50 protein-coding genes (1 of these 50 running past the window's edge) are annotated in these 57224 nt (G+C 73.2%); 17 read left to right on the plus strand and 33 right to left on the minus strand.

The genetic code is table 11. The features are described from left to right. Positions 1–91: 91 nt before the first annotated feature. Entirely contained in the window at positions 92–1531 is a 1440-nt protein-coding gene (locus FB454_RS27625) for an aldehyde dehydrogenase family protein (RefSeq protein WP_030271157.1), read from the minus strand. A 142-nt stretch (positions 1532–1673) separates the two neighbouring features. On the opposite strand from FB454_RS27625, the gene FB454_RS27630 reads away from it, so the two are divergent. Further along, positions 1674–3110, plus strand: coding sequence for a gamma-aminobutyraldehyde dehydrogenase (locus FB454_RS27630; RefSeq protein ID WP_013284186.1), 1437 nt, complete (start codon positions 1674–1676; stop codon positions 3108–3110). Positions 3111–3114: 4 nt separating this feature from the next. Then, a complete protein-coding gene (gene gabT / locus FB454_RS27635; protein WP_145823790.1) occupies positions 3115–4386 on the plus strand; it encodes a 4-aminobutyrate--2-oxoglutarate transaminase in 1272 nt (423 codons plus the stop codon). 67 nt (positions 4387–4453) lie between these two features. On the opposite strand, the gene FB454_RS27640 is transcribed toward gabT, so the two are convergent. The 6 genes from FB454_RS27640 to FB454_RS27665 all read right to left on the minus strand — a co-directional run bounded on the left by FB454_RS27640 (position 4454) and on the right by FB454_RS27665 (position 10916). Beyond that, positions 4454–5113: an RlpA-like double-psi beta-barrel domain-containing protein gene (locus FB454_RS27640; protein WP_145823791.1), complete on the minus strand. Its 660-nt coding sequence runs from the start codon at positions 5111–5113 to the stop codon at positions 4454–4456. 75 nt (positions 5114–5188) lie between these two features. Beyond that, positions 5189–5824, minus strand: a complete 636-nt coding sequence (locus FB454_RS27645) for a M15 family metallopeptidase (protein ID WP_013474098.1) — start codon at positions 5822–5824, stop codon at positions 5189–5191. Further along, entirely contained in the window at positions 5821–6954 is a 1134-nt protein-coding gene (locus FB454_RS27650) for a D-alanine--D-alanine ligase family protein (protein ID WP_145823792.1), read from the minus strand. The genes FB454_RS27645 and FB454_RS27650 overlap by 4 nt, the downstream gene beginning before the upstream one ends. Next, complete coding sequence (locus tag FB454_RS27655; RefSeq protein WP_145823793.1) at positions 6951–9086, minus strand: pyridoxal-phosphate dependent enzyme; 2136 nt, start codon at positions 9084–9086, stop codon at positions 6951–6953. Before FB454_RS27655 ends, FB454_RS27650 begins: the two co-directional genes overlap by 4 nt. A gap of 115 nt (positions 9087–9201) precedes the next feature. Continuing rightward, positions 9202–10254, minus strand: a complete 1053-nt coding sequence (locus FB454_RS27660) for a sensor histidine kinase (RefSeq protein ID WP_030271169.1) — start codon at positions 10252–10254, stop codon at positions 9202–9204. Further along, the gene (locus FB454_RS27665) at positions 10251–10916 is read right to left on the minus strand and encodes a response regulator transcription factor (protein ID WP_030271171.1); all 666 of its coding nucleotides are present in this window, start codon (positions 10914–10916) and stop codon (positions 10251–10253) included. Before FB454_RS27665 ends, FB454_RS27660 begins: the two co-directional genes overlap by 4 nt. Before the next feature lie 237 nt (positions 10917–11153). On the opposite strand from FB454_RS27665, the gene FB454_RS27670 reads away from it, so the two are divergent. The 4 genes from FB454_RS27670 (at position 11154) to FB454_RS27685 (ending at position 14881) form a co-directional block, all read left to right on the plus strand. Continuing rightward, positions 11154–12437, plus strand: coding sequence for a sigma-54-dependent transcriptional regulator family protein (locus FB454_RS27670; protein ID WP_145823794.1), 1284 nt, complete (start codon positions 11154–11156; stop codon positions 12435–12437). A 40-nt stretch (positions 12438–12477) separates the two neighbouring features. Next, positions 12478–13983: an aldehyde dehydrogenase gene (gene adh, locus FB454_RS27675; RefSeq protein WP_013284178.1), complete on the plus strand. Its 1506-nt coding sequence runs from the start codon at positions 12478–12480 to the stop codon at positions 13981–13983. Further along, positions 13983–14330 carry a DUF779 domain-containing protein gene (locus tag FB454_RS27680; protein WP_013284177.1) on the plus strand — a complete coding sequence of 116 codons (348 nt, stop codon included), beginning with the start codon at positions 13983–13985 and terminating at the stop codon, positions 14328–14330. Before adh ends, FB454_RS27680 begins: the two co-directional genes overlap by 1 nt. A gap of 101 nt (positions 14331–14431) precedes the next feature. After that, a complete protein-coding gene (locus tag FB454_RS27685) occupies positions 14432–14881 on the plus strand; it encodes a hypothetical protein (RefSeq protein ID WP_013474091.1) in 450 nt (149 codons plus the stop codon). A gap of 19 nt (positions 14882–14900) precedes the next feature. Here the strand turns inward: FB454_RS27685 and FB454_RS27690 are convergent, their stop codons facing one another. The 9 genes from FB454_RS27690 to FB454_RS27730 are packed head-to-tail and all read right to left on the minus strand — an operon-like array spanning position 14901 to position 23404. Continuing rightward, a complete protein-coding gene (locus FB454_RS27690) occupies positions 14901–15212 on the minus strand; it encodes a helix-turn-helix domain-containing protein (protein ID WP_013284175.1) in 312 nt (103 codons plus the stop codon). After that, positions 15209–15601: a type II toxin-antitoxin system RelE/ParE family toxin gene (locus FB454_RS27695; RefSeq protein ID WP_186461666.1), complete on the minus strand. Its 393-nt coding sequence runs from the start codon at positions 15599–15601 to the stop codon at positions 15209–15211. The genes FB454_RS27690 and FB454_RS27695 overlap by 4 nt, the downstream gene beginning before the upstream one ends. A gap of 40 nt (positions 15602–15641) precedes the next feature. Further along, the gene (gene speB / locus FB454_RS27700; protein WP_043326451.1) at positions 15642–16655 is read right to left on the minus strand and encodes an agmatinase; all 1014 of its coding nucleotides are present in this window, start codon (positions 16653–16655) and stop codon (positions 15642–15644) included. After that, complete coding sequence (locus FB454_RS27705) at positions 16652–17854, minus strand: saccharopine dehydrogenase family protein (protein WP_145823796.1); 1203 nt, start codon at positions 17852–17854, stop codon at positions 16652–16654. Before FB454_RS27705 ends, speB begins: the two co-directional genes overlap by 4 nt. After that, complete coding sequence (locus tag FB454_RS27710; protein WP_145823797.1) at positions 17854–19275, minus strand: NAD(P)/FAD-dependent oxidoreductase; 1422 nt, start codon at positions 19273–19275, stop codon at positions 17854–17856. Before FB454_RS27710 ends, FB454_RS27705 begins: the two co-directional genes overlap by 1 nt. Beyond that, a complete protein-coding gene (locus tag FB454_RS27715) occupies positions 19272–20105 on the minus strand; it encodes an ABC transporter permease (protein WP_030271181.1) in 834 nt (277 codons plus the stop codon). Before FB454_RS27715 ends, FB454_RS27710 begins: the two co-directional genes overlap by 4 nt. A 55-nt stretch (positions 20106–20160) precedes the next feature. After that, positions 20161–21069, minus strand: coding sequence for an ABC transporter permease (locus tag FB454_RS27720; RefSeq protein WP_013284169.1), 909 nt, complete (start codon positions 21067–21069; stop codon positions 20161–20163). Next, complete coding sequence (locus FB454_RS27725) at positions 21066–22223, minus strand: ABC transporter ATP-binding protein (protein WP_145823798.1); 1158 nt, start codon at positions 22221–22223, stop codon at positions 21066–21068. Before FB454_RS27725 ends, FB454_RS27720 begins: the two co-directional genes overlap by 4 nt. Then, positions 22220–23404 carry a polyamine ABC transporter substrate-binding protein gene (locus FB454_RS27730; protein ID WP_030271186.1) on the minus strand — a complete coding sequence of 395 codons (1185 nt, stop codon included), beginning with the start codon at positions 23402–23404 and terminating at the stop codon, positions 22220–22222. The genes FB454_RS27725 and FB454_RS27730 overlap by 4 nt, the downstream gene beginning before the upstream one ends. 205 nt (positions 23405–23609) lie before the next feature. Here FB454_RS27730 and FB454_RS27735 point away from each other — a divergent pair, with 205 nt between their 5' ends. The 3 genes from FB454_RS27735 to FB454_RS27745 all read left to right on the plus strand — a co-directional run bounded on the left by FB454_RS27735 (position 23610) and on the right by FB454_RS27745 (position 27002). Next, positions 23610–24122 (plus strand): Lrp/AsnC family transcriptional regulator, encoded by a 513-nt coding sequence (locus FB454_RS27735; RefSeq protein WP_145823799.1) that lies wholly within the window; start codon positions 23610–23612, stop codon positions 24120–24122. A gap of 148 nt (positions 24123–24270) precedes the next feature. Then, positions 24271–25617: an aspartate aminotransferase family protein gene (locus FB454_RS27740; protein WP_030271188.1), complete on the plus strand. Its 1347-nt coding sequence runs from the start codon at positions 24271–24273 to the stop codon at positions 25615–25617. Positions 25618–25622: 5 nt separating this feature from the next. Next, positions 25623–27002 carry an NAD(P)/FAD-dependent oxidoreductase gene (locus tag FB454_RS27745; protein WP_145823820.1) on the plus strand — a complete coding sequence of 460 codons (1380 nt, stop codon included), beginning with the start codon at positions 25623–25625 and terminating at the stop codon, positions 27000–27002. Between the two features lie 129 nt (positions 27003–27131). Here FB454_RS27745 and FB454_RS27750 read toward each other — a convergent pair whose 3' ends face one another. Next, the gene (locus FB454_RS27750; RefSeq protein ID WP_013284163.1) at positions 27132–27500 is read right to left on the minus strand and encodes a DUF3499 domain-containing protein; all 369 of its coding nucleotides are present in this window, start codon (positions 27498–27500) and stop codon (positions 27132–27134) included. 153 nt (positions 27501–27653) lie between these two features. On the opposite strand from FB454_RS27750, the gene FB454_RS27755 reads away from it, so the two are divergent. Then, positions 27654–28103, plus strand: a complete 450-nt coding sequence (locus FB454_RS27755) for a metallopeptidase family protein (protein WP_018787548.1) — start codon at positions 27654–27656, stop codon at positions 28101–28103. Positions 28104–28201: 98 nt separating this feature from the next. Here the strand turns inward: FB454_RS27755 and FB454_RS27760 are convergent, their stop codons facing one another. The 6 genes from FB454_RS27760 to FB454_RS27785 all read right to left on the minus strand — a co-directional run bounded on the left by FB454_RS27760 (position 28202) and on the right by FB454_RS27785 (position 34804). Then, on the minus strand, positions 28202–28462 hold the full coding sequence (locus FB454_RS27760; RefSeq protein ID WP_013284161.1) for a WhiB family transcriptional regulator: 261 nt from the start codon (positions 28460–28462) through the stop codon (positions 28202–28204). A 460-nt stretch (positions 28463–28922) separates the two neighbouring features. Continuing rightward, positions 28923–29261: a hypothetical protein gene (locus FB454_RS27765; RefSeq protein WP_013284160.1), complete on the minus strand. Its 339-nt coding sequence runs from the start codon at positions 29259–29261 to the stop codon at positions 28923–28925. A gap of 13 nt (positions 29262–29274) precedes the next feature. After that, positions 29275–30672, minus strand: coding sequence for a DUF4331 domain-containing protein (locus tag FB454_RS27770; protein ID WP_013284159.1), 1398 nt, complete (start codon positions 30670–30672; stop codon positions 29275–29277). A 71-nt stretch (positions 30673–30743) separates the two neighbouring features. Next, complete coding sequence (locus tag FB454_RS27775) at positions 30744–31037, minus strand: hypothetical protein (protein WP_013284158.1); 294 nt, start codon at positions 31035–31037, stop codon at positions 30744–30746. A gap of 150 nt (positions 31038–31187) precedes the next feature. Next, positions 31188–33713, minus strand: a complete 2526-nt coding sequence (locus tag FB454_RS27780) for a bifunctional FO biosynthesis protein CofGH (protein ID WP_145823800.1) — start codon at positions 33711–33713, stop codon at positions 31188–31190. 155 nt (positions 33714–33868) lie between these two features. Next, positions 33869–34804 carry a hypothetical protein gene (locus tag FB454_RS27785; protein ID WP_145823801.1) on the minus strand — a complete coding sequence of 312 codons (936 nt, stop codon included), beginning with the start codon at positions 34802–34804 and terminating at the stop codon, positions 33869–33871. A gap of 99 nt (positions 34805–34903) precedes the next feature. Between FB454_RS27785 and cofD the strand changes: the two genes are divergently transcribed. Next, positions 34904–35851: a 2-phospho-L-lactate transferase gene (cofD, locus tag FB454_RS27790; protein ID WP_013284155.1), complete on the plus strand. Its 948-nt coding sequence runs from the start codon at positions 34904–34906 to the stop codon at positions 35849–35851. Next, the gene (locus tag FB454_RS27795) at positions 35848–36933 is read left to right on the plus strand and encodes a coenzyme F420-0:L-glutamate ligase (protein ID WP_145823802.1); all 1086 of its coding nucleotides are present in this window, start codon (positions 35848–35850) and stop codon (positions 36931–36933) included. Before cofD ends, FB454_RS27795 begins: the two co-directional genes overlap by 4 nt. 15 nt (positions 36934–36948) lie before the next feature. On the opposite strand, the gene FB454_RS27800 is transcribed toward FB454_RS27795, so the two are convergent. Continuing rightward, positions 36949–37938, minus strand: a complete 990-nt coding sequence (locus FB454_RS27800) for an ArsR/SmtB family transcription factor (RefSeq protein WP_120571556.1) — start codon at positions 37936–37938, stop codon at positions 36949–36951. Positions 37939–38180: 242 nt separating this feature from the next. Beyond that, positions 38181–39224, minus strand: a complete 1044-nt coding sequence (locus FB454_RS27805; protein ID WP_135243409.1) for a glycoside hydrolase family 183 protein — start codon at positions 39222–39224, stop codon at positions 38181–38183. Positions 39225–39263: 39 nt separating this feature from the next. On the opposite strand from FB454_RS27805, the gene FB454_RS27810 reads away from it, so the two are divergent. Continuing rightward, entirely contained in the window at positions 39264–39833 is a 570-nt protein-coding gene (locus FB454_RS27810; protein WP_135243408.1) for an NUDIX hydrolase, read from the plus strand. A 49-nt stretch (positions 39834–39882) separates the two neighbouring features. Here the strand turns inward: FB454_RS27810 and FB454_RS27815 are convergent, their stop codons facing one another. Together FB454_RS27815 and FB454_RS27820 are read right to left on the minus strand one after the other, a co-directional pair. Next, positions 39883–40974 carry a sugar phosphate nucleotidyltransferase gene (locus FB454_RS27815; protein ID WP_135243407.1) on the minus strand — a complete coding sequence of 364 codons (1092 nt, stop codon included), beginning with the start codon at positions 40972–40974 and terminating at the stop codon, positions 39883–39885. 64 nt (positions 40975–41038) lie between these two features. Beyond that, positions 41039–42184 (minus strand): glycosyltransferase family 4 protein, encoded by a 1146-nt coding sequence (locus FB454_RS27820; protein WP_145823803.1) that lies wholly within the window; start codon positions 42182–42184, stop codon positions 41039–41041. A 150-nt stretch (positions 42185–42334) separates the two neighbouring features. Between FB454_RS27820 and FB454_RS27825 the strand changes: the two genes are divergently transcribed. Continuing rightward, positions 42335–43024: a TIGR03089 family protein gene (locus tag FB454_RS27825; RefSeq protein ID WP_030271206.1), complete on the plus strand. Its 690-nt coding sequence runs from the start codon at positions 42335–42337 to the stop codon at positions 43022–43024. 124 nt (positions 43025–43148) lie between these two features. On the opposite strand, the gene FB454_RS27830 is transcribed toward FB454_RS27825, so the two are convergent. Both FB454_RS27830 and FB454_RS27835 read right to left on the minus strand, forming a co-directional pair. After that, positions 43149–45140: an acetoacetate--CoA ligase gene (locus FB454_RS27830; RefSeq protein ID WP_030271208.1), complete on the minus strand. Its 1992-nt coding sequence runs from the start codon at positions 45138–45140 to the stop codon at positions 43149–43151. Positions 45141–45461: 321 nt separating this feature from the next. Then, complete coding sequence (locus FB454_RS27835; protein ID WP_013284146.1) at positions 45462–45977, minus strand: acyl-CoA thioesterase; 516 nt, start codon at positions 45975–45977, stop codon at positions 45462–45464. Between the two features lie 23 nt (positions 45978–46000). Here FB454_RS27835 and FB454_RS27840 point away from each other — a divergent pair, with 23 nt between their 5' ends. Next, positions 46001–46654, plus strand: a complete 654-nt coding sequence (locus tag FB454_RS27840; RefSeq protein ID WP_145755111.1) for a hypothetical protein — start codon at positions 46001–46003, stop codon at positions 46652–46654. Positions 46655–46706: 52 nt separating this feature from the next. Here FB454_RS27840 and FB454_RS27845 read toward each other — a convergent pair whose 3' ends face one another. After that, complete coding sequence (locus tag FB454_RS27845) at positions 46707–47870, minus strand: acyl-CoA dehydrogenase family protein (protein WP_013284144.1); 1164 nt, start codon at positions 47868–47870, stop codon at positions 46707–46709. A gap of 247 nt (positions 47871–48117) precedes the next feature. Here FB454_RS27845 and FB454_RS27850 point away from each other — a divergent pair, with 247 nt between their 5' ends. Next, positions 48118–49545, plus strand: a complete 1428-nt coding sequence (locus FB454_RS27850) for a UDP-glucose dehydrogenase family protein (protein WP_013284143.1) — start codon at positions 48118–48120, stop codon at positions 49543–49545. Positions 49546–49706: 161 nt separating this feature from the next. Continuing rightward, positions 49707–54620 (plus strand): SCO7613 C-terminal domain-containing membrane protein, encoded by a 4914-nt coding sequence (locus FB454_RS27855; protein ID WP_145823804.1) that lies wholly within the window; start codon positions 49707–49709, stop codon positions 54618–54620. Between the two features lie 293 nt (positions 54621–54913). On the opposite strand, the gene purE is transcribed toward FB454_RS27855, so the two are convergent. The 3 genes from purE to FB454_RS27870 all read right to left on the minus strand — a co-directional run. After that, entirely contained in the window at positions 54914–55405 is a 492-nt protein-coding gene (gene purE, locus FB454_RS27860; protein WP_013284141.1) for a 5-(carboxyamino)imidazole ribonucleotide mutase, read from the minus strand. Continuing rightward, positions 55405–56562, minus strand: coding sequence for a 5-(carboxyamino)imidazole ribonucleotide synthase (locus FB454_RS27865; RefSeq protein WP_030271213.1), 1158 nt, complete (start codon positions 56560–56562; stop codon positions 55405–55407). Before FB454_RS27865 ends, purE begins: the two co-directional genes overlap by 1 nt. Positions 56563–56626: 64 nt before the next feature. After that, a protein-coding gene (locus tag FB454_RS27870) for a thioredoxin domain-containing protein (protein WP_145755113.1) crosses the window boundary here: on the minus strand, positions 56627–57224 show its final stretch. Its footprint extends 1439 nt past the window's final position; only the last 598 of its 2037 coding nucleotides appear in the window; its start codon lies off the right edge, out of view — the gene reads right to left on this strand; its stop codon occupies positions 56627–56629.

Genomic DNA, 57224 nt, shown 5'->3' on the forward strand with positions numbered 1-57224 from the left:
CGGACAAGCCGACGAATCCCCTAGAAGACACCCAAGGTCAGTCAGAGGGTGAGTCAGACCGGCCGGGTGACCCGCTCCCACATCATCACTGTCAGAGGGCCACGCCGGTCAGCACCGTGACCCGCGGCTCGGTGTAGTCGTCCATCGCGCTGCGCAGCCCTTCCCGCCCGACCCCGGAGCCCTTCATCCCGCCGTACGGCATCTGGTCGGCCCGGTACGACGGCACGTCCCCGACGATCACGCCGCCGACCTCAAGCGTGCGGGCGGCGTCGAACGCCACGTCGAGCCGGTGGGTGAAGACGCCGGCCTGGAGCCCGTACGCGGAGTCGTTGACGGCGGCGAACGCGGCCCGGTCGTTCACGACCGGGGCGACCACCAGCACCGGTCCGAACACCTCCTCGGCGCACACCTTCGCGTCGGCCGGTACGCCGCTGAGCACAGTGGGCGGGTAGGTGGCGCCGTCGCGCCGCCCGCCGGTCTCGATGACGGCGCCGGCGGCGACCGCCTCGTCCACCCAGGTCTCGACGCGCTGCGCCGCCTCGACCGACACCAGCGGGCCGACGTCGGTCAGCTCGGAGCGCGGGTCGCCGGTGCGCAGCGCCTGCACCGCCGCGACGAGCCGGGGCAGGAAGCCGTCGTAGAGCCATTCGTGCACGTAGACCCGCTGCACGGCGATGCACGACTGCCCGGCCTGGTAGTTGGAGAACGTGGCGATGCGGTGCGCGGCGAAGGTCAGGTCCTCGTCCGCCGCCCAGTCCTCGCAGATGACCGCCGCCGCGTTGCCGCCGAGTTCCAGCGTGACGTGCTTGTCCGGCGCGGCCCGGCGGATGGCCGCGCCGACCGGTCCGGAGCCGGTGAACGACACCACCGGTAGCCGCGGGTCGGTGACCAGTTCGGCGGCGCGCTCGTTCGGCAGCGGCAGCACCGAGAACATGCCCTCGGGCAGGTCGGTCTCGGCCAGGATCTCGCCGAGCAGCAGCGCGGTGAGAGGTGTCGCCGGAGCGGGCTTGACCACGATCGGGGTGCCGACGGCGAGCGCCGGGGCGACCTTGTGGGCGACCAGGTTGAGCGGGAAGTTGAACGGGGTGATGCCGAGCACCGGCCCGCGCGGCACGCGCCGGACCAGGGCGATCCGCCCGGTGGCGGCGGGGTCGGTGTCGAGCCGTTGCAGCTCGCCGGAGAAGCGGCGGGCCTCCTCGGCGGCCCAGCGGAACGTGGAGATCGCGCGCCCGACCTCGGCCTTCGCCCACTTGACCGGCTTGCCGTTCTCGGCGGTGATCAGCGCGGCGACCTCGTCGGCCCGCTCGGCGAGCCGGCGGGAGACGTGGTCCAGGGCGGCCGCGCGGGCGTGCGCGGGCAGGGCCGCGGCCTCCGCGGCCACCCGGGCGGCGCCCGCGACTGCGGCTTCGAGCTGGTCGGCCGTGGCGAGCGTGGTACGCCCCACCGGCTGCCCGTCGTACGGGTGGGTGACTGTCAGCTCGTCCTCGCCGTGGGCGGGGCGACCGGCGACGTAGAAGGCTCTCGGCTCCACGACCGGCAGCCTAGACCACAGACGCCCACGCGGAAACAGTTGCTCAAACCCTTGTCTGCCTCGGATTTAGTAGCCAAGATGGCAGTCAGATTGCGATAACCTCCGCTGACCCTCTCCCCGGCCACCCTCTCGGAGACTTCTGATGAGCGACCAGCAGCAGCTGCGCAACTTCGTCAACGGCGAGTACGTCGACCCGGTGGACGGCGGCTACGCCGACCTGATCGACCCGTGCACCGGCGAGGTCTTCGCCCAGGCCCCGGTCTCCGGCGCGGCGGACGTGGACGCGGCGATGAAGGCCGCCTCCGCCGCGTTCGAGACCTGGCGGGACGCCACACCGGCCGAGCGGCAGCGGGCGCTGCTGAAGTTCGCCGACGCGGTGGAGTCGCGGGCCGCCGAGCTGGTCGACGCGGAGGTCCGCAACACCGGTAAGCCCCGGCAGCTCACCGCCGACGAGGAGCTGCCGCCCGCGGTGGACGAGCTGCGCTTCTTCGCCGGGGCGGCGCGCCTGCTGGAGGGGCGCTCGGCCGGCGAGTACATGGCCGGGCACACCTCGTACGTGCGGCGCGAGCCGATCGGCGTCTGCGCCCAGGTCACGCCCTGGAACTACCCGCTGATGATGGCGGTGTGGAAGATCGCCCCGGCGCTGGCGGCGGGTAACGCGGTGGTGCTGAAGCCGTCGGACACCACGCCGGTGTCGACGCTGCTGCTGGCCGAGATCGCCGCCGAGCACCTGCCCCCGGGTGTGTTCAACGTGGTCTGCGGCGACCGCGACACCGGCCGTACGCTGGTCTCCCACCCGACCCCGCAGCTCGTGTCGATCACCGGCTCGACCCGCGCGGGGATGGAGGTGGCCGCCGCGGCGGCGCCGGACCTGAAGCGGACCCACCTGGAGCTGGGCGGCAAGGCCCCGGTGGTGATCTTCGACGACGCGGACGTGGCGGCGGCGGCCGAGGCGATCGCGATGGGCGGCTACTTCAACGCCGGTCAGGACTGCACGGCGGCGACCCGCGTGCTCACCGGTCCGGGCATCCACGAGGATTTCGTGGCCGCGCTGACCGAGCAGGCCCGCAACACCCGCACCGGCGCGCCGGACGACGCGGACGTGCTCTACGGCCCGCTGAACAACGCCAACCAGCTCGCCCGGGTCAGCGGCTTCGTGGACCGGCTGCCGGACCACGCGAACGTCACCACCGGCGGTGCCCGGGTCGGCGAGCGTGGCTTCTTCTACGCCCCGACAGTGGTCTCCGGCGTACGCCAGGCCGACGAGATCATCCAGGACGAGGTGTTCGGGCCGGTCATCACCGTGCAGCGCTTCTCCGACGAGGACGAGGCGGTGCGCTGGGCGAACGGCGTGGACTACGGCCTGTCCGCCTCGGTGTGGACGCGCGACCACGGCCGGGCCATGCGGATGACCCGGCGGCTGGACTTCGGGTGCGTCTGGGTGAACACGCACATCCCGTTCGTCTCGGAGATGCCGCACGGCGGCTTCAAGCACTCCGGCCACGGCAAGGACCTGTCGGTCTACAGCCTGGAGGACTACACCCGGGTCAAGCACGTCATGCACAACATCGAGGGCTGATCCGATGGCCACGAGCGAGGAGTTGCACAAGCGCCGGGTCGAGGCGGTGGCGCGGGGCGTGGGCAGCACGATCCCCGCGTACGTGGACCGGGCGGGCGGCGGCACGATCACCGACGTGGACGGCCGGGAGTGGATCGACTTCGCGGCCGGCATCGCTGTCACCAACGTGGGCAACTCCGCGCCGCGCGTGGTCGAGGCGGTACGCGCGCAGGTCGAGCGCTTCACCCACACCTGCTTCATGGTCGCGCCGTACGAGTCGTACGTGGCGGTCTGCGAGCAGCTCAACGCGCTGACGCCGGGTGGCTTCGAGAAGCGGTCGGCGTTGTTCAACTCCGGCGCCGAGGCGGTGGAGAACGCGGTGAAGATCGCCCGGCACGCGACCGGGCGGCCCGCTGTGGTGGTGTTCGACCACGCGTACCACGGCCGGACCAACCTGACCATGGCGCTGACCGCGAAGAACATGCCGTACAAGCACCGGTTCGGGCCGTTCGCCGGTGAGGTCTACCGGGTGCCGATGTCGTACCCGCTGCGCGACGGCGGGCTCGACGGCGCCACTGCGGCGGCCCGGTCGATCGAGATGATCGAGAAGCAGGTGGGCGCGGAGAACGTGGCGGCGCTGCTGATCGAGCCGATCCAGGGCGAGGGCGGTTTCGTCGTACCCGCTCAGGGTTTCCTGCCGGCGCTGCGCGAGTGGGCGACGGCGGCCGGGGTGGTGTTCGTCGCCGACGAGATCCAGACCGGTTTCTGCCGCACCGGCGACTGGTTCGCCTGCGCGCACGAGGGCGTCGAGCCGGACCTGATCACGCTGGCCAAGGGCATCGCGGGCGGCCTGCCGCTGGCGGCGGTGACCGGCCGGGCGGACCTGATGGACGCGGTGCACATCGGCGGCCTCGGCGGCACGTACGGCGGAAACCCGATCGCCTGCGCCGCCGCGCTCGCGTCGATGGAGACGATGCGGGAGCTGGACCTGGCCGCCGCCGCGCGCCGGATCGGCGCGGTGATGGGTGAGCGGCTGCGCGCGATCGCCGCCGGTGACCCGCGCGTGGCCGAGGTACGCGGCCGGGGCGCGATGCTCGCGATGGAGATCGTGGTGCCGGGCACGCTGACCCCGGACCCGGCCGCCACGGCGGCGATCTCGGCGGCCTGCCACGCGGCCGGGCTGCTCACCCTGACCTGCGGCACCTACGGCAACGTGCTGCGGTTCCTGCCTCCGCTCGTCATCTCCGACGACGAGCTGGGCCGGGGACTGGACATCCTGGCGGCCGCCTTCGGCTGACCCCGGACGTGGGACACCATGGGCCCGATCTCCCCCAGGACCGGCCCATGGTGTTCCGCCCGGAGGATCAGCGGAGCAGCTCCACAGTGTTGCGCCGGACCAGGTTCTTGCCGGGTTCCCGGATCGCGTCCATGGCCGCCGTGTTCAGCAGCACGCAACTACCAGACGGCCCGGTCACCGTCACGGTCACCACCTTGTTGTTGTCCAGGTTCGTCACCCGCAGCCGGGTGCCGAGCGGGAACTGGCCGCTGGTGGCTGCGGGCGCCCCGCCCTCGGCGAAGAACGTGAGCGGGCCGGAGCAGACGCTGCCGCCGATCGGCTGCGCCGCGCCCGGCCGGGTCTCACCCGGCTGCGCGCCCGGCGCCGGGGCGGCGGCGCCGTCGAGGCGTTCCACCACGTTGCGGCGGACGACGTTCTTGCCCGGCTCGCGTACCAGGTCCATGGCGGCGGCGTTCAGCAGCACGCAGCTCCCGGACGGCCCGATCACCGTCACCGTGGCCACCTTGCGGTTGTCCAGGTTCGTCACCCGCAGCCGGGTGCCCACCGGGAACCTGTCGCTCGTCGCGGCCGGCGGCCCGCCCTCGGCCGAGAAGGTCACCGACCCGGCGCAGACCGATCGCGCGGCCGGCGCGGTGTCCGCGAAACCGAGTCCGGTGCCCACCGAGACCGCCACAGTGGCGGTCACCGCCACAGTCGCCGCCAGCACGTGCTTGCGCTGCACCCTCACGTTCTCTCCCGTCGTCGCTGTCGTTCGACGCGTGGTACGGACGGGAGGGCCGGACCGTTCACCCGGATGCGTGGGCTACAGCGGACCGTAGCGGGTGTGTGGCGCTCCGGTCATCAACGCCCAGTACCTGTCGCCGTACGACCAGTGCCACCACTCCGTCGGGTAGTTCACCAGCCCCGCGCCGCTCAGCGCCGCCACCAGCACGTTCCGGTTGCGCCACGCGCTGACCGGGATGTGCCGGGCCGCGGTGAAGCAGGCGTCGGCGCTCTCCTCCGGGGTGGCGTCGAGCGCTGTGCCCATGTCCAACTCCACCCCGCCGGCGTCACACAGCGTGAGGTCGACTGCTCCGCCGGTGCTGTGCGGGGCCACCTCGACCGGCGAGACGAACTTGGTGGTCTCCCGGTGCAACCGGTCCGCCGGCCAGTCCGGGTGGCGCCGCCGCAACTCGTCCCGGTAGCCGGTGAAGATGTCGAGCTGCGCCCGGTACGGCCGGTACCCCTCGACCACGAGCAGGCGCAGCCCGGCCGGCAGCGCGCGCTGCGCGGCCAGCAACCGGTCCGCGACCCCGAGCCGCACCCGGGCGTACGCCCCGGCGGGGTCGGCGGCCCGCCCGTCCACCCGCAGCCCGGGCACCTCGCGCAGGTCCACCAGGGGTTCGCCGTCGTCCCGGCTGGACACCGCGGCGACCCGGGGGTCGGAGAGCAGGATCACGGCGTACCCCCGGGGTGTTCGCGCGACGGCCGGGCCGCGTGCCTGGTGAAGGCGAGCGCGACGAGCCGGTCCACCACCTCGGGGTACGCGACGCCGGACTCGGCCCACACCTTCGGGTACATCGAGTGGGCGGTGAAGCCGGGCAGCGTGTTCAGCTCGTTGACGAACAGGTCGCCGGTGGCCTCGTCGTAGAGGAAGTCGACACGGGCCAGGCCCCAGCCGCCGATCGCGGTGAACGCCCGCACCGACAGGTCGCGGATCCGCTCGGTGACCTCGTCCGGCAGCGGCGCCGGGACGATCATCGGGTCGGCGTCGCCGAAGTACTTCTGCCGGTAGTCGAACCAGCCGCCCGCGACCCGGACCTCGCCGACCGCCGACGCCTCCGGCTGCCAGCCGCCGAGCACGCCGCACTCCAGTTCCCGGCCGGTCACGCCCTGCTCGACGAGCACCACGTGGTCGTGCCGGAACGCCTCCTCCACGGCGGCGATCAGGTCGTCGCCGTCGGCCACCCGGGAGATCCCGATCGAGGAGCCCATCCGGGCCGGCTTGACGAACAGCGGCCCGCGCAGCCCGACCACCAGCGTCTCCGGGTCGGACGCGGCCCGCCAGGTCGGTTCGTCGAACCAGACGTACGGCGTGGTCGGCACGTCCTCGGCCCGCAGCGCCCGCTTCATCGCCACCTTGTCCATGCCGACTGCGGAGGCGAGGATGCCGCACCCGACGTACGGCACGCCCAGTGACTCCAGCAGCCCCTGCACCACGCCGTCCTCGCCGTACGGGCCGTGCAGCACCGGGAACACCACGTCCAGTTCGGCGTGCACAGTCGCGGGGGCGTCGGCCGCGCCGACCGCGACGGTGCCGGTTGTCGTTCCGCGTCGCAGCTCGACCGCCGGACCGGTGACCGGCAGCCGGTCGTCGATCGCCCGCCCGGCCGTCACGGTTCCGAGGTGCTGCGCGAGCACCGGTTCGGGCAGCAGCCTGATCCCGCCGGTACGGGTGATGCCGAGCGCCACCACCCGGTGCCCCTGCCCGGCCAGGGCCCGGGCCACGCCGAGCGCCGAGGCGCAGGAGACCTCGTGTTCCGCCGACGGGCCTCCGAACAGGACACCGATCCGCATTGTCTCTCTCATGCCGCCACTCCCACAGTCATCCGGTCGCCCGCCAGCCGGGCCACCAGGTCCGCTTCCACGTTTCCGCCGGTCAGCACCACGCCGACAGTCATCTGCCGCCTGCCCTCGGGTGGCCACGGCGCCCCGCCCCCGGGGCGGGCGACGCCGCCCGCGCCGGACGGCTCGCCGAGGCGCAAGGCGCCGGCCAGCGCGGCCGCGCCGGACGGCTCGACGAGTACCTTCAGGTCCAGCAGGAGCAGCCGGAACGCCTCGGCGATCGCGTCGTCGTCGACACGGACCACCCCGCGTACGCGGTTGCGGGCCACCGCGAACGGCAGGTCGCCGACGCAGCCGGGGCGGAGTCCGTCGGCCAGGCTCGGCGCCGGGGCGACAGGTGTGGGCCGTCCGGCGGCCAGGCTGCGCGCCAGCGAGTCGCAGCCGACCGGCTCCACGCCGTACACCTCGATCGGGGTTCCGGCCGCCGCCAGGCAGGCACCGGCGATGCCGCCGCCCCCGCCCACCGGCACCACGAGCGCGTCCAGCGGTGTGCCGCGTCGCGCCGCCTCCTCGATCAGTTCCAGGCTCGCGCTGCCCTGACCGGCCACCACGTCCGGGTGGTCGTACGCGTCGACCAGCGGGTGGCCCTCCACCTCGGCGATCCGCCGGGCGACTGCGAGGCGCTCCTCGACTGTGGTGCCGGCCCGGACCACCCGGGCCCCGGCGGCCCGCGCCCGGTCCACCTTCACCGGCGCGGCGTCCTCCGGCAGCACGACGGTCGCGGCCAGCCCGTGCCGCCGCGCGGCGAGCGCCACCGCGACGGCGTGGTTGCCGGTGCTCTGCGCGACCACGCCGGTGTGCCCGGCGGCGGCGAGCCGGCCCACCGCCAGCATCGCGCCGCGCATCTTGTACGAGCCGCCGTCCTGGAGGTTCTCCGCCTTGAGCAGGATCCGGGCGCCGGCCAGGCGATCGATCGCCGGGCTGTGCAGCACCGGGGTACGCACCACCCGGCCGGACAGCACGCGGGCGGCCTCCTCGACATGTGTTCGGTCCGGCAGTACCGGCGCGTCGATTCGGGGCATGGTCTCTCCTTCGGGATTCGAGTGGGCGCGGCGGCGCGGCAGGTCGAACAGCCAGTGCGCGCCGAGCGCGGTGAGGCAGCGGTGCGCGGCGAGGCTCAGTGCCAGCACGAGCGCGGTGAGCAGGACCGGGTAGACGGTCACCAGCAGCGCCCGGGCCGGCCCGGGCAGGTCGGCCACCGGTGCGGCGAGGAGCCGGTCCAGCAGCGCCAGCACCGGCATGTGGATCACGTAGACACCAAACGTGCGGCGGCCGAGCCGGGCCAGCGCCGGACCGGCCAGGCGGTGCCGGGCCAGCCGGGCGGCGGCGGTCAGCCCGAACGCCACAGCGATCACGGAGACGAGCAGGTACACGCCGGGCCACCTCTGCGCGCCGGCCAGCGCCATGGCGGCCAGCCCGATCGCGTACGCCGCGCCGCTGCCGGCGAGCCGCCGGGTGCTGGTGCCGTCCGCCCACCGGGTGAGGTACGGCCGCAGGTGCACGCCGGCCAGGAAGAACACCAGGTTCTGGTAGACCTGCCCCCGGTTCCCGGGACTGTCCAGCAGCCCGGTCGCCGCCACCGCGGACAGCGCGCCCGCAGCGGTCAGCAGCATCGCCGGGTGCACCCGGCGCAGCGCCTTCGCGATCGCGAAGTAGAACGCCAGCGCGTACAGGTACCACAGATTCGAGGGCGTCACGGTGAGCTGGGCCAGCAGCTCACCGCTGTCGGTGGCCCGGTCGGTCGGGAAGTCCGGTGCCGACGCCAGCAGCGCGGTGTGGATGAGCAGCCAGATCGCGTAGAGGTAGAGGTTCCGCGCGATCCGGGGCCGCCCGGCCACCCGCCACGGGCGGGCCACCGCGTTCGCCGCGAAGATGCCGGAGAGCGCGAAGAACAACGGCATCCGCAGCGGCAGCAACTGCTCGCCGAGCAGCCCCCACGCACCCGGCACCGGCAGGCCGACCCGCCAGTCGACGCGCAGGTAGTCCTTGACGACGACGTGCCACAGCACCACGAGCACGATGCAGGCGCCCTTCGCCACGTCGGCCCAGAGCACCCGGCCGTCGGGCGGCACGTTCCCCTCGGTACGGGTCGGCACTGCGGTCTCCTCTCCGGCCGTCTGCGGGTGGAAGGCGGCTCCGCCGGTCCCGTCCTCGGGCAGGTGTCATCGCGGGACGCCGCGACGGCGGCCCCCGGAGTCGTGTGTGGGGTGGTCAGCCCACGGGGGGCAGGTGGACGTCGACCCGCAGGCCGCCGTCCGGCCCCGGACGCGCGGCGATGATGCCGCCGTGCGCCTGGGTGATGGAGCGGGCGATGGCCAGGCCGAGCCCGGCGCCGCCGCCCTGGTTGGTCCGGTCCCGGGCGAGACGCCGGAACGGTTCGAACAGCCCGTCGACCGCCTCGGCGGGGACGCTCTGCCCGCTGTTCATGACGGTCAGCGCGGGGTCGCCACCGACCGTGACGACGAGCCGGCCGCCCTCGCGGTTGTACTTGACGCCGTTCTCCACCAGGTTCGTGACCAGGCGTTCCAGCAGTACCCGCTCGCCGGTCACGATCCGGGGCGACAGCTGGGCCTCCACTGTCACGCCGGCCTCGGCGGCCCGGTCGGCGTACGCGGCCAGTACGCCGCTGACGATCTGTTCGAGGCGTTGCGGGGTGGAGGACCGCAGGCCCTGGTCGCTCTCGCTGAGCGCGAGCAGCCCTTCGATCAGCCGCTCGTTGCGTTCGTTCGTGGCGAGCAGTTGGGCGGTCAGCAGTTCCAGTTGCTCGCCGGTGAGCGACTGGGCCATGCCGACCTCGATCAGGGTGCGTTGCACCGCGAGCGGCGTACGCAGTTCGTGCGAGGCGTTCGCGGCGAACCGCCGCTGTCCCTCGTATCCGGCGGTGACCCGGTCCAGCATGTCGTCGATCGCGCGGCCGAGCCCGGCCAGCTCGTCCCGGCCGCCGCGCCGGATCCGGTAGCCGAGGTTCTGCGGCCCCAGGTTCGCGATCGGGGCGGCCAGGTCGTGCACCGGGCGCAGGCACCAGCGGGCAGCGCCCCACACCGCGAACCCGATGGCCACAAGCACCAGCAGTTCGATGAGCATGGGCAGCAGCGGGACGAACGGGCGGCCCGGCTCGCACACCGCGCCGATCGTGGCCAGGCCGCAGAACCGCTCGGCCTGCCCCCACACCATTTCGAGCAGCGACTTGACCAGGTTGGGCAGCATGAACCCGGCGAGCAGGGCGAGCACCCCGACCAGCAGGATGCGGCGGCGGGGGCTCACTCCGGCTCGCCGATCCGGTAGCCGGCCTTCGGCACCGTGTGGATGACGGACGGCTGGCCGAGCTTCTTGCGCAGGGTCATCACCGTCACCCGGACCGCGTTGGTGAACGGGTCGGCGAACTCGTCCCACGCCTGTTCCAGCAGCTCCTCGGCGCTCACCACCCGGCCACCGGCCCGCATCAGCACGTGCAGGACGGCGAACTCCTTCGGGCTCAGCCCGAGCGGGCTGCCGTCCCGGGTCGCGGAGTGCCGGGCCACGTCGAGCACCACACCGTGCTGCTCCAGCACCGGCGGGAGGGCCGGGGTGGACCGGCGGCCCAGCGCCTGCACCCGCGCCACCAGCTCGGCGAACGCGAACGGCTTGGTCAGGTAGTCGTCGGCGCCGAGCCCGAGGCCGGCGACCCGGTCCCGGATGCCGGCGGCGGCGGTGAGCAGCAGCACGCGGGTGCCGGCGTCCGACCCGGCCAGGCTCCGGCACACGTCGTCGCCGGTGGCGCCGGGCATGTCCCGGTCCAGCACCGCCACGTCGTACCGGTTGACCCCGATCCGTTCCAGCGCGCCGTCCCCGTCGTAGCAGACGTCGACAGCCATGGAGAACCGTCGCAACCCCTCGGCGACCGTGTCCGCCAAGAGCCGCTCGTCGTCCGCCACCAGCACCCGCACCGTTGCGCTCCCCCGTGTCTTCCCTCGTCGTCCGGCACACCATCGCAGGCCGGAGTTAAGGGTTCCGTAAGCGTCCGCAGCAGCCATCCTCCACGCGGGCCACGCTGCGACAACCGGCGTGGGGCCGTCTGGGCCGTTCGTCCGGTACGCAGGCGGCACGAGCACCGCTCAGGTGACCCGGATCACGCATTGGCGCTCGGGGGTGAGGTGGGTCACGATGGGTGGAAGGAGGCGCTGGTGGCTGACCCGTGGCTCGCCCTGGAGTTCGGCGCGGATCCGGCGGAGCGGATCGCGCAGATCGGTGCCGCCCACGAGGCGTTCCTCGCCGCCGGCACCACCTCCGGCCGGGTCCGGGAGGTGGTGGCCCGATCCTGGGAGCGGTCCGCGCTGCTCGACCCGGAGACCACCGCGCCGGTCGACCTCGCCGACGACGCGCTGGAGACGTACCGCGCCGCGCACCCGCTGGCCCGGGTGATGCCGCTGTTCCGCGACCTGCTCGGCGGCATCGCGCAGGACGGCGCGCACCTGATGGCGGTCTGCGACGCCGCCGGGCGGCTGCTCTGGGTGGAGGGCCATCCCGGGGTGCTGCGGCACGCCGAGCGGATGAACTTCGTACCCGGCGCCCGCTGGGACGAGGCCCACGCCGGCACGAACGCCCCCGGCACCGCCCTCGCCGTCGACCACGGCGTGCAGATCTTCGCCACCGAGCACTTCGTCCGGCCCGTGCAGCGCTGGACCTGCGCCGCCGCGCCGATCCACGACCCGGCCAGCGGCGCGCTGCTCGGCGCCGTCGACATCACCGGCGGGGACCACCTGGCCAACCCGCAGAGCCTCGCCCTGGTCCGGGCCACCGCCCGGGCCGCCGAGGCGTTCCTGGCCGGCGCCGCGCCCGCCGCGCCGGACGTGGCGTACGTGTCGGCGCTCGGACGTGACGAAGCGGAGTTGCGCGTCGGCGGCCGGCGCATCCGGCTCGGCCGGCGGCACAGCGAGCTGCTGGTGCTGCTGGTCGACCATCCCGAGGGGCGCACCGGGGAACAGCTCGGCCTCGACCTGTACGGCGACGACAGGCGGCACCCGGTCACACTGCGCGCCGAACTGTCCCGGCTGCGCCGCGTGCTCGGCGAGGAACTGCTCGACTCCCGCCCGTACCGGCTGCGGCCGGCCGTGCGCGCCGACTTCCGTACCGTCACCGAACTGCTGGAACGTGGCGATCCGGCGGCGGCGCTGCGCGCGTACCCCGGGCCCCTGCTGCCCCTGTCGGACGCGCCGGGAGTCGCGCGACTGCGCCGCCTGGTCGACGGCCAGTTGCGCGCCGCCGTGCTGGCCGGCGCCGACCCGGGGCTGCTCACGGCCTGGACCGCGACGGCGGCCGGGTCCGACGACCTGGCCGCCTGGCAGGCCCTGGCCCGGGCGTTGCCGCCGGGCGCGCCCCGCCGGCCGCTCGCCGTCGCGCGGGCCCGCCAGCTCGCCGAGGAGTACGCGCTGCCGCGCGCAACGTTCCTGCAACGTCCCGGAAACTAGCCTGCCCGCCATCCACCCCAGACGGACGGCGGAGGTACCCATGACGCGCTACGACGCCCCCACCCACTGGCAGTCCCGCTACGACCACTACATCGGCGGCGAGTACGTGAAGCCGCACGGTGGGAAGTACTTCGAGAACCCGACCCCGGTGACCGGGCAGACCTTCTGCGAGGTGGCCCGGGGCACCGCCGAGGACGTGGAGAAGGCGCTCGACGCGGCGCACGGCGCGGCCGACGCGTGGGGCCGCACGTCGGTCGCCGAACGCTCGCTGATCCTCAACCGGATCGCCGACCGCATGCAGGACAACCTGGAGTCCCTCGCGATCGCCGAGACGTGGGAGAACGGCAAGCCCGTACGCGAGACGCTCGCCGCCGACCTCCCGCTCGCGATCGACCACTTCCGCTACTTCGCCGGCGCGATCCGGGCGCAGGAGGGCTCGCTCGGCGAACTCGACGACGACACGGTCGCCTACCACTTCCACGAGCCGCTCGGCGTGGTCGGGCAGATCATCCCGTGGAACTTCCCGATCCTCATGGCGGTGTGGAAGCTCGCCCCGGCGCTGGCCGCCGGCAACGCGGTGGTGCTCAAGCCGGCCGAGCAGACACCCGCCTCGATCCACTACCTGCTCTCGCTGATCGGCGACCTGCTGCCGCCCGGCGTGGTGAACGTGGTGAACGGCTTCGGTGTCGAGGCGGGCAAGCCGCTGGCGTCCTCGCCGCGGGTGGCGAAGGTGGCGTTCACCGGCGAGACCACCACCGGGCGGCTGATCATGCAGTACGCCAGCGAGAACATCAGGCCGGTCACGCTGGAGCTGGGCGGCAAGAGCCCGAACATCTTCTTCGACGACGTCAGCGCCGCCTCCGACGACTTCCTGGACAAGGCCCTGGAAGGCTTCACCATGTTCGCCCTGAACCAGGGCGAGGTGTGCACCTGCCCGTCGCGGGCGCTCATCCAGCAGGGCCACTACGCCGACTTCCTGGCCGCCGCCGTGGACCGGACCCGGCAGATCACGCAGGGGCACCCGCTGGACACCGACACGATGGTCGGCGCGCAGGCGTCCAACGACCAGCTGGAAAAGATCCTGTCCTACCTGGACATCGGGCGGCAGGAGGGCGCTCGCGTCCTCACCGGCGGTGAGCGGGCGGACCTCGGCGGCGAGTTGTCCGGCGGCTACTACGTCCAGCCGACCATCTTCGAGGGCGACAACTCGATGCGGATCTTCCAGGAGGAGATCTTCGGCCCGGTCGTGTCGGTGACCTCCTTCGCCGACCTGGACGACGCCGTGAAGATCGCCAACGACACGCTGTACGGGCTCGGCGCGGGCGTGTGGACCCGGGACCTGAACACCGCGTACCGGGCCGGACGGGCCATCCAGGCTGGCCGGGTGTGGACGAACTGCTACCACGCGTACCCGGCGCACGCGGCGTTCGGCGGCTACAAGCAGTCCGGCATCGGCCGGGAGAACCACAAGATGATGCTGGAGCACTACCAGCAGACCAAGAACCTGCTGGTCAGCTACTCGCCGAAGAAGCTGGGCTTCTTCTGATGGGCGACACCGTGACCCTGACCCCCGCGGCGGCCGACCTGATCCGGTCGCTGCGGGGGCAGCACGGCCCGCTGATGTTCCACCAGTCCGGCGGCTGCTGCGACGGCAGCGCCCCGATGTGCTACCCGGCCGGTGAGTTTCGCACCGGCGGCTCGGACGTGCTGCTCGCCTCGCTGGCTGTCGACGGGGTGCCCGAGCCGGTGGAGTTCTGGATGTCGAAGGCCCAGTGGGAGCTGTGGCGGCACACCCGGCTCACCGTCGACGTGGTGCCCGGCCGGGGCAGCGGGTTCTCCCTGGAGGCCCCGGAGGGCGTCCGCTTCCTCATCCGGTCCCACCTGAACCGCTGATCTGTCCGAGATCTTGCAGCTCGCGGGCATCGCGGCGGTGGGATGCTGACGCCGTCCACTTCGGAGTACGCGTCCCACCACCGCCCGACAGGAGACCGCGCATGAACCCGGTCCGACAGCCAGTGCTCGCCGCCGGCCTCACCGCCCTGGCCACCGCCGCCACGCTCGGGCTCGCGCCGGGCGCCGCCGTCGCCGCCCCGGCCGCCTCCCCCAGCATCTCCGTCAACTGGTTCGGCGCCGCCGACGTGCGGGCGCACACCGCCACCGTCGGCGGCCGGTTCGACTGCGGGGCCGAGCGCGGCCTCGCGTACATCGAGGTGCACCTCGACCAGCGGGTACGGCGCGGGTCGGTCACCGGCTTCGGGTTCGGCGTGATCGGCGCGTGCACCGACGAGCGCACCGCCGGCACGTGGACCGCGACCATCCCCGCCGACCAGGGCAGATTCCGCCCCGGCCCCGCCACCACCATCGCCCGCCTGGTGATCGAGCCCAACTCCCTCACCGAGACCACCGAACGCGTACGCCTGCGCCCCCACTGCGCCCGCCCCTGACCGCATCGGCGGCCTCCGGTCAGGCGATCTGCCGGAGGTCGTCGCCGTAGTCGAAGATGATCCGCAGCCGGGCGCCGAGGGCATTGGCGTACCGGCTCAGCGTGGCCACCTCGTTGACGTCGAGGTCGCCGTTCTCGATCTGGCTGACCCGGCCCGGCGTGACCCCCATGATCTCGGCGACCTGCCGCTGGGTGAGCCCCAGCCGCTTGCGCTCCTCGGCCAGGTGGAACGCGCTCACCCACGCGTCGGTCCGGGCGCGCTCCGCCTCGTACGCCTCGTCGTCACCGCCGAGTTCGGCGCGGACCTCGTCCCAGTGATAGAACTCCGTCACGACTCCCCCCTTCGCTCGCGCTCGCTGTCGAGCCAAGCCTTGTAGGCAACCTCCGCCGCCGGAATGTGCTGCCGGTACCAGCGGGTCCAGTTGCCCGCCTTGTTGCCGGCGACCAGGAGGACCGCCTGCGACCAGGGATCGAAGACGAACAGCACCCGGATAGCCACGTCCCGACCGGAGCGGGGCCGCAGCTCCTTCAGATTACGGAGACTGCTTCCACGCAGCGTGTCCACGAGCGGGCGACCCAGCCCCGGCCCGACCTCGGCCAGCTTGTCCACCGCCACCCGGACGCTCTCGTACGACGCCGGGTCGTGGTCCCGCAGGTCGCGCAGCCAGTGCCGGACCTCTCCGGTGACCCGGACCGACCAGCGCTTCCCGTCCGCACCCATGCCCTGAGTATAGCCCGGGCTAAACATCCCGGCCTACCAGTCAGCGGTCATCCAGGAGCGGCTGGGTGGGGTTCCACGGGGTTCCGGTTTCGGCGTCGTGGCGGCGGCGGGCTATCGCGGACAGCGCCTCCAGCACCACCCGGTTGCCCAGGTACGCGGTGATGTCGGCGTGGTCGTACGGCGGGGCTACCTCGACCACGTCCAGCCCGACCACAGGCAGCTCGTAACAGACCCGGCGCACCGCGTCGAGCAGTTGCCGGGAGGTGAACCCGCCCGGCTCGGGCGTGCCGGTGCCGGGTGCCATGCCCGGGTCGACCACGTCCACGTCGACGGAGAGGAACACGCCCTCACACTCGTCGGTCGCGATGCCGAACGCCTCGGTGAGGCACGTGTCCAGCCCGCGCGCCACGATCTCGGTCATCTCGTACGAGCGCATCCGCTGCTCCGCCATCCACGCCAGCGTGTCCGGGCCGGGCCAGTAGCCGCGCAGCCCGATCTGGAGGAAACGGTCACCGCGTACCGCGCCGGACTCGATGAGCCGGCGCATCGGCTGACCGTGGCCGTGCAGCGAGCCGAACTCGACGTCGCCGGTGTCGGCGTGCGCGTCGAAGTGCACGAGCGACACCCGGCCGAGCCCGTGGTGCCGGGCCACCCCGGTGGCGTCGGGCAGCGCGATGGAGTGGTCGCCGCCGAGCACCACAGGGATCGCCCCGGCGGCGGCGACCGCGTGCACGGCGGTCTCCAGCGCGGCCAGCGAGCGCTCGATGTCGCCGCTGAACATCTCCACGTCCCCGGCGTCGTAGACGCAGAGGTCCTTCAGCCCGTCGACGCGCAGCGCCAGCGAGGGGCGGGAGCCGTCGTGCGGCAGGTAGCAGGCCTGCCGGATGGCGGACGGCCCGAACCGGGTGCCCGGCCGGTGCGAGGTGCCGCCGTCGAACGGCGCCCCGATGATCACCACGTCCGCGTCGGCGTACGTGACCGGTTCCTCGACTGTGCACGGCGGCACACCCAGGAACGTGATGTCGGGACCGTACATCGGGCCGTACCGGGTCATCGTTCCTCCATCCCCCACGGCGAACCGTAGCCGGTGAGCAGGTCCAGGAAGGGGGTCGGCGGGAACGCCTCCGGGCCGAGCACGCCCGTGCCGGACCAGGCGCCGGTGGCGAGCAGTTCCAGCGCGACGACCGGGTTGACGGCGGTCTGCCAGACCACCGCCTGGTGGCCGTACTCGGCCATCGACCACTCGTTGTCGACCACGTGGTAGAGGTAGACGCGGCGGGGCCGCCCGTCCGGCCCGGTGCCGGTGACGTACGTGCCGGCGCAGGTCTTGCCGCTCATCCGGTCGCCGAGCGTGGCCGGGTCGGGCAGCGCGGCGGCCACCAGGTCGCGCGGCGACACGTCGACCCCGCGTACCCGCACCGGCTGGGTGGAGTCCAGCCCGAGCTTGTGCAGCGTGCGCAGCACCTCGATGAACTCGGCGCCGAGGCCGTACTTGAAGGTGACCCGCTTCGCCGGCACCCAGCGCGGGATGAGCAGCACCTCCTCGTGTTCGACGTTGACGCACTCGACCGGGCCGATCCCGGCCGGGAAGTCGAACACCTCCGGCTCGCTGAACGGTTCGGTGGTGAACCAGCCGCGCCCGGCCTCCCAGATCACCGGCGGGTTGAGGCACTCCTCGATGGTGGTCCAGATGGAGAACGAGGGCGCGAACTCGTACCCGGCGACTGTGAGGTTCGCGCCGTCGCGTACCCCGATCTCGTCGATCTCGGCGAAGAGTTCGTCGGCGGCGTAGCGGGCGAAGACGTCGGACAGGCCCGGTTCGACGCCGATGCCGCAGAGCGCGAGCCGTCCGGCGGCGGCCCACTGCTCCGCGACGGCGAACTGCTCGTCGCCGAGCTTGACCCCGGTCTCGGCGTAGGGGTGCTCGGGGTGCGGCCGGGACAGCGACATCGCCATGTCGAGGTAGTCGGCCCCGGCGGCGAACGCGCCGTCGAAGATCGGCATGACGAAGCGCGGGTCCACCGCGTTGAGCACGTGCGTGATCCGGTGTTCCCGGCACAGCGCGGCCACCGCGTCGGCGGAGGCGGCGTCCACTGTGGCGGCGACGAACCGGTCGCCGTGCCCGGCGACGGCCCGCGCGGCCCGCGCCGGGTCGTGGTCGGCGACCACCATGATCTCGAAGAAGGTACGGCGGGCGGCGATGGATACGGCGGCGGAGCCGACGCCACCGGCGCCGACGAGGAGGATACGCATCAGGAGTCGAACCCCAGTCCAAGACGGTCGAGAGTACGGAGCCAGAGGTTGCGCCGTCCGTCCCGCGCATCGGCGCGGGCGAGCGACCATCGGGTGAGGTTGATGCCCACGGACCGGGCCGGTTCCGGCGGGAACGGCAGCGGCTTGCGGCGCACCAGGTCGAGCCGGGTCAGCGGGGTGTCAGTGCCGGAGAGCAGGTCGAGCGTCACGCGGGCCCCGAACCGGGTCGCGCCGACGCCGAGCCCGGTGAACCCGGCCGCGTACGCCAGCCGTCCGGAGTACGCGGTGCCGAAGAACGCGCAGAACCGGGTGCAGGTGTCGATGACGCCACCCCAGCGGTGGCTGAACCGCAGCCCGTCGAGTTGCGGGAAGGTCGCGAAGAAGTGCGACGCCAGCGTGGTGAAGGTGGCCTCGCGCTGCTCCAGCGCGGGCGCCACCCGGTTGCCGTAGTGGTAGACGGCGTCGTAGCCGCCGAACAGGATCCGGTTGTCGGCGGTGAGCCGGTAGTAGTGGAACTGGTTGCCGGTGTCGGCGAGCCCCTGCCGGTGCCGCCAGCCGATCGCGTCGCGCTGCGCCCCGGTCAGCGGCTCGGTCATCAGCGCGTAGTCGTAGACCGGCACGATCCAGGAGCGCAGCCGGCGCAGCAGTGGCGGGAACGCGTTCGTGGCCAGCACGACCTGCCGCGCCCGTACCGCGCCGGGCGCCGCGTCCGCGCCGCCCGCCGTGGTGGCGCGCAGCCCGGCGCCGTCGCCGGTCAGGCCGGTGACGCGGGTGTGCTCGTGCACGCGTACGCCCAGGTCGAGCGCGGCCCGGCGCAGTCCCCAGGCGAGCTTCGCCGGGTCGATCAGGGCCACCCGGTCGCGGTCCCACATCCCGCCCAGGTACGTCGGCGACGCCACCTCGGCGCGTACCTCGTCTCGGTCGAGCAGCCGCACGTCGTGGCCGTACCGGCGGGCCAGGTCGGCGTCGGCGGCGAGCCCGTCGAGCTGGTACGGCTCGACAGCAACCGCCAGCTCGCCGGTGCGTTCGAAGTCGCAGTCGATGTCGTACTTCGCCACGGTGGCGGCGATGGCGTCGAGGTTCTCCCGGCCCAGCCGTTCCAGCTCGCCGATCTCGCCGGGGAACCGCTCGACGCCGTTGGCGAGCCCGTGGGTCAGCGACGCGGCGCAGAACCCGCCGTTTCGCCCGGACGCCGCCCAGCCGCACGTGCCCGCCTCGACGAGCAGGACGTCGCGGTCCGGGTCGGCCTCCTTTGCGAGCAGCGCGGTCCACAGCCCGGCGTACCCGCCGCCGACCACGAGCAGGTCGGCGGTGTGCGTCCCGGCCAGCGGCGGCAGCGGGTCGGGGCGAGCCGGGCGGTCCAGCCAGTACGACACGGGCGCGGCGTCGGCCAGCGCCCGGCCGGTATGCGGGAGTGTCATGGCTTGCCCGCCGGTGTGGCGACCATCGCGAGGGCGGCCCGTCGCGCCCGCCGCCCGCGCAGCGAGGTGGCCCCGACCAGCAGCAACGCGATCACGAACATGGCCGTGCCGATCACGTTCACCTGCGGCGGGATGCCCCGCTGGGAGGCGCCCCAGACGTACATCGGGAACGTGACAGTGGTGCCGGCGTTGAAGTTCGTGATGATGAAGTCGTCGAAGCTGAGCGAGAACGCCAGCAGCGCGGCGGCCACGATGCCGGGTAGCACGAGCGGCAGTGTGATCCGGCGGAAGGTCTGCCACTCGCTGGCGTACAGGTCCATCGCGGCTTCCTCCAGCCGCCGGTCCATGCCGGAGAGCCGGGCCTTCACGGTGACCACGACGAACGACACGCAGAACATGACGTGCGCGATGACGATGGTCCAGAAGCCCTGCGGCACCCCGGCGGCGACGAAGAGGGCGAGCAGCGAGGTGCCCATCACGAGTTCCGGGGTGGCCATCGGCAGGAAGATCAGCCCGTTGAGCCCGGAGCGGCCGCGGAAGCTGTGCCGGACCAGGGCGAACGCCATCAGCGTGCCGAGGAGCGTGGAGACGACCGTGGCGATGAGGCCGATCTGCATGCTGCGCACCACGGCGTCGCACATGTCCGAGGTGGCGCAGGGCTGCTTCCAGTTGTCAAGCGTGAACTCGTTGAAGTCGTAGGAGAGCCGGCTGGAGGGCCGGTTGAAGGAGAGCCCGGCGACCACCATGATCGGCAGCGTCAGGTAGCCGAGGACGAGCAGTGCCACGCCCATCACCCACCGGTCGGCGAGCCAGCGCCTGAGTCCGCTCACAGCGCCCGCCTTTCGTTCGCGACTGCGGGGCTCCGCTTCGCTGCGCTCCTCGCGCTCACAGAACCTCCTCCGTGCCGGCCTTTCGCAGGTAGACGAAGACGATCGCCAGGATCGCGGCCATCAGCAGGAACGACAGCGCCGCGCCCTGCGGATAGTCCAGCCGGACCAGGAACGCCGAGTCGATGACGTTGCCGATCATGTACTCGTTCGGCGTACCGAGCAGCTCGGCGTTGATGTAGTCACCGGTGGCCGGGATGAAGAACAGCAGCGTGCCGGCGATCAGACCGGGCATCGACAGCGGCAGCGTGACCTTGGCGAACGCGCGCAGCGGGCTCGCGTACAGGTCGCTCGCCGCCTCCAGCAGCCGGGAATCGAGCCGCTCCAGGCTCGCGTACAGCGGCAGCACCAGGAACGGCAGGAAGTTGTACGTCAGGCCGAGCACAACGGCGATCGGGGTGGCGAGCAGCCGGCCGTCCGGGCCGAGCAGGTGCACGTCGCGCAGCAGCCCGACCAGCGCGCCGTTGTCCGACAGGATGGTCTTCCAGGCCAGCGTGCGCACCAGGAAGCTGGTGAACATCGGCGCGACCACCGCGACCAGCAGCAGGTTCTTCCACCGGCCGGCCTTCTGCGCGATCGCGTACGCCAGCGGATAGCCCATCAGCAGCGCGAGCACCAGCGCGATGGCCGAGTAGAGGAACGACCGGGAGAACTGCGGCCAGTACGCCTGCAACGCGTCCGGGTAGTTGCTGAACGCCCAGGTCATGGCGTACCCGGTGGAGAGCGAGCCGGCCGGGTCGTAGAGGCTGGCCGAGGCGAGCTGCACCAGCGGGAGCGCGAAGAAGACGAGCAGCCAGACCGCGCCGGGCAGCAGCAACAGGTACGGCAGGAGGCGGCTGCGCCCGCGCCGCACCGGCGGCGGCACCGGCTTCCCGGCGGAGGTCGGTACGTGGGCCAGCGCGCTCATGCCGACGCACCCACCGGCGGCTCGTCGAGCAGCGGCGCGGTCTGGTCGTCCTCACCGGCGGCCCGGGGCAGCAGGAACGCGTGCCGCGGATCCCAGTGCGCGGTCACCGCCGTACCGACGGCGAGGCGGCCGCCCAGCCCGCTGTTCGCGGCGAACGCGGACAGCTCGCTGCCCCACGCGGTGCGCACCAGGTACTGGGTGCTCACCCCGACGTAGGAGGTGTCGGTGACGATGCCGCCGACGTGCTGGTGCCCGGCCGGCACCCCGTCCGGGCCGTCGGCCAGGTGCAGCTTCTCCGGACGTACGCCGAGGAAGGCCGGCCCGTCGGTGAGCCGGGCCCGGCCGGCGGGCACCGAGAAGCGCGAGCCGTGCGCCGTGACCAGCACGTCGTCGGCGGCGCGACCGCCGGCTTCGGCGGCGAGCAGGTTGGACTGGCCGAGGAAGTTCGCCACGAACGCGGTGGCCGGGTACTCGTAGATGTCGGCGGGCGCACCGAGTTGCTCGATCCGGCCGGCGTTCATCACCGCGACCGTGTCGGCCATCGTCATGGCCTCCTCCTGGTCGTGGGTGACGTGCACGAACGTGATGCCGACCTCGGTCTGGATCCGCTTCAGCTCGATCTGCATCTGCCGGCGCAGCTTGAGGTCGAGCGCGCCGAGCGGCTCGTCGAGCAACAGCACCTGCGGGTGGTTGATGAGCGCCCGGGCCAGCGCGACGCGCTGCTGCTGGCCGCCGGAGAGCTGGGCCGGGCGGCGCCGCCCGTACCCTTCGAGCTGCACCAGCGCGAGCATCCGCTCCACCTGGTCGCTCACCTTGCGGATGCCGCGGCGGCGCAGCCCGAACGCCACGTTCTCCTGGATGTCCAGGTGCGGGAAGAGGGCGTAGCTCTGGAAGACGGTGTTCACCGGCCGCTTGTACGGCCGCAGCCCGGCGATGTCCTGCTCGCCGAGCAGCACCTTTCCGCTGGTGGGCTGCTCCAGCCCGGCGATCATCCGCAGTGTGGTGGTCTTGCCGCAGCCGGACGCGCCGAGCAGGGCGAAGAACGAGCCCTGCGGGATCGTGAGGGTGAGGTCGTCGACGGCGGTGAAGACGCCGAACCGCTTGGTCAGGTCGACCAGTCGCAGGTCACCGGCCGGGGTCTGCTGCCCCTTCACGCGCCGATCACCTGCTGGAACTTGGTCTCGTACTCCTTCTCCTGCGCTTCGTCGAGCGCCATGAAGACCTTGGCCTTGGACAGCATCGTGTCGTCCGGGAAGATCAGCGGGTTGGTCGCCAGATCCGGGTCGATCTTCTCCATCTCGGCCTGCGCGCCCTGCACGGGGCAGATGTAGTTGACGTACGCGGCCAGCTTCGCCGCCACCGCCGGGTCGTAGTAGTGGTTCATCAACGCTTCGGCGTTGGCCTTGTGGGTGGCCTTGTTCGGCACCAGCATGTTGTCCGACCAGAGCATCACGCCGGACTCGGGCACCACGAACTTGATCTTGTCGTCCTCGAAGCCGAGCTGCACGACGTCGCCGGACCAGCCGATACACGCGGCGATGTCGCCCTTGGCCAGGTCGGGCGCGTAGTCGTTGCCGGTGAACCGCCGGATCTGCTTGCTGTCCACCGCCTTCTTCAGCTTGTTCAGCGCGTCGTCGAACTGGGCCGGGGTGAACTTGGCCGGGTCGTGGCCGAGCGACTGGAGCAGCAGGCCGATGGTGTCGCGCATCTCCGACAGCACTGTCACCTTGCCCTTGAGATCGGGGCGGGTGAGCAGCTCGTCGACGGTGCGGATCTCCTTGGCGACCTTCGCGTTGTACGCGAGCCCGGCCAGCCCGGACTGCCACGGGACCGCGAGCTGGGTCTCGGCGTCGAAGGAGCGCCCGCGCAGCGACGACAGCAGGTTCGCCTCGACGTTGGGCATCTTCGACTTGTCGAGCTTCTGCACCCAGCCGAGGCGGATCATCCGGGCGGCCATCCAGTCGGTGAGCACCATGATGTCCCGGCCGGTGCTCTGACATCCGGCGAGCTGGTTGCGCACCTTGCCGAAGAACTCGTTGTTGTCGTTGACGTCCTCGGTGTACGTCACCTGGATGCCCGACGCGGCGACGAACGCGTCGAGCGTGGGGCGCTTGGACTCGTCCTTCTCGTCGGTGTCCATGTACTGCGGCCAGTTCGAGAAGGCGACCTTCTTCTCGGTGGCGGACAGATCCTCGCTCTTGCATCCGGCTTCGGTCTGCTGGGCGCCCTTGGTCCCGCAGCCGGCCAGGGTGCCCGCGGTGGCGAGCAGCGCGGCCGAGCCGACGGTCCCGGTGAGCAGACCACGCCGGGTGAGGGGCCGGAGGGGACTACGCATGTGACGACTCCTTGGGGGGCATCGTCGGCGGCGGGACGGGGGCGGCGCGCCGGCGGGAGGGTCAGTGGCGATGGACGACTGATCCTGACATGAGAAAACCTCTCTCACAAGGGATTCCGTTGCCGGAATAGCCAGTCGCCACGAAATACGCCAGACTGCGCGGGGCACTACGCTCAACACGGAGAATCGGACACGAGGAGCGTCGATGGTCAACCGGCACCAGGAGAACTCCAACGGCGCCCGCCGGGTCACGGTGCGTGAAGGAGCCAATCACGCTCTGCTCGACGACGTGGCCAAGCAGATCATCGAGCAGCTCCAGGAGGACGGGCGCCGTCCGTACGCGAGCATCGGCAAGGCGGTCGGCCTCTCCGAGGCGGCGGTACGCCAGCGGGTGCAGCGGCTGCTCGACTCGGGCGTCATGCAGATCGTCGCGGTCACCGATCCGCTCCAGCTCGGCTTCCCCCGTCAGGCCATGATCGGGCTGCGCACCGACGGCGACCTGGAACCCGTGGCCGATCGGCTGGCCGAGTTCGAGGAGATCGACTACGTGGTGATCACCGCCGGCTCGTTCGACCTGCTGGCCGAGGTGGTCTGCCGCAACGACGCACACCTGCTGGAGATCCTCCAGAAGCTGCGCGGCGTGCCCGGGGTGCTCTCCACCGAGGCGTTCGTCTACCTGAAGCTGCGCAAGCAGACCTACAGCTGGGGCACCGCCTGATGCGGATTCCGTCGGCAGGGAAGTGATATGGCGCTGAATCCGTCGCGCTGAAGCTTGTTCGCTTGCCTTATCGGCACCGCCTGTGGGATAACCGTGGGCAGAGCGGCCGGTGTCACCCCTGACCGGCCCGAGACCCGATGGGGCTGACATGGCCAACGCCACCGACCATCTCTGGATGCACTTCACCCGCATGGCGAGCTACCCGGCCGGCGAGGTTCCGACAATCGTCCGGGGCGAGGGCGCGTACGTCTGGGACGCGCAGGGCCGCCGCTACCTGGACGGGCTGGCCGGGCTGTTCGTGGTGAACGCCGGTCACGGCCGCGCCGAGCTGGCCGAGGCCGCCGCCAAGCAGGCCGGCGAGCTGGCCTACTTCCCGCTCTGGTCGTACGCCCACCCGAAGGCCGTCGAGCTGGCCGAGAAGATCGCCACGCTCACGCCCGGCGACCTGAACCGGGTCTTCTTCACCACCGGCGGCTCCGAGGCCGTCGAGGCGGCGTGGAAGCTGGCCCGGGCCTACTTCAAGCGCACCGGCAAGCCCACCAAGCACAAGGTGGTCAGCCGCTACATCGCCTACCACGGCACCTCGATGGGCGCGCTGTCGATCACCGGCCTGCCCGGCATCAAGACCGACTTCGAACCGCTGGTGCCCGGTGGCATCAAGGTGCCGAACACCAACTTCTACCGGGCCCCCGAGCACGGCGACGACGCCGAGGCGTTCGGCCGCTGGGCCGCCGACGAGATCGGCCGGGCGATCGAGCGGGAGGGGCCGGAGACGGTCGCCGCCGTCTTCCTGGAGCCGGTGCAGAACTCCGGCGGCTGCTTCCCGCCGCCGCCCGGCTACTTCGAGCGGGTACGCGAGATCTGCGACGCGTACGACGTGCTGCTCGTCAGCGACGAAGTGATCTGCTCCTGGGGCCGGCTCGGCGAGTACTTCGGCGCCGTCCGCTACGGCTACCAGCCGGACATCATCACCACCGCCAAGGGCATCACCTCCGGCTACGCCCCGCTCGGCGCGATGATCGCCAGCGAGCGGCTGATGGAGCCGTTCCTCACCGAGACCGGCATGTTCGCGCACGGGGTGACGTTCGGCGGCCACCCGGTCTCCTGCGCGGTCGCGCTGGCCAACCTGGAGGTGTTCGCCCGGGAGGACCTGATCGGGCACGTCCGGGCGAACGAGGGCGCGTTCCGGTCCACCCTGGAGAAGCTGCACGACCTGCCGATCGTCGGCGACGTCCGGGGCGACGGCTACTTCTACGGCATCGAGCTGGTCAAGGACAAGACGACCCGGGAGACGTTCGACGAGGCCGAGTCCGAGCGGCTGCTACGCGGCTTCCTGTCCACAGCGCTGTTCGACGCCGGGCTCTACTGCCGGGCCGACGACCGGGGCGACCCGGTGGTGCAGCTCGCCCCGCCGCTGATCGCCGACCAGCAGCACTTCGACGAGATCGAGCAGATCCTGCGCGCGGTGCTGACCGAGGCGTGGTCGCGGCTCTGACGCCGATGACCGACTACCGGCATCTGTCGTACTGGCTGTCCGGCCTGGACGAGCCGCTGACACCGCGACCCGGGTTGCCCGGCGACACGGACGCCGACGTGGCGATCGTGGGCGCCGGGTACACCGGGCTGTGGACGGCCTGGTACCTGGCCGAGGCCGACCCCACGTTGCGCGTCGTCGTGCTGGAGCGGGAGATCGCCGGGTACGGCGCGTCGGGGCGCAACGGCGGCTGGTGCTCGGCGCTGTTCCCCACGTCGCTGCCGGCGCTGGCCCGGCGGCACGGCCGGGACCGGGCTCTGGCCATGCAGCGGGCCATGCACGACACGGTCGCCGAGGTGGGGCGGGTCGCCGCCGCCGAGGGCATCGACTGCGACTGGCGGGCCGGCGGCACGGTGATGCTCGCGCGTGGCGAGGCCCAGCTCCAGCGGGCCCGCGCCGAGGTCGCCCAGGCCCACGCGCACGGGCTCACCGACGACGACCTGAGGCTGCTCGACGCCGCCGAGGCCGCCGCGCGCTGCAACGCCGAGGGGGTACGCGGCGGCACGTACACCCCGCACTGCGCCGCCGTACACCCGGCGAAGCTGGTCCGGGGCCTGGCCCGGGCGGTGGAGCGCCGGGGCGTCCGCATCCACGAGCGCACCCCGGTGACCGCGCTGCGGCCCGGCGCGGCGGTGACCCCGGCGGGCGTGGTCCGGGCGCCCGTGGTGGTGCGTGCGACGGAGGGCTACACGCCGGGGCTGCCAGGCCAGCGGCGGACCGTGGCGCCCGTCTACTCGCTGATGGTGGCCACCCCGCCGCTGCCCGAGGAGACGTGGGCGCGGATCGGGCTGGCGGAGCGGGAGACGTTCTCCGACTACCGGCACGTCATCGTGTACGGCCAGCGCACCGCCGACGGCCGGCTCGCGTTCGGCGGGCGGGGCGCGCCCTACCACTACGCCTCCCGGGTCCGGCAGGGCTTCGACCGGGAGCCGCGGGTGTTCGCGGCGCTGCGCCGGGCGCTCGGGGAGCTGTTCCCGGTGCTCGGGCCGGACGTGCCGGTGACGCACGCCTGGGGCGGGCCGCTCGGCGTGGCCCGGGACTGGGCCGCGTCGGTGGGGCTGGACCGCCGTACCGGGCTGGCCTGGGCCGGCGGCTACGTCGGTGACGGCGTCGGCACCAGCAACCTCGCCGGGCGTACGCTCGCCGACCTGATCCGGGGCGTGGAGAGCGACCTCACGGCGCTGCCCTGGGTCGGGCACCGCTCCCCTCACTGGGAACCGGAGCCGCTGCGCTGGCTGGCCATGAACGCCGGCCTGCGGGTGATGTCCTCAGCCGACCAGAGCGAGCACCGTACCGCCCGCCCGTCCCGCCGAGCCGATCTCTTCAACCGCTTCCTGGGCCACTGACCGCGCCACCCATCCCGGCGCTCACCCCGTTGATCATGAAGTTAGCGGCACTCAGGGAGATCGAAAACGCCGTCAACTTCATGATCGACCGGTGGAGGGCCGGGGCCCGCGGGCCTGAACGGCGGTCGGTCAGTGGTGGGGTGGGATGACCCGGAGGTGGCCCCGGCGGCCCTGCTGGGGGGTCTGGGGCTTGGCGGGCTCGTCCTCCGGAGGACGGGGCGGGGCGGGGCGTGCGGCCTCGCGTACCGCCTCGGCCAGCGCCACCAGGTCGTCGGTGGTGGGCGGCGGCGGCTCGAACTCGCCCTCGTGCCGCACCACGTCCCAGCCGCGCGGGGCGGTCAGGCTGCGGGCGTGCGGCTCACACAGGTCGTACGTGTGCGGTTCGGCGAATGCCGCGAGCGGGCCCACCACCGCCGTCGACTCGTTGTAGACATAGGTCAATGTGGCGACCGCTTGCCGGGGGCAGCCGTTACGGGAGCAGCGCCGTGGTGACCTCACGGCGGCAGGGTATCCCCATTACCGGGTCCGGCGCACCGCTTCGCGTTACGACACGCCCGTCATGGTGATCACAATTCCTCCGATCGGCGCAGCGGCACGCCGGACGGCCGCGCGACGGCGGGTGGACCGCCGATGCGGGCTACCCTGTGCGTCATGACGAGCCCCCAGAACCGCCGCCCCGGCTCCGGCCGGCGCACCCACCGTGACCGGCACGGTCGCGGCCTGCGCGGGCGGCTGGTGCCGGCCACGGTGCCGCTGGCGCGGACGAAGGCCGAGGTCTTCGACGATCTGGTGCTCGACACGGTGGAGACGCTCGAACGCCGGTTCGCCAAGGAACTGGCCGGGGTGGAGTTCGCGGTCGAGGACGTCCCGCCGGATCTGAACGTCTACGACTCGGACGTGCTGGAGGACGGCGAGGTGCCGCTCGCCCGGCTGCTGCCCGGGCGGCCCGGCCGCCAGGAGGTGCCGCCGCGGATCGTGCTCTACCGGCGGCCGCTGGAGTTCCGCGCGATGGATCGCGAGGACCTCGCCGACCTGGTGCATGACGTGATCATCGAGCAGGTGGCGAATCTGCTCGGGGTCGACCCGGACGAGCTGGCCTGACCGGCTGACCGGACAGGCGCCGCCACCCGGCCGGACGCGCCGGCCGGACAGCGACCCGGGTCCGGGCGGCCCCCACCGCCCGTGGACCCGTACGTGGATCAGGCGGCGACCCGCCGCTTGAGCTTGCGCCGCTCCCGCTCGGAGAGGCCACCCCAGATCCCGAACCGCTCGTCGTGGCCGAGCGCGTACTCCAGGCATTCCGTCTTCACTTCGCACCGCGAGCAGATGCGCTTCGCCTCGCGGGTCGAGCCGCCCTTCTCGGGAAAGAACGCCTCCGGGTCGGTCTGCGAGCAGAGCGCTCGCTCCTGCCACTCCGGCGCGTTCCCGAGCAGGTCGGCCACCTCGAGCTGGCCGTCCATCGATTGCCTCCTTGTCGCGCACCGGCGTCATTCGCCGCTGCAACCCCCCACGCGAAAGGCGTGCCTGTCCGTACGGTCACCATTTGTTGCGTTCCGTGCGAACAACCCCATTCAAATTACACGCGTGTAATGCGTGCGCCGTCAAGCCAAACTTGATAATGGAGTCGCCCTCCCGACACGTCCGTGACGACCGCCGCGGTCGCCCGTAGCCTCGCAACCTGCCCTATCGATTCAGACCCCGGACGAGTAACGCCCTCCCCGGCGAGTTGCCGGAAGTTTTCTGCCGTGGCGCATCGCCGGCAGGCCGGCCGGACGCCCCCGCCGGCCGCTCGCACCAAGATCAGAATTGGTGGGGCAAAGGGTAACCCGCTTCCCGCTGTACCGCCCGTCGAGCCGTCCAACGCCGACCGCGCCCCGTCCATCATGTGGACGGGGCGCGGGTTCCGGCGCGACTGACGGATCAGTCCAAGCGGGCTGGTGAGCTGGTGGGCCAAACGAATTCGGCGATCGACCCACCGGTGACCGAGATCGCGCCGGCGGACGTACTCTCGTCCCACCAGACGGTATACACACCCGCCTCCAGATCCGGGTAGACGGCACTGTGGAACACCCCGTCCCGGACGTGCCGCTCGCGTACGGCGGAGTGGGTCCGCGGGCCGTCGAGGTCCACGCGGCTGATCTCGATCTCCCGGCCGTGCAGGTCCCGCCCGGTGTGGATGATCAGCGCCCCCCGGTCGCCGCCCAGGTCGAGCACGACGCTGCCGACCTCCGACGGGCCGAGATCGTGATGGTGTGACATTCGCCGGCTCCCGTCAGGACTTCTTCGCCTGCGGGTTGCCGAACCCGTCGTACGGCGTGCCGAGGAACGGGAAGTCGGCCAGGAACGGCGCTGTCACGTCGGCCGCGCTCAGGCCCGGTGTCACCGCCGCGGCGGCGGCGTCCGGCCGGAACGTCTTGTCGACGAGCGGCACGGTCAGCCCGGCGATGGCGCGCAGCGCGATCGTCACCACGTCGTCGGCGGGACGGCGGCCGTTGGGGAAGCCGGCCAGGTCGCCGCCGAGCACGCCGAACCGGTCCGGTTTGCGGCTGGGCCGGATCGCCGTGTTCAGCCGCAGCATGTCCGCCTGCACGTCACCGGTGGTGTTGGCGAAGCCGTCGATCAGTCCGGCCGGGACGCCGGTGAGCAGGATCGCCACCAGGTCGGCGCGCGGCTTCTTGGACTTGTTCAGCGCGTCCAGATTGGGGAACACACCCGGGTAGAGCGCCGGCAACAGCCCGGCCAGCTCGGGCCGCTCCACGAACCCGGCGAACCGCTTGTCCTCCGACGGCGGCAGCGTGTTCCAGACGTCCTTCCTGGACATCGGCACGATGACCTCGTTGAACAACGGGTTACCGAGCCGCGACACCTGCGTGAAGGGTCCGGCGGCGGTGTCAGCGGCGACCCGGTCACCCAGCACCCGCACCTGCTGGCGGGACGCGCTGGTCCAGACCCCGATGGTCGAGGCGCGGTCGGCGTAGCCGTAGCGGGCCGCCTTGCGGCGTACCTGGTTGAGCGGCACCTGCACGGCGAGACTGTGCACGTTGAGCCGGTCCAGCGCGTTCACCGGCTCGCCCTCGTCCCGGAACAGCTTCTTGCCGGCGACGTGCAGCTGCTGGAACGGCCGCAGCGTACCCAGGTCGAACACCGCGCCCAGGTCGACGAAGAAGCCGTCGGCCCGCTGCCCGGCGAACACCTTCTCACCGGTGGACAGCTTGAACGTCGCCTGCCGGACCAGGTTCTGGTAGTTCGGCGTGGACAGCGGCCCGACGTTGCACGGCGGGCAGGGCAGTTTGTGCGCCAGCACGCGCGCGCGGCCGTCGGCGATCCGGGTCAGCCGGTAGAACTGCCGCCGGTTCCAGTTCTTGCTCTCCAGCGACTCGATCGGCCCGGTGTTGTAGAGAAAACTGTTCTGGTTCGTGATCTCGGTAGTGAATTCGAAACGATAGGTGACGTCCGGATAACCGTCGCCGTCGTTGTCGATGTGAATCTCGTACCGGACGTCGTCACCGAACTCGAAGAAGTTCGGGCCGCCGGACGGGAGCTGCACCGGCACGTAGTTGGCGATCAACGTGACCGTGTCCGGCTGGCTCGGCGTGACGAACGCGTACAGGTCGGAACTGTCGGCGACCGGATCCTTGGCGATCTCCGGGGCCTCGCGGTGAGAGGACATGGCGGACGCACCTTCGTCGGGGGAACGGAAGTCGGAACCGGCGCCGGGAGCCCGCGCCGGTGGAGGGTGGATCAGCGCCGGCCGGCGGCGCGCACCAGGCGGTCGGCCAGGCCGCGGTCGCGTACCTCGACCCGGGTGGTGCCGACGAAGACGTCCATGACGCCGGCCGCGGCGTCGCGGAGGTGGACCACGATCGGCTCGTCGCGCCGGCTCGCCGTGGGGGCGTTCTGGGCGGCGGACAGGCCCGGCACGGTGAGGGCGGCGGCGCCCAGTGTGGCGCTCGCCGCGGCGGTGAGCGTCTGCCTGCGGGTCAATCGCGGCCAGGTCCGCCGTTTCGGCGCGTCGGTGGTCTCGTCAGTGCTCATCGGCAACCTTTCCGGACCGGCGCCGCAGCGCCGCAGCGGGCCGGGCGCCCGGACACCGCCGGGCCCCGGTTCGGGGTCACCGGCGGCGGTCCTCGCCGAAACCGCCGCCGGCACCCACAGGTACGGCGCGCGGCGGGGAAAGGTTCGACCTCAGGCGCGGGCGTGACCGTACGCGGTCGTCCGCTTGCGGAACGGCCGCCCGGCGGCGGTGGCGATGGCCCGCAACTGCTCCTCGGTACGGGCCGACCCGTTGCCCGAGCCGGCCATCCGGGAGATCGTCTCCTCCATCAGCGTGCCGCCCAGGTCGTTGCAGCCGCCGCGCAGCATCTCCACTGTGCCTTCGTCGCCGAGCTTCACCCAGGAGCACTGAATGTTGTCGATCCGGCCGTGCAGCAGCAGCCGGGCCATCGCGTGCACCGCCCGGTTCTCCCGCCATGTCGGTCCCGGGCGGGCGATGCCGGCCAGGTAGATGGGCGCGTTGGTGTGCACGAACGGCAGCGCCACGAACTCGGTGAACCCGCCGGTACGGTCCTGCACGCCGGCCAGCACCCGGAAGTGGGCGAGCCACTGGCCCGGGTGGTCCACGTGGCCGTACATCATCGTGGAGCTGGACCGGATGCCCAGCTCGTGCGCCGTGCTCACCACGTCGACCCAGGCGGAGGCCGGCAGTTTGCCCTTGGTGAGCACCCAGCGCACGTCGTCGTCGAGGATCTCGGCGGCGGTGCCCGGGATGGTGTCCAGCCCGGCCTCGCGGAGCTGGAGCAGCCACTCCCGCACCGGCACGCCGGCCTTCGCGGCGGCGGTGACGATCTCCATCGGGGAGAACGCGTGCACGTGCATGTCCGGCACCCGCGCCTTGATCGCGCGGACGATGTCGGCGTACCCGGTCACCGGCATCTTCGGGTCGATGCCGCCCTGGAGGCAGACCTCCGTCGCGCCTGCCGTCCACGCCTCCTCGGCCCGGTCGGCGACCTGCTCCAGCGAGAGCCGGAACGCGTCGGCGTCGCTCTCCCGCTGGGCGAACGCGCAGAACCGGCAGCCCACGTAGCAGACGTTCGTGAAATTGATGTTGCGGTTGACCACGTAGGTCACGTCGTCGCCGACCGCATCCCGGCGCGCGTCGTCGGCCAGCCGGCACAGCTCGTCGAGCGCCGGGCCGTCCGCGCCGAACAGCGCCAGCGCCTTCGCCTCGTGCGCCGGAGTCAGCAGCGCGGCCGGGTCGTCAGCGGCGAGCCGCAGGCCCGCGCGCAGATCGGCGTCCGCGCCACCGCCCACTGGTACGCCGGCGCGCGCCTCCGGCGCCACCTTGCCGGCCACCTCGGTCCAGTCGCCGTACACGCTGTCGAAGTCGCCCCGCCGGTCGTCGGTACGGCCGGTGACGTCGATGGTGACGTGCAGGTCGGTCCGGCCGCCGTAGCCCGACTCCGGCTCCTGCCAGGGCCGTCCCTCCGGGCGGGCCGCCTCGACCGCGAGCCCGGTGGCCGGGTCGGCGAGCGCTGTGACGTGCGGCAGCAGGCGCGGATCGAGCCACGGCTCGCCCGCCCGGACGTACTCCGGGTAGACGGTCAGCCGCTCGCGCAACGTGAACCCGGCACTCGCGGTACGCGCCGCCAGCTCGTCCAGGTGCGGCCAGGGCCGCTCCGGGTTGACGTGGTCGGGCGTGACCGGGGAGACGCCGCCCCAGTCGTCGATGCCGGCGCGCAGCAGCAGGTCGTACTCGCCCGCGATGAGGTTCGGCGGGGCCTGGATGCGGGCCTTCGGGCCGAGCAGCACCCGGGCCACCGCCACTGTGGCGGCCAGGTCGTGCAGCTCGGCGTCGGGCATGCCGCGCATCGCGGTGTCCGGCTTGGCGCGGAAGTTCTGCACGATCACCTCCTGGAGGTGGCCGTACTCCCGCATCGCCCGGCGGATCGCGAAGATCGCGTCGACCCGCTCGCCCCGGTTCTCGCCGATGCCGATCAGGATTCCGGTGGTGAACGGCACCCCGACCCGGCCGGCGTCGTCGAGCACCCGCAGGCGTACCGCGGGTTCCTTGTCCGGTGAGCCGAAGTGCGGGCCGCCCGGTTCGGACCAGAGCCGGCCGGCGGTGGTCTCCAGCATCATGCCCATGCTCGGCGCGACCGGCTTGAGCCGCTGCAACTCCGACCAGGTGAGCACGCCCGGATTGAGGTGGGGCAGCAGGCCGGTCTCCTCCAGCACCGCCACCGCGCAGGCGCGCAGGTAGTCCAGCGTCGAGTCGTACCCCCGCTCGTCCAGCCACCGGCGGGCCGCCGGCCACCGCTCCTCGGGCCGGTCGCCGAGCGTGAACAGCGCCTCCTTGCAGCCCTGCGCGGCGCCCTCGCGGGCGATCGCCAGCACCTCGTCGCGTTCCAGGTAGGCGGCGGGCAGCCGGTGCGGCACGGTGGCGAACGTGCAGTAGTGGCAGCGGTCCCGGCAGAGCCGGGTGAGCGGGATGAAGACCTTCTTCGAGTACGTCACCACGCCCGGCCGCCCGGCGTCGCGCAGCCCGGCGTCGCGGATGTCGGAGGCGATCCGGAGCAGCTCGTCGAGCATCGGCCCGCGAGCGGCGAGCAGCGCGCCCGCCTCGCCGGCGTCGAGCGCCCGGCCGGTGGCGGCCCGCCCCAGTGCCCGCCGGATGCTCGCCTCGGTCGGTTCGGGGTCGCTGCGATCAACCATCCGCCCAGCCTAAGCGCTGCCGGACGGCCGGATGCCCGCCCCCGGCCGCGGGTCCGGGCACCGGGATGACCCGGGTGAGCTGCCGCACAGCGGCGGGCGACGGTGGCGGCCCAGGTGGCGGCGGGCGACGATCTCCGTCGCCCGCCGCGCGGGGCTCAGCGAGGCTGGTTCGGGTCCTCGCGGTCGAACCGCTGGGTGCGCTCGTCGTCGGCGGCCGGCGACGGCGCCCCCGGCTCGGCGGACTGGCGCGGGATCGCCTGCGTCGGGTCGGCCGACGGCGGCTGGCCGAACGGCGGCGCGTGGTGCGGCGAGCCGTACTGCGGCGCCTGCTGCGGCCCGGCGAACGGGACACCGGACTGCGGGTCGGCGGACGGCGGACCGGAGTGCGGAGCGTGCGGCGGGGCGGTGTTGAACGGCGGCGCCGACTGCGGCTGGCCGTACGGGCCGGGCTGCTGCGGCCAGCCGGGCGGGGGCGAGCCGGCCTGCGGGTAGCCCTGGCCGGGCTGCTGCGGGTAGCCACCCGGACCGGGGTAGCCGCCGGGCTGACCCGGCTGCTGCGGCCAGCCGGGCTGGGCCTGGCCGTACACGCCCGGCTGCGGCTTGGGCTTCGGCACGTAGTAGAGCGTGCGCCAGATCTTGAACACCACGAACGCGGCGACCGCGAAGATCGCCAGCCACGCCGCGCGGGTCAGCAGGCCGAGGAACGCGTCCAGCACCTCGCCGTCGGCGAGCCGGCCGACCAGCCAGATCAGGAACGTCAGCGCGCCGAACACGGCGGACACGGCGTACTCGACGAGCGCCACCTGCGTGATCAGCTTGGCCTTCGACACGACCGGGAGGATCACTGTGGCGATCAGGACGGCGAGCACCGGCAGGACCGTCGACTCCAGGCCGATGAATGTGAAATACGTGCTCCCGGCCCGGCCGGTGGACGTGCTGTAGTCGTCGATCGGCAGCAGGCGCAGCAGGCCGACGAAGAGCAGCACGGCGTTGGCGCCGAGAAGGACGAGCGCGGCCAGTTCGCGCAACGGCTTGATCAACTGGCTGGCCTGCGCGGCGTCGCCGGACGCGGGCTCGGCGGGGCTGGTCACGGACTCCCCCAGGGGACGAAAGCGGACAGTTGCCGAAGTGAGCGTAGTCTCTCCGGCCACCGGACGATCGACGGCGGCGCGTGCGGAAGGATGGACGCCATGCGCATCGTGGTACTGACCGGCGGCATCGGGGGAGCCCGTTTCCTGCTCGGCGTGCGGGCGTACGCCCGGGAGGTGGGCGCCGAGGTGACCGCAGTGGTCAACGTCGGCGACGATCTGCTGCTGCACGGGCTGAAGGTCTGCCCCGACCTGGACAGCGTGCTCTACACGCTCGGCGGCGGCGCCGACCCGGAGCGGGGCTGGGGCCGGGCGGGCGAGACCTGGACGGTGAAGAACGAGCTGGCCGCGTACGGCGCGGAGCCGAGCTGGTTCGGCCTGGGCGACAAGGACGTCGCCACCCACCTGGTGCGCACCCAGATGATCAACGCCGGCTATCCGCTGTCCCAGGTCACCGAGGCACTGGCGGCCCGCTGGCAGCCGGGCGTACGGCTGCTGCCCGCCACCGACGACCGCCTGGAGACCCACGCCGTCGTCACCGACGAGCAGGGCCGCCGGGCGATCCACTTCCAGGAGTGGTGGGTGCGGTATCGGGCCGGCGTACCCACCGACCGGTTCGTCTTCGTCGGCGCGGACGCGGCGAAGCCCGCGCCCGGCGTGGTCGAGGCGATCGCCGCCGCGGACGTGGTGCTGATCGCACCGAGCAACCCGGTGGTGAGCATCGCCCCGGTGCTGGCGGTACCCGGGCTGCGCGACGCGGTTGCCGGCGGCCCGGCCCCGGTGATCGGGGTGTCGCCGATCATCGGCGGTGCGCCGGTACGCGGCATGGCCGACCGCTGCCTCGCCGTGCTCGGCGTGGAGTGCAGCGCGGCCGGCGTGGGCGGCCTCTACGGCGCCCGGCCGGCGGGCGGGCTGCTCGACGGCTGGCTGGTCGCGCCGGAGGACGAGGGCACTGTGGTGCCGGACGTGACCGTCCGCGCGGCGCCGCTGCGGATGACCGACGAGGCGGCGACCGCCGCGATGGTGCGCGCCGCGCTGGAGTTGATGTGAGGCTGGAGATCCTGCCGGTGCAGGGCATCGGTGACGTGACCGAGGGCGACGACCTGGCGGCGCTGATCACCGGTGCGGCGCCCTGGCTGCGCGACCACGACGTCCTGGTGGTCACCAGCAAGATCGTGTCGAAGGCGGAGGGCCGGCTGGTCGACGTGCCGGCCGACGGCCCGGAACGGCTCGCCGAGCGGGACCGGATCCTGGCCGGGGAGACCGCCCGGGTGGTGGCGACCCGGGGCGCGACCCGGATCGTGCAGACCCACCACGGGTTCGTGATGGCCTCCGCCGGCATCGACGCCTCGAACGTGGACAAGACCAGGCTGGTGCTGCTGCCCGTCGACCCGGACGCGTCCGCCCGGGCGCTGCGCGCCGCGTTGCGCGACCGGTACGGCGTCGACGTCGCAGTGATCGTCAGCGACACGATGGGACGCCCGTGGCGCAACGGGCTCACCGACGTGGCGCTCGGGGTGGCCGGCATGCCGGCGATCCGTGACCACCGGGGCGAGGTCGACCCGTACGGCAACGAGCTGTTCGTCACCCAGATGGCGGTGGTCGACGAGCTGGCAGCGGCCGGTGAGCTGATCAAGGGCAAGTGCGACCAGGTGCCGGTCGCCGTGGTGCGGGGTTACCTCGCCGCGACCCGGGACGACGACGAGGGCGCCCGCACGCTGGTGCGCGACGCCTCGATGGACCTGTTCTCGCTCGGCACGGCCGAGGCGCGCGCCGCCGGCCTGCGGGCGGCGGCGACGCTCGCGGACCGGATCGGCCCCGAGCCCGCCGACGCGGACGTCGTGCGGCGGGCGATCGACGCGGTGGCCGACGTGGTCGCGCCGGGCACCGTCTTCACCCACGTCACCGACGACGAGGTACGCGACGGACTGGCCGCGACAGTTCCCGGCTGGCCCGCCTCGGCCACCGGCCTGCTGCTCGGCGCGGCGCCCGCCCCGGTGGACCGGGCGGACCTGGTCCGGTTCGGCGCGGACCTGCAACGCCTGCGCGCCGCGCTGGCCGCCGAGGGGATCGACTCGACGTTGCTCCCGCCCCCGTCCGGCAGCACCGCGAGCGCCACGCTGGCACTCTGACTCCGGCGGGCGCGCTCAGGCGTCGAGGACGGCCCGGCCCAGCGGGGTGAGCGTATGCAGGACGGTGTTGCGGTCACGCTGGCTGACCAGCAGCCCCGCGTTGCGCAGCACTGTGGTGTGCTGGCTGGCCGCGGCGGCGGAGATGCGCAGCCGGCGGGCCATCTCGCCGGTGGTGCAGCCCTCGTCGGCGGCCTGGAGCACCCGGGAGCGGGTCCGGCCGAGCAGGGCGGCGAGCGCCTCGCCCTGCGGTGACGCGGCGGGGCCGGACGCGGGCGTCAGGCCGGCGAGCCGGTCGACCGGGTAGACCAGCACCGGGGGCAGCGTCGGGTCGACGAGCGCCACCGGCGTACGCGAGCAGAAGAACGACGGCACGAGCAGCAGCCCTCGGCCGTCCAGGTGCAGTTCCCGGGTGTCCGGGTAGTCGAGCACCTCCAGCACGCCCGAGACCCAGCGCATGTTCGGCCGCAGGCTGGCGAGCAGCCCTTCGGCGCCGCCGTCGAGCATGGCGCGCGCACGCCGGGCCCGGTCCGCCTCGACCGCCGCCTGCACCCGGGCCCAGTAGGGCGTCACCGCCAGCGACTGGTAGCGGGCCATGGCGTCGGTGAGGTGGTGCAGCGTCGCGGGCTCACCACGGGCGAGCGCGCCGGCCGACGACGGCAGCGCGGTCTCCCCGGCCAGCCGCGTGAGGTCGCGGCGCAGCATGTCCACAGGGGTGCCCCGGACCGCGTCCAGCCCGGCCTCGATGCCCTCCCGGCTGGCGGACGGGGTGAGGAAGTCGGGGAAGTAGCCGCGCGGCGGGTTGAGCGCGAGCAGCAGACGGTACTGCTCGGCGTCGGTGTCGGTCCGCAGTCCGTGCGCCACGGTGCGCCGCCACGTGGTCATCATCGGGTCCCGGCTGCGCCCCTGGAGCAGGTGCAGGCTGAGGACCAGCTCCCAGAGCGGGTCCGCGGCCGGTGCGACCCGGGTCCGCAGGACGTCCTCGCCCGAGAAAATGATCTTCAACATGGATTGCTCCCGTGCGGACGGCGGGGGTGCCCGCCACACTTCGCACTGTACCCGCCGGCACTAATCTCCATCTTTAAGCGTCAGGTGAAAAACCTCGACGGTGGGCGGGCGGGTTCGGCAAACTCTCTGTTGCCTGCCGACGCCGGGGCGCAACATCGACCCGGACGCCGGCTGACGGGCGTGGCCGGGTGGCACCACGAGGGTCTGCGACTTCAGTCGCAGGGGTGCCGCCCGGCCCTCGCTCATCCGATCCAGAGCGCCACCCGATGGTCCTCGTCGGTGACGTAGTAGCAGCGTCCCGCCAGCTCGGCCAGCCCCTCCACGTGGTGGAACGGCGCCAGCTCCGCGACCACCTCCCCCGCCACCAGGGCGTCCCCGCCCGCGTCGTGCCGGAACCGCACGTGCCGGGAGGTCACCTCACCGCCGTGCGGGTGGTCGTCAAGCAGCACCGAACCCTTGCCCAGCGCGTCGATCGACCCGGTCACCGCCGCGTAGCCGCCGTCGCCGGTCGGCGTGATCGCGCGGAAACCGGCGAGCGCGCCGGGCGGCGTCACACCGGTCAGCGCGTACGCCCCGAGCCCCAGCAGGTCACCCGAGTGCTCCGGGTCGTCGAACATCTCCGGTACGCCGGCCAGCTCGACGTAGACCGGCTCCCCCGCGGCGGTCACCGGGAACCGCAGGCCCAGCAGCGCCGTACCGGCCGGGGTGAACACCGCCGCCTCCACGTTGACCGGCAGGTCGTCGGCGGCCAGCCGGGCCACCCAGCTCTTGGCGCGGGCGGTGCCCCGGGCCAGCGTCTCCACGATGAACCGCTCCCGGACCCGGTCACCTGCCGGCAGCAGCGTCAGCGGGGCGGCGGCGAGCGCGTCGTTCACCGCCCGGTGCAGCCGGAAGCGGTTGCGCACCACGTGCACCGGCAGCGGCCCGGTCACCGCGTCGTCCTCCCGGAACCGGGCCACGAACGCGCGCCGGGGCCGCAGCGGGCCGCGCTTGGACCCGAAGTGCGAGCCGAAGACGTACACCCAGCCGTCGTGGTGGGCCAGCGCCTCGCCGTCCTCGGTGCGGCCGTTCTCCGGGCCCGCGTCGGCGGCCACGTGGTGCGCCTCCCAGTGGCCGTCGTCGCGTTCCAGCAGCAGCGCCAGGCACTGCTCGACCGGCCCCTCGTCCAGCACGGTCCAGAAGCCACGGCGCGCGCCGTGCGCCCGCAGCAGCGCGGCCGACCGCACCGGCAGGAGGTCGCTGGCCTCGTTGCCGGCCACCAGGAACTCGACGAGTCGCAGGGTCACCGCGCCAGGGTACGGAGGCGGCGCTCGTAGAGTGTCCGGGTGCCCGACTTCACCTCGTACACCGAACTGCACGCCGACGCCGTCGCCACGCTGAGCCGCTGGACGGCGACCAGCCCCGCCGCCGGCGCCGCCCGGGACCGCACCTTGGCGCTGCTGGCCGACGGGCCGGTCGCGATGAGCCGGACGCACCGGGCCGGGCACGTCACGGCGAGCGCGCTGGTGCTCGACCCGGACGGCCGGGTGCTGCTCTGCCTGCACGGCAAGATCCGCAGGTGGATGCAGCTCGGCGGGCACTGCGAGCCCGGCGACCGGACGCTCGTGGCCGCCGCGCTGCGCGAGGCCACCGAGGAGTCCGGCATCACCGGCCTGACCGTCGAGCCGGAGCCGATCGACGTGGACATCCACCAGGTGACCTGCCAGGGCGGCTCGTTCCACTACGACGTCCGGTACGCCGCCCTGGCCCCGGCGGGCGCGGTCGAGCGGGTCAGCGCGGAGTCCGAGGCGCTCGGCTGGTTCCCGCCGGACCGGCTACCCGAGCCGCTCGCCCACGCCACCGCCCAGCTCGTGCCGCCGGCGCTCGCGGTGCTGGCCCGCCACGCCGGCGGCTGAGCGGCGGTACCGCGCCGCGCCGCCGGACGCGGGTCGGCGGGTCGGCGGATCAGACCAGGCCCTCCTCGCCGCGTTCCTTCAGCTCGTCCACGATCTTCTTCACGTCCTGCGCGCGGTCGCGCGGGCACACCAGCAGCGCGTCAGGGGTGTCCACGACGATCAGGTCGTGCACGCCGACGGTCGCCACCAGCCGGCCGGAGTGCGGCACCACCACGGTGCCGGTGGTGTCGTGCAGCAGCACGCCCGGCTTCGCGTCCCCGCCCAGCACCACGTTGCCGGCGCCGTCGGCGGGCAGCACCTCGCCGAGCGTGTGGAAGTCGCCCACGTCGTTCCAGCCGAAGTCGCCGGGCACCGTGCCCACCCGGCCGGCCGTCGCCGCACCCTCCATCACCGCGTAGTCGACCGAGATCCGGGGCAGCGTCGGCCAGATCCGGCCGAGCACGTCGTCCTGCTCGGGGGTGCCCCAGGCCGCCGCGATGGCGGTGATCCCGGCGTGCAGCTCCGGCTGCTGGCGGGCCAGCTCGGCCAGGAAGACGTCCACCCGCCAGACGAACATGCTGGCGTTCCAGAGGTGCCGCCCGGAACGGACGTACACCTCGGCCACCTCGGCGGCCGGCTTCTCCTTGAACTCGCGTACCGGGCGCAGCGTGCCGTCCCCCACCGGCTCACCGGTCTCCAGGTAGCCGTAGCCGGTCTCCGGGCGCGTCGGGGTGATGCCCACAGTCATCAGCAGCCCCTGCTCCGCGCCGCGGATGGCCTGCCGTACCACCTCGGCCAGCCGGGCCGGGTCGCCGATCAGGTGGTCGGCGGCGAACGAGCCCATCACCGCGTCCGGGGTCCGGGTGGCGATCACCGCGGCGGCCAGCGCGATCGCGGCGCAGGAGTCGCGCGGCGACGGCTCGACCAGGATGTTCTCCTCCGGCAGGCCAGCCAGTTGCCGAGCCACCGCCGCGGCGTGCGCGGCCCCGGTGACCACGAGCGTGCGCTCCGGAGTGGTCAGCGGCGACAACCGGTCGACAGTGGCCTGCAACAGCGAGGCGGCGGTGCCGGTCAGCGGGTGGAGGAATTTGGGATGGCCGGCACGGGACAACGGCCACAACCTCGTGCCGCTGCCGCCCGCCGGGATGACGGCGTAGAACATCAGCACATCATGCCCGAAGCGGGCGAGCCGTCACGGTCGGTCGCCCGGGACCGGCAGCCGGCGCTCAGGACCGGGCCCGTCGCCATGCCGCGATGTGGACCTCGGCGCTGGACTCCCAGGTGAACTCCTTGGCCCTGTCGAAACCGGCCTTGGCCAGGGACAGCCGCCGCTGCTCGTCGTCCAGGAGGGCGGCCAGGTCGGTGGCGATCTGGTCCGGGTCCTCGCTGGTGTAGGCCACCGCGTCGCCGCCCACCTCGGGCAGGGACAGGCGCGGCGTGGTGAGCACCGGGGCGGCGCACGCCATCGCCTCCAGGATCGGCAGGCCGAAACCCTCGCCGTACGAGGGGTACGCCGCCACCAGCGCGCCGCCGAGGAAGCCGGGCAGGTCGGCGTAGCGCAGGTAACCCGGGCGCAGCAGCCGCAGGTGCGACGGGACCTCGGCCACCGCGCGGTCGATGTCGTCGTCGTGGCCCTGGCCGCCGGCCACCACCAGCGCGGGCGGGTTCGTCCGGTCGGCCACCGCCCGGGCCCAGCCGCGGATCAGGTTGGGTACGTTCTTGCGCGGCTCCTTGGCCCCGAGGAACGCGATGTAGCTGCTGTCGCCGAGCCCCAGGCGGGCCCGGACGCGTGCCTTCTCCTCGTCACCCGGCGCGTGGAACGCGTCCTGGTCGACACCGTGGTAGGCGACGTCGATCCGGGTCGGGTCGGCGTCCAGCAGCCGGATCAGCTCGTCGCGGGTGGCCTTGCTCGGCACGATCACCCGGTTCGCCCGGCGCAGCGAGGTCTTGATCGCGCTGCGGAAGAACGTCCGGCGCGACTTGTCGTAGTGCTCCGGCTCGGTGAAGAACGTCGCGTCGTGCACGGTGACAGTGACCGGGCAGCCGGCCCGCAGCGGGCAGGTGTAGAACGGCGAGTGCAGCACCTCGGCGCCGACCTGCTGGGCCAGCAGCGGCAGGCCGGTCTGCTCCCAGGCCAGCCGGGCCGGCCGGTGCGCCACCGCCGCCGGGGCGGGGATCACCTCCGCGCCGGGCAGCATCCGGGTGTAGCGCTCCAGGTCGGTGCGGAGGCTGACCACGGCCAGGTCGACGCCGGTGCCGCAGACCCGGCCCAGCGCGCCGAGCAGTCCGTCGACGTATCTACCGACGCCGCCACGGTCGGCGGGGACACTCGTGGCGTCGATGAGAACGCGGGGCGGGCGACCGGCGGTCACGGGGCGACTCCTCAGGTGGCGCAGTTGTGGGGAATAACACTCTCGGCAAGCCTACGCCGGGCCGGGCGCGAGGCGCTGACCGCGACCCGACGGTACGCCGACTTGTCGCTGTCATCGAGTACGCACGCGGGGCGCGTATCGTTCGCGCCGATGGCCGACAACATTGCCCGGGTGTTCGCCGACGCGATCGCGACCGACCCCACCCGACCGCTGCTGACCTGGTACGACGACGCCACCGGCGAACGCACCGAACTCTCCGGGGCGACGCTCGCGAACTGGGTGGCGAAGACCGCGAACCTGCTCACCGACGAGGTCGGCGCCGCGCCCGGCGACGCGGCCGGGGTGCTGCTGCCGCCGCACTGGCAGACCGCCGCGGTGCTGCTCGGCTGCTGGTCGGCGAAGCTCACAGTGACCGGCACGCCGGGCCCGGTGGAGGCACTGTTCGTGGCCGTCGGCCGGGTGGACGAGACGGCCGGGTGGCCGGCCGGCGAGCGGTACGCGCTGGCGCTCGACCCGTTCGCGCTGCCGATGCGGCAGGTGCCGGCCGGCTGCACCGACTTCGTCTCCGCGGTACGCGGACACGGCGACCACTTCACGCCGAACCCGGCCGGTGGCGAGGCGGACGCGGCGCTGCTGGCCCGCGCACAGGCTCGCGCCACCGAGCTGGGCCTGGCTCAGGGCGATCGCCTCCTGGTCGACGTGACCACCCACCCCGACCCGGTCGACTGGCTGCTCACCCCGCTGACCGCAGGCGCCAGCGTGGTCGCGTGCGCCCACCCCGACCCGGCCCGCCTGCCTTCCCGCGCCGAAACCGAGAAGACCACCCACACCCTGGCCTGACGCCCGCCCCTTCCCCTCCCCGTTGATCTTGCGGTTTCGGCCCTCGGGACGGGTGATTCGCCCCGTTCGCCGGGGCGGAACGTGCAAGATCAACGGGCGGGGCGGCGGGGCGGAGAGTGCGAGATCAGCGAGGCGGGGCGGGGCTGTCGGCGGTGGCCCGGCGCTGGGCCAGTGCGGCGAACGCCGTCAGGGACTCCGGGTTGGCCAGGGCGCCCTTGGCCGCCGCGCTGTCGACCGGGGTGCCCGTCAGGATCTTCTTGACCGGCACCTCCAGCTTCTTCGCGCTCAGCGTGCGGGGCACGGCCCGGACCTGGTGGATCTCGTCCGGCACGTGCCGCGGCGACAGCGCGGTACGCAGCTCCCGGCAGATCTTGCGCCGCATCTCGTCGTCGAGTTCCAGGCCCTCGGCGAGCACCACGAACAGCAGCAGCTCGCCCGCGCCGCCCTCGTCGTCCTCCAGGTGCACGACGACCGAGTCGACCACCTCGTCCAGCCCCTCGACCACCGAGTAGAACTCGGCGGTGCCGAGGCGTACGCCGCCCCGGTTGAGCGTGGCGTCGGACCGGCCAGTGATCACGCACCCGCCGCGCTCGTTCACGGTGATCCAGTCGCCGTGCCGCCACACCCCGGGATAGACCTCGAAGTACGCCTCCCGGTAGCGGGCGCCGTCCGGGTCGTTCCAGAACCCGACCGGCATGCTCGGCATCGGCTCGGTGATCACCAGCTCGCCGAGCTGCCCGATCACAGCGCTGCCGTCGGCGGAGCGGGCCTCCACCTTCGCGCCGAGCGCCCGGCAGGCGATCTCCCCCGCGTACACCGGCAGCAGCGGCACGCCGCCGACGAACCCGGTGCACACGTCCGTGCCTCCGGACAGCGACTGGAGCTGGAGGCGGTCGCTCACGTTCTCGTACACCCAGGTGAAGCCCTCGGCCGGCAGCGGCGCGCCGGTCGAACCGAGGCCGCGCACCGCGGACATGTCGGCGACCTCGCGCGGCACCAGCCCGGCCTTGCGGCAGGCCAGCAGGAACGGCGCGGACGTGCCGAAGTACGTGGTGCCGGTGTCGGCGGCCAGCCGCCACAGCGCGCCCAGGTCGGGGTGGCCCGGGTTGCCGTCGAACAACACGATCGCCGCGCCCACCGCCGGGCCGGAGACCAGGAAGTTCCACATCATCCAGCCGGTCGTGGTGAACCACAGGAACCGGTCGGACGGGCCCAGGTCGTGGTGCAGCGCCAGCATCTTGAGGTGTTCCAGCAGGATGCCGCCGTGGCCGTGCACGATCGGCTTGGGCAGGCCGGTGGTGCCGGAGGAGTACAGCACGTAGAGCGGGTGGTCGAAGGCGACAGGGGTGAACGTCAACGGCTCGTCCGTCGCCGCCGCCAGCTCCGCCCACGGCAGCGCGCCGTCGGGGGCCGGGCCGTCCGGATCGAGGTACGCGATGGCGACCGTGTGCCGCAGCGACGGCAGCGCGGCCCGGATCGCGGCCACCTCGGCGCGCCTGTCGACCGGCTTGTCGCCGTACCGGTAGCCGTCCACGGCGACCAGCACCGTGGGCTCGATCTGCTGCCAGCGGTCGGTGACGCTGCGGGTGCCGAACTCGGGCGCGCAGGAGGAGAAGATCGCGCCCAGGCTGGCGGTGGCGAGCAGCAGGACGTACGTCTCCGGGATGTTCGGCGCGTACGCGGCCACCCGGTCGCCCGGCCCGACACCGAGGCGGCGCAGCCCGGCGGCCACCCGGCGGACCCGCTCGCGCAGCTCGGCCGCGGTGAGCGTCTCCGGCGCGCGGGTCTGACCGTGCGCGATCACCGCCGGGTCGTCGTCGCCCAGCCCCGGCATGCGCAGCACGTTCTCGGCGTAGTTGAGCGTCGCGCCGGGGAACCAGCGGGTGCCCGGCATGGCCCGGCCGGTGAGGGTGGCGGTCGGCGGGGTGTGCGCGACCACGTCGAAGTAGTCCCAGATCGAGCGCCAGAAGGCGTCCAGGTCGGTCACCGACCACTGCCACAGCGCGTCGTAGTCGGCGAACTCCAGCCCGCGGTGCTCGGCCAGCCAGCGCAGGTAGTCACCGATCCGCGACCGCTCCCGCACGTCCGCCGGCGGCGTCCACAGCACGTCAGCCACTGTTCCACCCTCCCCTGGGCCCGCCACGACGGTGTGCCGGGGCCGTGGCGCCATCTTGCCCTACCTCGTGCCGCCATTGTCCGCGCCGGGTACGCCGTACGGGGCGTGCCCCGCCCACACCCCGAACCCCCACCCCATGTGGCTCGCGTGTAAGGAAGGGCCCCCTATTAACGCCTCGTGCAGAGGAAGGGCCCCTTGTTAACACCTCGCCCTCCGCGGGTGTCTGCCGCCGGTGGAGGCGGCGCGGGTAGGCCCGGGGGGGGTGTTAACAGGGGTCCCCTCCTCTACCGCAGGCGTTAACAAGGGGCCCTTCCTTACACCTCAGCCAGCGCGGTGGGCCTGGATAGCGCGGCGCCGGGCGAGCCGGTGCGCGCGCCGGATCTCGGCCTCCCGGAAGCGGCGCTCGTCCTCCGGCGTCTCGGGCAGCACCGGGCGGACCGGCCGGGGCGTGCCACCCACGTCGACGCCCACGAACACCAGGTACGCGGTGGCGACCCGGACCGGTTCCTCCTCGGCCGAGTCCCAGCGTTCGGCGACCACCTTCACCCCGACCTCCATCGAGGTCTGTCCGGTCCAGTTGATCTGCGCGTGCGCGTGCACGAGATCGCCCACCCGGACCGGCTCGGAGAAGACGATCTCGTCGATGGACGCGGTCACCGCGGTGCCGCCGCTGTGCCGCGCCGCCGCCGCGCCGGCGACGTCGTCCACGAATTTCATCAGTACCCCACCGTGCACGGTCCCGTACAGATTGACATCGACCGCGGTCATGATGCGACTGAGCGTGACGCGGGAGTACGACGTGGGCTTACCCGGCGGGACCGCGGGATGATCTGTCATGCCGAAAACGGTACGGTGCGCGGATGCGACATCTCTGGAGCTTCCTCGCCGGGTTGGCGGTGGCGCCCGTCACCTGGGTGCTCGTCACGCTCGGTCAGGACGGATCTGAGCGGACCGTCGACCGCTGGGTGGAGATCGGGACGTACAGCACGCCGAACCTGATCGAGCCGGCCGTCTATCTGGGCGTCGCCGGCATCCTGCTCGGCCTGCTCGGCACGTTGCGCTTCTCGCCGTTCGGCCCGCTGGTGGCCGGCCTGCTGCTCGCGGTCCCGTACCTCGGGCTGTTCGTCGCGCCGTTCAGCGTGCGGGACCGGGTGCCGGACGACCTGAAGCTGCTCGGTGACCCGCTGCCGCTGCGCGACCCGCTGGACAACGGCACGCTGTTCCTCATCGGCGTGCTGCTGCTGATGGCGGTGTTCAGCACGAGCCGCTGGCGGCGTCCCGCCACACCCGCGACGGCCGAGGCGGAGCTGACCCCGGCCGTCGCGCCGGTGGAGCACAAGCCGGCGCTCACCGACTGGCCCCCGGCGCCGGCGAAGGACCCGGACACGCCGCCGCTCACGCTGGCGTACCCCGAGACCCCGACCGAGCCGCTGCCCCGCCGCACCGGCGGCGAGTCGCCGTGGTCCGCGCCCCCGCGCGGCGCCGGCCGGCCGGAGGGCACCGAGAGCCGTTGAACGAGCGCGGGCGGGCCGGTACGCACCGGCCCGCCCGCCCGAACGCCTGCGGTCAGCCCTTGAGTAGCTGACGCGCCATCACGATGCGCTGCACCTGGTTGGTGCCCTCGTAGATCTGGGTGATCTTGGCGTCCCGCATCATCCGCTCGACCGGGTAGTCGCGGGTGTAGCCGTAGCCGCCGAGCAGCTGGACCGCGTCGGTGGTGATCTCCATGGCGGCGTCGGACGCGAAGCACTTCGCGGCCGCACCGAAGTAGGTCAGGTCCGCGTCGCCGCGCTCGGACCTGCCGGCGGCGGCGTACGTGAGCTGCCGCGCCGCCTCCAGCTTCATGCCCATGTCGGCGAGCATGAACTGGATGCCCTGGAAGTCGGCGACCGGCTTGCCGAACTGCTTGCGCTCCTGGACGTAGCCCTTGGCGTAGTCCAGCGCGCCCTGAGCGATACCGACGGCCTGGGCGGCGATGGTGACCCGGGTGTGGTCCAGCGTCTTCATCGCGGTGGCGAAGCCGGTGCCCTCGGCGCCGATCATGCGGTCGGCCGGGATCCGGACGTTGTCGAAGTAGACCTCACGGGTGGGCGAGCCCTTGATGCCGAGCTTCTTCTCCGGGGCGCCGAAGCTGACGCCCGGGTCGGACTTCTCCACCACGAACGCGGAGATGCCCTTCGAGCGCGCTGTGGGATCGGTCACGGCGAACACGGTGTAGTACTCGGAAACGCCCGCGTTGGTGATCCACCGCTTCACGCCGTTGAGCACCCAGTGGTCTCCGTCACGTACCGCCTTGGTGGTCATCGCGGCGGCGTCGCTGCCCGCCTCCGGCTCGGAGAGGCAGTAGGAGAACATGCCCTCCCCGGCCGCGACCGGGGTGAGGTACTTGCGCTTGAGTTCCTCGGAGCCGGCCAGCAGCAGCGGCATGGTGCCCAGCTTGTTCACCGCCGGGATCAGCGAGGACGACGCGCAGGCCCGGGCCACCTCCTCGATCACGATGGCCGTGGCCAGCGCATCCGCGCCGGCGCCGCCGTACTCGACCGGGATGTGCGGGGCGTGGAAGTCGGCCGCCCGCAGGGCCTCGTAGGACGCCTTGGGGAACTCACCTGTCTCATCCGCCTCGGCGGCGTGCGGAGCCACCTTGGCCGCACAGACCTCACGGACCGCCTCCCGGATCGCCTCGTGTTCCTCCGGCAACCGGTAGACGTCGAACGACTGCTCTGCGGCCATGTCGGCCCTCCCCTTTCACCGCTATCATGCGCAGTCTGTGCCGCCCGGGGGCCGACGACTGCCGCAAACTGAAGGATAGCCACCGGCCCCGGCCGAACCTTACCGGCGGGTAGGCTCGCGCCCGAGCCTCGCCCGCCCAACCCCATTACCCTCACAGCAGACATCCAGTTCCCTCGGTGCCCGGCCTCGGCGCCCCAGCAGAATGCGACGCGTGGAAGCGCCGCCAGTGCGAGCGGAGAAGACAGGCGTGACGATTCCGTACCCGAACACCCAGCCGATGCCCGCCATCGCCGCGGTGACCCCGCCGTCCGGCGCCGCCCGCCCGCGGGTGACCTTCCTCGGCACCGGCTACCTCGGTGCGACCTACGCCATCTGCTACGCGGAGCTGGGCTACGAGGTGCTCGGCTTCGACGTCGACGCGGACAAGATCGCCAAGCTGAACGCGGGCGAGGTGCCGATCCACGAGCCCGGCCTCGACGAGCTGCTGCGGCGCAACCTGGCCGCCGGCCGGCTGCGGTTCAGCACCGACATCCAGGAGACCGCAGACTTCGGCGACGTCCACTTCATCTGCGTCGGCACCCCGCAGCGGGCCGACGGCATGGGCGCCGACCTGTCGTACGTCGAGGCGTCCGTGACCAGCCTCGCCCAGCACCTGACCCGCAAGGCGCTGATCGTCGGCAAGTCCACCGTGCCGGTGGGCACCGCCGAGTGGGTGGAGCAGCTCGTCGGCAAGCACACCCCGGCCGACCTCGGCGTCGAGGTGGCGTGGAGCCCCGAGTTCCTCCAGGAGGGCTTCGCCGTCGACGACGTGCTGCGTCCGAACCGGATCGTGGTCGGCGTCAAGAGCGAGTGGGCCAACGGCATGCTCTTCGCCGCCCACAAAGGCGTCTTCGACCTCGCCGCCACCGAGGACCGCGAGGTGCCGCTGGTGGTCACCGACTTCGCCACCGCCGAGCTGGTCAAGGTCGCCGCGAACGCGTTCCTCGCCACCAAGATCTCCTTCATCAACGCGATGGCCGAGGTCTGCGAGGCGGCCGGCGGCGACGTCACCCAGCTCGCCCGCTCGATCGGCTACGACCCGCGCATCGGCAACCGCTTCCTCCAGGCCGGGCTCGGCTTCGGCGGCGCCTGCCTGCCCAAGGACATCCGCGCCTTCCAGGCCCGCGCGCAGGAGCTGGGCGCCGGTGAGGCGCTGCGCTTCCTGCACGAGGTGGACCTGATCAACCAGCGCCGCCGCAGCCGCGTGGTGCAGCTCGCCGCCGAACTGCTCGGCCGCCGCTCCGGGCCGGCCGGCCCGGACCTGTCCGGCACGCGGGTCGCGGTGCTCGGCGCCACGTTCAAACCCAACACCGACGACGTACGCGACGCGCCGGCGCTCGCGGTCGCCTCGCTGCTCGGCAAGGCCGGCGCCGACGTGCACGTGTTCGACCCGCAGGGGGTCGAGAACGCACGCCGGGCGGTGCCCGAGCTGACGTACGAGGAGACGATGAACGACGCCGTCCGCGGCGCCGACCTGGTCTGCGTGCTCACCGAGTGGGCCGAGTTCCGCAACGCCGACCCGGTGGCCCTGGGCGAGCTGGCGAACGGCCGCAAGGTGGTCGACGGGCGCAACTGCCTCGACTCCACACTGTGGACGCAGGCCGGCTGGGAGTACCGCGGCATGGGTCGCCCCTGATCCGCTGAGCGCGCGGACCGGCCGCCGGGGAACGTCTCCCGGCGGCCGGTCCGTTTTTGTTGTCCCGAACGCGGCGGCAACTGTCGAAATCCCGGCCCACTCAAGGCATGCTGCCTCTGGGAGGTCCACAGTGCGGGGGCACGGGCGGACGGGAGACTGTCGTGGAGAGCTTCAGGTGCGCCTCGTGCGGGCAGGACATCAAGCCCGCCGTCGTCTGCCCGCACTGCGGCGCGCACCAGCCGCAGTGGGCCGAGCACCTGGCCGACATCGAGCGCTCGATCGCCGAGATGAAGGCCCGCGACGCCGAGATCGCCCGGGAGCAGCGGCAGATCGCCGCGAAGATGCAGGCCGCCCTCTTCCAGCGGGACATCCTGGCGCACGCCGGTGAGGAACGGATCCGGCAGGCCACCCGGCCGCGCCGGGTGCTGCGCCGCCGGCCCGGCCGCCGCCCGCCCACCGCCGCCACCGGCGCGCCGCCCCGGGTGCCCCGCCAGGGCACCCCGCCGCCCGGCCCGCCGGAGGACCTGCCCCCGTCGCCGCCGCGCGGCCGCCCGCGCTGGCTCGACGCGGACGACCCGGAGCACCCGCCCGAGGCGTCCTCGCGCGAGGTGCAGAACATCCCGCTCGGGCTGGGCGCGCTCCTGCTCGGCGTCGCCGCGGTGGTCTTCGCCGCGGTCGCCACCAGCTCGATGGACGCGCTGGCCCGCCTTGGCGTGCTGCTGGTGGCGACGGCGCTGATGCTGCTCGCCCCGCCGGTGCTGGCCCGGCGCGGGCTCACCTCCACCGCCGAGACCATCGCCGCGGTCGGGTTGCTGCTGGTGCCGCTGGCCGGGTACGCGCTCTGGGCCGTGGACCGGATCGGCGGCGGCTCGTCGGGTGCCGCGTTCGCCGGGACGATCTTCCTGGTCACCACGCTCGTCGCTCTCGGGTACGCGTACGGGACGGGTCTGCGCGCGCCACGCTTCGCCACAGTGCTGGCCGCCCAGCCGGTGCTGCCGCTGCTGGCGTACGAGCGGATCACCGGGCCGGTCGGCTGGGCGCTGGTGCTGACCGTGGTGGCAGTGCTCGACCTGGCGCTCGCGCGCTCGGCGGTGGTACGCGAGCGGCCCGTCCGGCGGGACCTGCCCGTCACCGAGCAGGCACCTCCCGTCCCGCCCCGGCAGCGCGCCGACGACGACCGGCCCGAGTCGGCGCCGGAGGAGTCCGCCGAGGTGCTGGGCGGTGAGACACCACCGGGTCCGGCCGCCACCGCCACCGCCCGGCCGGTGCCGTGGCTGCCCGAGCTGACCTGGCTGCTGCACGGCGTGGCGGTCGCTGTCGCGCTGGCGTACGCGGTGACCGGACTGCTGCGCGCCACCACGGTGCCGCCGGCCGCCGCCGCGGGCACGGTGCTGCTGCTCGCCGCCCTGGTCGCGCTGGCCGGGACGCTCGTGCTGCGCCGGCCGCCGCTGCCGGACGTGGGCGCCGGCATCCTCACGCTGGCGGTCATCGGCGCTCTCGGCCGGGTCGCCTCGGTGGCTCTGCCCGGCCGGTCCCTGCTGCTCATCTCTGCCGTCATCGCGCTGACCGGGCTCGCCGTCCGGGCCGTACCGGAGACGGCCCGGCGTGGCCCGCAGATCGCCTCCGCGGTGGCGCTCACGGTCAGCGGCCTGGTGGTGGCCGGTGGCGCGCTGCGCGCCGGGCTGGCCCCGGTCCGGGCCGCCTTGCCGGCGTGGTCGGCGGATCTGACCGGATGGCACGCCGAGCTGGCCCGGGCGGTCGGCCCGACCGGCTGGCAGCTCGCGGCCAGCGCGTCGTTGCTCACGATCGCCGCCGTGATCGCGCTGCCGGCCGAGATCCGGCGCGAGTTCGCGGTGGTCGGCGCGGCGCTCACCGCGCTCGCCGTACCCGCGTCGCTCGGTCTGGGCTGGGCGGCGGCCTGCTGGCCGATGCTGCTCACAGCGGTAGCGGTCGGCGTGCTCGGGCTGACCGCACGCACCGAACGGTCCGCTGTGGCGCACGCGGTGACAGCGGCCGGGCTGGGCCTGGTCGGCGCGGGTGCTTCGCTCGCCCGCCCGGCGCTCACCGCCGCCGCGCTGACTGTTCTGTTCCTGGCCGGGGCGCTGGTGTCCCTCGCCCCGCGGGTCCGGCTCGCCGCCGCCGCGACGGAGACGGTCTGCTCCTGGGCCGCGGGCGGCGCGGCGTTCGCCCTGCCCGGTGCCGTCGCCGCGTTCGTGGCGGCCACGGTGCCGACGCCGCCGGTCGCCACACCGGCGAACCTGCGCGAGATCACCGTGCCGATCCTCGCGGCGAGCTTCCTCGCCGTCTGCGTCACGCTCGGCTACGCCGCCCTGGTGCAGGTGGCGCAGCGGCACCTGAGCATGCCGCACGCGCTCGGTACGGTGCTCGGCGCGGTGGCGGTCGCCGCCGCCGCGTTCGGCGCGCCGGGCGCGACCTCGGCCGACGCGTGGGTGGGGAGTCTGCTCCTGGTCGCCGCCGCGCTGCTGGCGCTCGCCCCACGCATCGACGCCGGCCGCCGCGCGGACATGTCCCTCGACGGGTCCGACCTGGCGCTCGCCGCCACCACAGTGGCGCTCGTCGCCACGCTGGCCCGGATCGCCGCGGTGCTCGCCCCCGGCGGTCAGCTCGTGGTGGCCTCCGCGCTGGTGCTGCTGGTGGCGGTGGCCGCCCGCGCGCTGCCCGAGGAGTGGCGGCGCGGCCCGATTCTCGGCATCGCCGCCGGTGGCACGCTGATCGGCCTGATCGCCGCCTGGAGCGCGTTGCGCGGCGGACTCGGCGTGCTGGCCACCCCCGGCCCGATCTGGGCCGGTGACCTGTCCAGCTGGCCGGCCGCGCCGACCGGCGGGTCGACCTGGCAGGCCCCGGTCGCGCTGGCGCTGCTGGGGGTGACCGCGGCGATCCTGCTGCCGCCGCCGTGGAAGTACGACGTCTCCGGCCTGGCCGCCGTGCTCGCCACGGTGGGCGCACCGGCCGCGTTCGACCTGCCCTGGTGGTCCCCGGTGCTGGTCGGCTGCATGGTGGCCACCGTCTACGGCATGGCCGCCGCGGCCGCTGTCGATCCCCGGGCCGCGCTGTCCCGGGCCACAGTGGCCGGGGTGGTGGCGCTGCACGCGGCCGGGGCCGGGCTGGTACGGCCGTGGACGACAGCGCTGGCGCTGGGCAGCATCGCGCTGATCGGCGCGACGGTGGCCGCAGTGGCCCGCACGCTCGCGCCTTCCCTCGTCGACGACATCCGCAGCGAGGGCATGCCGCCGCACCTGGTGCAGGTGGGCGGCGCGGGCGCCGGAGCCGCACTGCTCGCGCTGCCCGGCGCGGTGGCCGCGCTGGCAGTCGAGTACGGCCGCCCACCGCAGGTGGTGCTCACCGCCGCGCTCGCCGCCGCCAGCATCGGGCTGGCCGCGATCGCGGCGGTACGCCGGCAGGTGCCGCAATACCTCCCGTACGCCAGCGTCGCGGTGGTCGGCGCGGCCACAGTGACCGCCGCCGCGGCGCTCGCTGTCGGCCTGCCGGCGGGCGTGTTCGCCGCCGCCGCCGCGCTGCTCGGTGTGCTCGCCGAACTGGTACGGGCCGCCACCGTCCCGCCCGCCGGTTCGGGCCGGCCGGTACGCCGCTGGACCGTGCTGCTCAACGGGGCGCTACGACGTGCCCCGGACGATCCCGAGCTGCGCTGGCGGGTCAGCCCGGCGGCTGGCGCGCTCGCCGCCGCGGCGCTGCCCACCGCACTGGCGCTGGCCACGCTGGCGCCCTCACTCGTGGTGGCGCTGTTCTCGCCGTTCGCGGTGCTGGGCCGGGTGTGGCAGGGGCCACCACCGGAGTTGCTGACCCCGCCGCCGGAGGCGGTCAACCCCACGCACGTGCTCACCGCGCTGCTGCTGACGGTGACCGCGGCGCTGGCCGCCACCGGGTTCAGCGGCGGCCGGCGGTCCCGGGCGGTGCCGGTGATCCTGCCCGGCGCGGCGATCACCCTGCTGATCACGCCGGTGGCGCTGGGGCGGGGCTGGCCGGTGACCGCGCTTGCCGCGCTCGCGGTGTTCACCATCTCGATGCTCGGGCTGGCGCTGACCCCGCCACCGGCGATCGCCGAGCCGGGCCGGTCGATCCGGGTGGCCCGGGTGCTGGTCTTCGCGCTGGGGCTGGCCGCCGGTGGCGCCGGGCTGGCCGGCAGCCTCGCCACGAGCGACCTGACCGTGTTCACGCTCGGCGGGGCGGTCGGCGTGGGTGCTGTCGCCGCGCTGTTCGGCACCACCCAGCGGGCGCGCATCCTGGGCTGGTTGTTCGGCTCGGTGATGGCTCAGCTGTTCGTGCTCACGATCGGCCTGAAGTCCGGGCTGGCGGCCGTCTGGTCCGCGTTCGGGGTGCTCGCCGTCGGCGCGGCGTTGCAGGTGTTCGCCGCCACGCTGCCCCGGCTGCGCCGTCCCGAGGCGTACCGGGAGGCGGCCACAGTCGAGTGGAGCGGCTACGGGGCGGCGCTCATCGCGCTGGCGCTGGCGTACGACTCGCCCCGGCACATCGCCGCGCTGCTGGCCGCCTGGGGCGCGGTCCTCGGGGTGGCGGCCAGCCGTCCGGGACGTCGTCCGATGGAGCGCAACCTGCTGTTCTGGGCGGTGGTGGCCTGCGAGATCAGCGCCTGGTGGATCCTGATGCGGGTGGCCGACGTGGCGCTGCCGGAGGCGTACACGCTGCCGTTCGCCGCGCTGGCCCTGCTGGTCGGCGTCCTGCAACTGCGGCACCGGCCCGACCTGTCGAGCTGGGTGGCGTACGGGCCGGCGCTGGTCACCGCGTTCCTGCCCACGCTGGCGATCGTGATCGCGACCGAATCCAGCATGCTGCGTCAGGTGCTGCTGCTGCTCGGCGCCGTCGCGGTGCTGATCTTCGGCTCGACCAGCCGGCAGCAGGCCCCGGTGATCGTCGGCGCGACGGTGACCGCTATCGCGGCCGTGCACGCGTTGTTCAGCCTCGGCCCGTGGCTGGTCCTGATCCCGGTCGGCATCGTGCTGCTGGTGCTGGGGGCGAGCAACGAACGCCGCCGCCGTGCCCAGGAGCGCCTCCAGACCGCCCTGCGCGGCATGCGGTGAGCCGGTCCCGGTCGGGCCTGGGACGCGACTGATCAGGTCACGCTCCGTGTCGACGGGCTGCGGCGGGGATGATGCCCCTCTGCCGCCTTTGCTCTGCACCCACTGACGCAGCAGTCACCAACTGTGACGATGGCCGCCGCCGAGCCGTTTGGGGGCGCGAGGCCGGGTTGCAGGCCAGAGCCGTGCTGCGCCGATGGCTGCAGAGCAAAGTCGGCGGAGGGCACAGACACGCGTCGGCCCGGCCGGTCACGCTGAGCGACCAGACACCTGGGAAACAGAGAGTGACGAGACGGTCAGATCAGGGAGGCGCGCAGCGCGGCATCCTTCTCCGCGACCAGGTCCTCCAGGCTCGCCTGGTAGGCGGCCATCCTGTCGCGCAGCACCGGATCCGAAGCGCCCAGGATGCGTACCGCGAGCAGGCCGGCGTTGCGAGCGTTGCCGATCGACACGGTGGCGACCGGCACCCCGGCCGGCATCTGCACGATGGACAGCAGCGAATCCATGCCGTCCAGGTACTTCAGCGGCACCGGGACACCGATCACCGGCAGCGGGGTGACCGAGGCGACCATGCCGGGCAGGTGAGCCGCTCCGCCCGCGCCCGCGATGATCACCTGGACGCCACGACCGGCCGCGGCCCGTCCGTACTCGATCATCTTGACCGGGGTGCGGTGCGCCGAGACCACACCAACCTCGTACGGCACGCCGAACTCGTCGAGCGCCTCGGCGGCGGCCTTCATGACCGGCCAGTCCGAGTCGCTGCCCATGATCAGCCCGACGGTGCTCATCAGTGCCCCTCCTGGAGCCAGCGGGCGGCACGCGCGGCCCGGGCCCGTACATCGTCCAGGTCGTTGCCGAGCACCGTGACGTGCCCGATCTTGCGGCCCGGGCGCACCTGCTTGCCGTACAGGTGGACCTTGGCCCCGGGCTCGGCGGCGAACAGGTGGTGCAGCCGCTCGTCGATGGACCTGCCGCCCGGCGCGCCACCCAGCACGTTCGCCATCACCACGACCGGCGCGGTCAGCGAGGTGTCCCCCATCGGGTAGTCGAGCACCGCCCGCAGGTGCTGCTCGAACTGGGAGGTCCGGGCCCCCTCGATGGTCCAGTGCCCGGAGTTGTGCGGCCGCATCGCCAGCTCGTTGACGACCAGCCCGGACGGCGTGTCGAACAGCTCCACCGCGAGCAGGCCGACCACGCCGAGCGCGGTGGCCAGGTCGATGGCGAGCTGCTGCGCGGCCACGGCCTGCTCCTCGGGCAGGTCGGGCGCGGGCGCCAGCACCTCGACGCAGATGCCGTCGCGCTGCACCGTCTCCACCACCGGGTACGCGGCGACCTGCCCGAACGGCGAGCGCGCCACCTGCACGGCCAGTTCCCGGCGCAGCGCCACCCGCTCCTCGACCAGCAGCGGGGTGCCACCGGCGAGCAGCGTGGCGGCCAGCTCACCGGCCTGACCGGCGTCGTCGACCATCCAGACGCCGCGCCCGTCGTAGCCGCCCCGGGCGGCCTTGAGCACCACCGGCCAGCCGGTCTCCTCGCCGAACGCGATCAGGTCGGCCGGGGACTCCACCGGACGCCAGGCCGGGTTCGGCGCGCCCAGCTCGCCGAGCCGTTCCCGCATCACCCGCTTGTCCTGCGCGTGCACCAGCGCCTCGGCCGGGGGGAACAGCTTCACGCCCTCGTCGGTCAGGGTGCGGATGTGCTCGTTGGGGACGTGCTCGTGGTCGAAGGTGACCACGTCGCAGCCCTTGGCGAACGTGCGCAGCGCGGCCAGGTCGGTGTGGTCGCCGTACTGGACGTCGGCGGCGACCAGCGCGGCACCGTCGTCCGGGGCGAGCGCCAGCACGCGCAGCGACTGGCCGAGAGCGATGGCGGCCTGGTGGGTCATCCGGGCCAGCTGGCCGCCACCCACCATGCCCACGACGGGGAGACCGGTACGGGAGTCCATAGCGCCGCCAGCCTATAAGGGCCGGTGCCGGGCCGGACCGTGAGGGCGGCCCGGCCCACTCCGCTCAGCCGAGCTGCGCGACCAGCTCCTCGACGCCGGTCACCGGCCGTTGGCAGACGAAGCCCCGGCAGACGTACGCGGCGGGCTTCCCGTCGACGAATGGCCGCCCGGCCAGCAGCGGCACGCCGGGCTGGTCCGGGGCGCCGGCCACCACCACCGCGCCGGGCGGGGCGTGGCGCCGGGCGGCGGCCACCAGCGGGTCGCCCTCCGGGTCGCCGGTCGCCACAGCGATCTCGTACGGCCCGGACAGCAGCGCCTCGCCGACGGTGGCGGCGTACCCGGTGAACCGGGCGTGCCTGTCGACGATCGGCGCGACTGTCGTCAGCGTCTTCTCGGCCGCCTCCCGGTAGCGGGTCTCGCCGGTCAGCGCCGCGTACGCCACGAGCGCCGCGACGATCGCCGACCGGCCCGACGGGGTCGCGTTGTCGGTCGGGTCGGCGGGCCGGGTGACCAGGCGCTCGGCGTCGTCGGCGGTGTCGTAGAAGGCGCCGTCCGGGCCGGCGAACCGGGCCAGCGCCACGTCGAGCAGCTCACCGGCCAGCGTCAGCCACCGCCCCTCGCCGGTGAGCTGGTGCATCGCGCAGAACGCCTCGGCGACGCAG

The sequence above is a fragment of the Micromonospora sp. CNZ297 genome (genome assembly GCF_007827625.1).

What these genes read in the sequence shown, in the direction of transcription:
- purE (WP_013284141.1), bottom strand. Translation starts at nt 55,405, where the DNA reads ATGAGCACCGTCGGGCTGATCATGGGCAGCGACTCGGACTGGCCGGTC.
- cofD (WP_013284155.1), top strand. Translation starts at nt 34,904, where the DNA reads ATGCGCATCGTGGTACTGACCGGCGGCATCGGGGGAGCCCGTTTCCTG.
- FB454_RS27780 (WP_145823800.1), bottom strand. Translation starts at nt 33,713, where the DNA reads ATGGTTGATCGCAGCGACCCCGAACCGACCGAGGCGAGCATCCGGCGG.
- gabT (WP_145823790.1), top strand. Translation starts at nt 3,115, where the DNA reads ATGGCCACGAGCGAGGAGTTGCACAAGCGCCGGGTCGAGGCGGTGGCG.
- FB454_RS27835 (WP_013284146.1), bottom strand. Translation starts at nt 45,977, where the DNA reads ATGACAGATCATCCCGCGGTCCCGCCGGGTAAGCCCACGTCGTACTCC.
- FB454_RS27680 (WP_013284177.1), top strand. Translation starts at nt 13,983, where the DNA reads ATGGGCGACACCGTGACCCTGACCCCCGCGGCGGCCGACCTGATCCGG.
- FB454_RS27650 (WP_145823792.1), bottom strand. Translation starts at nt 6,954, where the DNA reads ATGAGAGAGACAATGCGGATCGGTGTCCTGTTCGGAGGCCCGTCGGCG.
- adh (WP_013284178.1), top strand. Translation starts at nt 12,478, where the DNA reads ATGACGCGCTACGACGCCCCCACCCACTGGCAGTCCCGCTACGACCAC.
- FB454_RS27815 (WP_135243407.1), bottom strand. Translation starts at nt 40,974, where the DNA reads ATGTTCTACGCCGTCATCCCGGCGGGCGGCAGCGGCACGAGGTTGTGG.
- FB454_RS27630 (WP_013284186.1), top strand. Translation starts at nt 1,674, where the DNA reads ATGAGCGACCAGCAGCAGCTGCGCAACTTCGTCAACGGCGAGTACGTC.
- FB454_RS27770 (WP_013284159.1), bottom strand. Translation starts at nt 30,672, where the DNA reads ATGTCCTCTCACCGCGAGGCCCCGGAGATCGCCAAGGATCCGGTCGCC.
- FB454_RS27800 (WP_120571556.1), bottom strand. Translation starts at nt 37,938, where the DNA reads ATGTTGAAGATCATTTTCTCGGGCGAGGACGTCCTGCGGACCCGGGTC.
- FB454_RS27775 (WP_013284158.1), bottom strand. Translation starts at nt 31,037, where the DNA reads ATGAGCACTGACGAGACCACCGACGCGCCGAAACGGCGGACCTGGCCG.
- speB (WP_043326451.1), bottom strand. Translation starts at nt 16,655, where the DNA reads ATGACCCGGTACGGCCCGATGTACGGTCCCGACATCACGTTCCTGGGT.
- FB454_RS27710 (WP_145823797.1), bottom strand. Translation starts at nt 19,275, where the DNA reads ATGACACTCCCGCATACCGGCCGGGCGCTGGCCGACGCCGCGCCCGTG.
- FB454_RS27720 (WP_013284169.1), bottom strand. Translation starts at nt 21,069, where the DNA reads ATGAGCGCGCTGGCCCACGTACCGACCTCCGCCGGGAAGCCGGTGCCG.
- FB454_RS27845 (WP_013284144.1), bottom strand. Translation starts at nt 47,870, where the DNA reads ATGGCCGCAGAGCAGTCGTTCGACGTCTACCGGTTGCCGGAGGAACAC.
- FB454_RS27745 (WP_145823820.1), top strand. Translation starts at nt 25,623, where the DNA reads ATGACCGACTACCGGCATCTGTCGTACTGGCTGTCCGGCCTGGACGAG.
- FB454_RS27740 (WP_030271188.1), top strand. Translation starts at nt 24,271, where the DNA reads ATGGCCAACGCCACCGACCATCTCTGGATGCACTTCACCCGCATGGCG.
- FB454_RS27760 (WP_013284161.1), bottom strand. Translation starts at nt 28,462, where the DNA reads ATGGACGGCCAGCTCGAGGTGGCCGACCTGCTCGGGAACGCGCCGGAG.
- FB454_RS27685 (WP_013474091.1), top strand. Translation starts at nt 14,432, where the DNA reads ATGAACCCGGTCCGACAGCCAGTGCTCGCCGCCGGCCTCACCGCCCTG.
- FB454_RS27765 (WP_013284160.1), bottom strand. Translation starts at nt 29,261, where the DNA reads ATGTCACACCATCACGATCTCGGCCCGTCGGAGGTCGGCAGCGTCGTG.
- FB454_RS27695 (WP_186461666.1), bottom strand. Translation starts at nt 15,601, where the DNA reads ATGGGTGCGGACGGGAAGCGCTGGTCGGTCCGGGTCACCGGAGAGGTC.
- FB454_RS27730 (WP_030271186.1), bottom strand. Translation starts at nt 23,404, where the DNA reads ATGCGTAGTCCCCTCCGGCCCCTCACCCGGCGTGGTCTGCTCACCGGG.
- FB454_RS27825 (WP_030271206.1), top strand. Translation starts at nt 42,335, where the DNA reads ATGGCCGACAACATTGCCCGGGTGTTCGCCGACGCGATCGCGACCGAC.
- FB454_RS27840 (WP_145755111.1), top strand. Translation starts at nt 46,001, where the DNA reads ATGCGACATCTCTGGAGCTTCCTCGCCGGGTTGGCGGTGGCGCCCGTC.
- FB454_RS27755 (WP_018787548.1), top strand. Translation starts at nt 27,654, where the DNA reads ATGACGAGCCCCCAGAACCGCCGCCCCGGCTCCGGCCGGCGCACCCAC.
- FB454_RS27705 (WP_145823796.1), bottom strand. Translation starts at nt 17,854, where the DNA reads ATGCGTATCCTCCTCGTCGGCGCCGGTGGCGTCGGCTCCGCCGCCGTA.
- FB454_RS27865 (WP_030271213.1), bottom strand. Translation starts at nt 56,562, where the DNA reads ATGGACTCCCGTACCGGTCTCCCCGTCGTGGGCATGGTGGGTGGCGGC.
- FB454_RS27735 (WP_145823799.1), top strand. Translation starts at nt 23,610, where the DNA reads ATGGTCAACCGGCACCAGGAGAACTCCAACGGCGCCCGCCGGGTCACG.